The sequence below is a fragment of the Alloalcanivorax profundimaris genome (assembly GCF_015265435.1).
GTDB classification, from domain to species: domain Bacteria; phylum Pseudomonadota; class Gammaproteobacteria; order Pseudomonadales; family Alcanivoracaceae; genus Alloalcanivorax; species Alloalcanivorax profundimaris.
In genome coordinates, this window is record NZ_JABJWH010000040.1 from 1 (window position 1) to 56,137 (window position 56,137).

At 66.9% G+C, this 56,137-nt stretch carries 53 protein-coding genes (1 of these 53 cut by a window edge); 45 read left to right on the forward strand and 8 right to left on the reverse strand.

From position 1 onward, the window contains the following. Nucleotides 1-91: 91 nt before the first annotated feature. The 3 genes from HMJ39_RS17520 to HMJ39_RS17530 are packed head-to-tail and all read left to right on the forward strand — an operon-like array spanning nt 92 to nt 2,477. Entirely contained in the window at nt 92-955 is an 864-nt protein-coding gene (locus HMJ39_RS17520; RefSeq protein ID WP_161385014.1) for an SDR family NAD(P)-dependent oxidoreductase, read from the forward strand. A gap of 53 nt (nt 956-1,008) precedes the next feature. Continuing rightward, on the forward strand, nt 1,009-1,968 hold the full coding sequence (locus tag HMJ39_RS17525; protein WP_194298293.1) for a hypothetical protein: 960 nt from the start codon (nt 1,009-1,011) through the stop codon (nt 1,966-1,968). Beyond that, entirely contained in the window at nt 1,965-2,477 is a 513-nt protein-coding gene (locus tag HMJ39_RS17530; RefSeq protein WP_194298294.1) for an NUDIX hydrolase, read from the forward strand. The genes HMJ39_RS17525 and HMJ39_RS17530 overlap by 4 nt, the downstream gene beginning before the upstream one ends. Here the strand turns inward: HMJ39_RS17530 and HMJ39_RS17535 are convergent. Then, nucleotides 2,446-3,339: a DMT family transporter gene (locus tag HMJ39_RS17535; protein ID WP_194298295.1), complete on the reverse strand. Its 894-nt coding sequence runs from the start codon at nt 3,337-3,339 to the stop codon at nt 2,446-2,448. The genes HMJ39_RS17530 and HMJ39_RS17535 overlap by 32 nt on opposite strands. Nucleotides 3,340-3,346: 7 nt before the next feature. After that, entirely contained in the window at nt 3,347-4,597 is a 1,251-nt protein-coding gene (locus HMJ39_RS17540; protein ID WP_161385018.1) for an MFS transporter, read from the reverse strand. 221 nt (nt 4,598-4,818) lie between these two features. Between HMJ39_RS17540 and HMJ39_RS17545 the strand changes: the two genes are divergently transcribed. From HMJ39_RS17545 to HMJ39_RS17620, 16 genes are all read left to right on the forward strand, one after another. Beyond that, nucleotides 4,819-5,859 (forward strand): NAD-dependent epimerase/dehydratase family protein, encoded by a 1,041-nt coding sequence (locus tag HMJ39_RS17545; RefSeq protein ID WP_194298296.1) that lies wholly within the window; start codon nt 4,819-4,821, stop codon nt 5,857-5,859. Between the two features lie 243 nt (nt 5,860-6,102). Beyond that, on the forward strand, nt 6,103-6,765 hold the full coding sequence (gene paoA, locus HMJ39_RS17550; protein ID WP_194298297.1) for an aldehyde dehydrogenase iron-sulfur subunit PaoA: 663 nt from the start codon (nt 6,103-6,105) through the stop codon (nt 6,763-6,765). Continuing rightward, a complete protein-coding gene (locus HMJ39_RS17555) occupies nt 6,762-7,712 on the forward strand; it encodes an FAD binding domain-containing protein (protein ID WP_194298298.1) in 951 nt (316 codons plus the stop codon). The genes paoA and HMJ39_RS17555 overlap by 4 nt, the downstream gene beginning before the upstream one ends. Before the next feature lie 3 nt (nt 7,713-7,715). After that, a complete protein-coding gene (paoC, locus tag HMJ39_RS17560; protein WP_194298299.1) occupies nt 7,716-9,917 on the forward strand; it encodes an aldehyde oxidoreductase molybdenum-binding subunit PaoC in 2,202 nt (733 codons plus the stop codon). Between the two features lie 4 nt (nt 9,918-9,921). Continuing rightward, nucleotides 9,922-10,941, forward strand: a complete 1,020-nt coding sequence (locus HMJ39_RS17565; RefSeq protein ID WP_194298300.1) for a DUF72 domain-containing protein — start codon at nt 9,922-9,924, stop codon at nt 10,939-10,941. Between the two features lie 158 nt (nt 10,942-11,099). Next, nucleotides 11,100-11,462, forward strand: coding sequence for a toxin (locus HMJ39_RS17570; RefSeq protein ID WP_161385024.1), 363 nt, complete (start codon nt 11,100-11,102; stop codon nt 11,460-11,462). Beyond that, nucleotides 11,459-11,770, forward strand: coding sequence for a helix-turn-helix domain-containing protein (locus tag HMJ39_RS17575; protein WP_161385025.1), 312 nt, complete (start codon nt 11,459-11,461; stop codon nt 11,768-11,770). Before HMJ39_RS17570 ends, HMJ39_RS17575 begins: the two co-directional genes overlap by 4 nt. Nucleotides 11,771-11,880: 110 nt before the next feature. Continuing rightward, nucleotides 11,881-12,420 (forward strand): hypothetical protein, encoded by a 540-nt coding sequence (locus HMJ39_RS17580; protein ID WP_194298301.1) that lies wholly within the window; start codon nt 11,881-11,883, stop codon nt 12,418-12,420. Nucleotides 12,421-12,570: 150 nt separating this feature from the next. Further along, nucleotides 12,571-15,825 (forward strand): hypothetical protein, encoded by a 3,255-nt coding sequence (locus HMJ39_RS17585; RefSeq protein WP_194298302.1) that lies wholly within the window; start codon nt 12,571-12,573, stop codon nt 15,823-15,825. Next, nucleotides 15,822-17,807 carry a TonB-dependent receptor gene (locus tag HMJ39_RS17590; protein ID WP_194298303.1) on the forward strand — a complete coding sequence of 662 codons (1,986 nt, stop codon included), beginning with the start codon at nt 15,822-15,824 and terminating at the stop codon, nt 17,805-17,807. Before HMJ39_RS17585 ends, HMJ39_RS17590 begins: the two co-directional genes overlap by 4 nt. A gap of 523 nt (nt 17,808-18,330) precedes the next feature. Further along, a complete protein-coding gene (locus HMJ39_RS17595) occupies nt 18,331-19,476 on the forward strand; it encodes a cytochrome-c peroxidase (RefSeq protein ID WP_323370931.1) in 1,146 nt (381 codons plus the stop codon). Nucleotides 19,477-19,523: 47 nt separating this feature from the next. After that, nucleotides 19,524-21,062: a diguanylate cyclase gene (locus tag HMJ39_RS17600; RefSeq protein WP_161385031.1), complete on the forward strand. Its 1,539-nt coding sequence runs from the start codon at nt 19,524-19,526 to the stop codon at nt 21,060-21,062. A gap of 53 nt (nt 21,063-21,115) precedes the next feature. Then, the gene (locus HMJ39_RS19115) at nt 21,116-21,760 is read left to right on the forward strand and encodes an alpha/beta hydrolase (RefSeq protein WP_194298305.1); all 645 of its coding nucleotides are present in this window, start codon (nt 21,116-21,118) and stop codon (nt 21,758-21,760) included. Nucleotides 21,761-21,841: 81 nt separating this feature from the next. Continuing rightward, entirely contained in the window at nt 21,842-22,246 is a 405-nt protein-coding gene (locus HMJ39_RS17610) for an Imm10 family immunity protein (RefSeq protein WP_194298306.1), read from the forward strand. Between the two features lie 109 nt (nt 22,247-22,355). After that, complete coding sequence (locus HMJ39_RS17615) at nt 22,356-23,159, forward strand: nucleotidyltransferase domain-containing protein (RefSeq protein WP_194298307.1); 804 nt, start codon at nt 22,356-22,358, stop codon at nt 23,157-23,159. After that, entirely contained in the window at nt 23,156-23,776 is a 621-nt protein-coding gene (locus HMJ39_RS17620) for an immunity protein Imm33 domain-containing protein (protein ID WP_194298308.1), read from the forward strand. The genes HMJ39_RS17615 and HMJ39_RS17620 overlap by 4 nt, the downstream gene beginning before the upstream one ends. Nucleotides 23,777-23,821: 45 nt before the next feature. Here HMJ39_RS17620 and HMJ39_RS17625 read toward each other — a convergent pair whose 3' ends face one another. Next, nucleotides 23,822-25,807, reverse strand: a complete 1,986-nt coding sequence (locus HMJ39_RS17625) for a hypothetical protein (RefSeq protein ID WP_194298309.1) — start codon at nt 25,805-25,807, stop codon at nt 23,822-23,824. 217 nt (nt 25,808-26,024) lie between these two features. On the opposite strand from HMJ39_RS17625, the gene HMJ39_RS17630 reads away from it, so the two are divergent. The 5 genes from HMJ39_RS17630 to HMJ39_RS17650 all read left to right on the forward strand — a co-directional run bounded on the left by HMJ39_RS17630 (nt 26,025) and on the right by HMJ39_RS17650 (nt 31,549). Continuing rightward, nucleotides 26,025-27,227: a zinc-binding dehydrogenase gene (locus tag HMJ39_RS17630; protein WP_194298310.1), complete on the forward strand. Its 1,203-nt coding sequence runs from the start codon at nt 26,025-26,027 to the stop codon at nt 27,225-27,227. Then, nucleotides 27,224-28,270 carry a proline racemase family protein gene (locus HMJ39_RS17635; protein ID WP_161385038.1) on the forward strand — a complete coding sequence of 349 codons (1,047 nt, stop codon included), beginning with the start codon at nt 27,224-27,226 and terminating at the stop codon, nt 28,268-28,270. The genes HMJ39_RS17630 and HMJ39_RS17635 overlap by 4 nt, the downstream gene beginning before the upstream one ends. A gap of 74 nt (nt 28,271-28,344) precedes the next feature. Beyond that, entirely contained in the window at nt 28,345-29,616 is a 1,272-nt protein-coding gene (locus HMJ39_RS17640) for an MFS transporter (RefSeq protein ID WP_228462454.1), read from the forward strand. 119 nt (nt 29,617-29,735) lie between these two features. Next, the gene (locus HMJ39_RS17645; RefSeq protein WP_194298311.1) at nt 29,736-31,076 is read left to right on the forward strand and encodes an acetamidase/formamidase family protein; all 1,341 of its coding nucleotides are present in this window, start codon (nt 29,736-29,738) and stop codon (nt 31,074-31,076) included. Between the two features lie 113 nt (nt 31,077-31,189). Then, a complete protein-coding gene (locus tag HMJ39_RS17650) occupies nt 31,190-31,549 on the forward strand; it encodes a thioredoxin family protein (RefSeq protein ID WP_194298312.1) in 360 nt (119 codons plus the stop codon). Between the two features lie 27 nt (nt 31,550-31,576). Here the strand turns inward: HMJ39_RS17650 and HMJ39_RS17655 are convergent, their stop codons facing one another. Beyond that, the gene (locus tag HMJ39_RS17655; protein ID WP_194298313.1) at nt 31,577-32,626 is read right to left on the reverse strand and encodes a porin; all 1,050 of its coding nucleotides are present in this window, start codon (nt 32,624-32,626) and stop codon (nt 31,577-31,579) included. A 583-nt stretch (nt 32,627-33,209) separates the two neighbouring features. Between HMJ39_RS17655 and HMJ39_RS17660 the strand changes: the two genes are divergently transcribed. The 10 genes from HMJ39_RS17660 (at nt 33,210) to HMJ39_RS17705 (ending at nt 42,832) form a co-directional block, all read left to right on the forward strand. Beyond that, nucleotides 33,210-33,980: an IclR family transcriptional regulator gene (locus HMJ39_RS17660; protein ID WP_194298314.1), complete on the forward strand. Its 771-nt coding sequence runs from the start codon at nt 33,210-33,212 to the stop codon at nt 33,978-33,980. A gap of 25 nt (nt 33,981-34,005) precedes the next feature. Continuing rightward, the gene (locus HMJ39_RS17665; protein WP_194298315.1) at nt 34,006-35,370 is read left to right on the forward strand and encodes an amidohydrolase family protein; all 1,365 of its coding nucleotides are present in this window, start codon (nt 34,006-34,008) and stop codon (nt 35,368-35,370) included. Between the two features lie 63 nt (nt 35,371-35,433). Further along, the gene (locus HMJ39_RS17670) at nt 35,434-36,156 is read left to right on the forward strand and encodes an ABC transporter permease (protein ID WP_194298316.1); all 723 of its coding nucleotides are present in this window, start codon (nt 35,434-35,436) and stop codon (nt 36,154-36,156) included. Continuing rightward, complete coding sequence (locus HMJ39_RS17675; protein WP_161385043.1) at nt 36,156-36,950, forward strand: ABC transporter ATP-binding protein; 795 nt, start codon at nt 36,156-36,158, stop codon at nt 36,948-36,950. The genes HMJ39_RS17670 and HMJ39_RS17675 overlap by 1 nt, the downstream gene beginning before the upstream one ends. A 53-nt stretch (nt 36,951-37,003) precedes the next feature. After that, entirely contained in the window at nt 37,004-37,999 is a 996-nt protein-coding gene (locus HMJ39_RS17680; protein ID WP_194298317.1) for an ABC transporter substrate-binding protein, read from the forward strand. A 66-nt stretch (nt 38,000-38,065) separates the two neighbouring features. Continuing rightward, nucleotides 38,066-39,007, forward strand: a complete 942-nt coding sequence (locus HMJ39_RS17685; protein ID WP_194298318.1) for an alpha/beta hydrolase — start codon at nt 38,066-38,068, stop codon at nt 39,005-39,007. A 13-nt stretch (nt 39,008-39,020) separates the two neighbouring features. Then, nucleotides 39,021-39,953, forward strand: a complete 933-nt coding sequence (locus HMJ39_RS17690; RefSeq protein WP_194298319.1) for an aldo/keto reductase — start codon at nt 39,021-39,023, stop codon at nt 39,951-39,953. A 2-nt stretch (nt 39,954-39,955) separates the two neighbouring features. Next, complete coding sequence (locus tag HMJ39_RS17695; RefSeq protein ID WP_194298320.1) at nt 39,956-41,302, forward strand: NTP/NDP exchange transporter; 1,347 nt, start codon at nt 39,956-39,958, stop codon at nt 41,300-41,302. A 41-nt stretch (nt 41,303-41,343) separates the two neighbouring features. After that, nucleotides 41,344-42,189, forward strand: coding sequence for an AraC family transcriptional regulator (locus HMJ39_RS17700; RefSeq protein ID WP_194298321.1), 846 nt, complete (start codon nt 41,344-41,346; stop codon nt 42,187-42,189). 49 nt (nt 42,190-42,238) lie between these two features. Then, nucleotides 42,239-42,832, forward strand: coding sequence for a LysE family translocator (locus HMJ39_RS17705; protein ID WP_194298322.1), 594 nt, complete (start codon nt 42,239-42,241; stop codon nt 42,830-42,832). A 180-nt stretch (nt 42,833-43,012) separates the two neighbouring features. Here the strand turns inward: HMJ39_RS17705 and HMJ39_RS17710 are convergent, their stop codons facing one another. From HMJ39_RS17710 to HMJ39_RS17725, 4 genes are all read right to left on the reverse strand, one after another. Then, a complete protein-coding gene (locus HMJ39_RS17710) occupies nt 43,013-44,086 on the reverse strand; it encodes a porin (RefSeq protein ID WP_194298323.1) in 1,074 nt (357 codons plus the stop codon). A 353-nt stretch (nt 44,087-44,439) separates the two neighbouring features. Beyond that, nucleotides 44,440-45,315: an amidohydrolase family protein gene (locus HMJ39_RS17715; RefSeq protein ID WP_194298324.1), complete on the reverse strand. Its 876-nt coding sequence runs from the start codon at nt 45,313-45,315 to the stop codon at nt 44,440-44,442. A gap of 61 nt (nt 45,316-45,376) precedes the next feature. Continuing rightward, on the reverse strand, nt 45,377-45,775 hold the full coding sequence (locus tag HMJ39_RS17720) for a RidA family protein (RefSeq protein ID WP_194298325.1): 399 nt from the start codon (nt 45,773-45,775) through the stop codon (nt 45,377-45,379). A gap of 29 nt (nt 45,776-45,804) precedes the next feature. Then, complete coding sequence (locus HMJ39_RS17725; protein ID WP_194298326.1) at nt 45,805-46,767, reverse strand: Bug family tripartite tricarboxylate transporter substrate binding protein; 963 nt, start codon at nt 46,765-46,767, stop codon at nt 45,805-45,807. Between the two features lie 335 nt (nt 46,768-47,102). Here HMJ39_RS17725 and HMJ39_RS17730 point away from each other — a divergent pair, with 335 nt between their 5' ends. The 11 genes from HMJ39_RS17730 to HMJ39_RS17780 form a co-directional block, all read left to right on the forward strand. Then, on the forward strand, nt 47,103-47,732 hold the full coding sequence (locus HMJ39_RS17730; protein WP_194298327.1) for a flavin reductase family protein: 630 nt from the start codon (nt 47,103-47,105) through the stop codon (nt 47,730-47,732). Next, complete coding sequence (locus tag HMJ39_RS17735) at nt 47,729-48,574, forward strand: IclR family transcriptional regulator (RefSeq protein WP_194298328.1); 846 nt, start codon at nt 47,729-47,731, stop codon at nt 48,572-48,574. Before HMJ39_RS17730 ends, HMJ39_RS17735 begins: the two co-directional genes overlap by 4 nt. A gap of 29 nt (nt 48,575-48,603) precedes the next feature. Then, nucleotides 48,604-49,290 carry a fumarylacetoacetate hydrolase family protein gene (locus HMJ39_RS17740; protein ID WP_194298329.1) on the forward strand — a complete coding sequence of 229 codons (687 nt, stop codon included), beginning with the start codon at nt 48,604-48,606 and terminating at the stop codon, nt 49,288-49,290. Next, nucleotides 49,287-50,033, forward strand: a complete 747-nt coding sequence (locus HMJ39_RS17745; RefSeq protein WP_194298330.1) for a fumarylacetoacetate hydrolase family protein — start codon at nt 49,287-49,289, stop codon at nt 50,031-50,033. Before HMJ39_RS17740 ends, HMJ39_RS17745 begins: the two co-directional genes overlap by 4 nt. Then, nucleotides 50,033-50,836, forward strand: a complete 804-nt coding sequence (gene hpaH, locus HMJ39_RS17750) for a 2-oxo-hept-4-ene-1,7-dioate hydratase (protein WP_194298331.1) — start codon at nt 50,033-50,035, stop codon at nt 50,834-50,836. Before HMJ39_RS17745 ends, hpaH begins: the two co-directional genes overlap by 1 nt. An 11-nt stretch (nt 50,837-50,847) precedes the next feature. Further along, nucleotides 50,848-51,645, forward strand: coding sequence for a 4-hydroxy-2-oxoheptanedioate aldolase (gene hpaI / locus HMJ39_RS17755; protein WP_194298332.1), 798 nt, complete (start codon nt 50,848-50,850; stop codon nt 51,643-51,645). A gap of 44 nt (nt 51,646-51,689) precedes the next feature. Further along, nucleotides 51,690-52,136: a tripartite tricarboxylate transporter TctB family protein gene (locus HMJ39_RS17760; RefSeq protein WP_194298333.1), complete on the forward strand. Its 447-nt coding sequence runs from the start codon at nt 51,690-51,692 to the stop codon at nt 52,134-52,136. Between the two features lie 4 nt (nt 52,137-52,140). Further along, entirely contained in the window at nt 52,141-53,652 is a 1,512-nt protein-coding gene (locus HMJ39_RS17765) for a tripartite tricarboxylate transporter permease (RefSeq protein WP_194298334.1), read from the forward strand. A gap of 1 nt (nt 53,653) precedes the next feature. Further along, nucleotides 53,654-55,084 (forward strand): aldehyde dehydrogenase family protein, encoded by a 1,431-nt coding sequence (locus HMJ39_RS17770; RefSeq protein ID WP_194298335.1) that lies wholly within the window; start codon nt 53,654-53,656, stop codon nt 55,082-55,084. A 135-nt stretch (nt 55,085-55,219) separates the two neighbouring features. After that, the gene (locus HMJ39_RS17775; protein WP_194298336.1) at nt 55,220-55,861 is read left to right on the forward strand and encodes a DUF2238 domain-containing protein; all 642 of its coding nucleotides are present in this window, start codon (nt 55,220-55,222) and stop codon (nt 55,859-55,861) included. 65 nt (nt 55,862-55,926) lie between these two features. After that, on the forward strand, nt 55,927-56,137 hold the 5' portion of the coding sequence (locus tag HMJ39_RS17780; RefSeq protein ID WP_194298337.1) for a thioredoxin family protein. Its footprint extends 116 nt past the window's final position; 211 of the gene's 327 nt are visible here — the first part of the coding sequence; the start codon lies at nt 55,927-55,929; the stop codon falls past the right edge of the window.

Below are 56,137 nucleotides of genomic sequence, written 5' to 3' on the forward strand. Positions count from 1 at the left end.
TATCTTCTGCGTTTGTTCATGAACACTCCTTTGGCACAGTGTGCCTCTTTTTAGAAGTGTCCGCAGTAACGGGGTAGAACCCGAGTCGATCATGGTGGATTTCACGGAGCAAACGGTACTCATTACCGGCGCGGGCCGGGGCCTGGGTTTGGCCTACGCCCGCTGCCTGGGGCGGCTCGGTGCCCGGGTGTGGCTACAGGACACCGGCGCCGACCGGGACGGCGAGGGCGAGGACCCGGCGGTGGCGCGGGCGGCGGCCCGGGCGTTGCGCGATGAAGGTCTGGACGCGCGCGCTCTGGCCGGCCGATTGGACCATCGCGACGGTTGCCATGCCCTGGTAGAGCGGGTGCGGGCGGAAGACGGTCGCCTGGACGCGGTGATCCACAACGCCGGCTGGGTGGCCTATCACCCGGTGGAGGCGATCACCGAGGACGCCTTCGACCGCATGATGGCGGTGGCCGCCAAGGCGCCGCTGTGGCTGGCCCAGGCCGCCTGGCCGGTGATGAAGGAGGCCGGCGGCGGGCGGCTGGTGTTCACCACTTCCTGCCGGGCCTTGTATCCCCAGTACGTGCAGCAAGGGCTGGCGGCCTACGCCGCCGCCCGCATGGCGGTGGTGGGCCTGGTCAATGTGCTGGCGGCGGAGGGCGCGGCCCATGGCATCCGCGTCAATGCGCTGTCGCCGGTGGCCAAGACGCGCATGTGGGGCGTGGAGGGCGAGCCGGATGAGCTGCGCCCGGCGGAAGTGGCGCCGGGGGCCGCGTTTCTGGCGTCATCGGCCTGCCCGGAGGGCGGCTGGATCCTGCGCGCCGCCAACGGCCAGTTCCACGCCACCCGGGCGGTGGAGGCGACGGGCGTGGATTACCCCCGGGATTTGCGCGCGGTGCCCGCCGCCGGGGTCGAGAAGATCGCGGCGGCCTGGCCGCGCATCGCGGTGCCGGCGGTGGAGCCCCGCTAGCGGCGTGCCGATGCTAGACTGCGCCGATCACGATCCGACACGCGGAGCGCCCGGTGCTGTTCAAGGAAAAACTGCTTCTCTCCAACTGCGATTCGGTGAAGCGGCTGCCCGCGGAGCAGCTTAAGAAGCGCTTCCTCACCGGCATGGCCTTCGGTGACGGCGTGGTGCTGTCGCCGAACATGCTGATTGATAACCGCGGCTTCGAGACCCTGCTGGCGCGTCGCAACGTGGTCAAATACCTTAACGAGGAAGGCCATGGCAAGCTGGTGCTGCGTGGCTTCGGCCTGGGCGGCGCCTTCTCCCTGCGGGACTACTATCATGCCCTGCCTCCGGGTTTTATCTTTTCCAGTCTGAAAGGCGCTCCCACCAAGGCGACGCTGAGCCGGGCCCAGGAAACGGATTTGCTGGCCCGCGTGGCCGCCACCCAAACGGCTCTGGACCGGCTTGGCTATGCCGTGGAATCGGTGCACCTGGAGCCGGACAGTCTGGCCGGGGAGATCCGCCGGCGGCTCGCCGACGACGACTGCATTGGTCACTTCTTCACCCACGCCGATGAACGGGCCGCGTTCCTGGACGCCGCCGCCGGCCGGGTGTCGCGCTCCGACTGGTACGTGTTCGCCGACGGCTATTTCTCCGGCCGGGACGAGCAGGGCGGTACCCGCTTCAAGGCCGAGGTGATCGACCCCGCCTACAACTCCCTGTTCGCCCTCCAGGGCGAAGGCTTCCTGCAGGACAACATCAAATACATAGGCGCCGTGCCGGCGATGATTCTGGACGCCGGCGTGGCCTATAAATCCCTGCGCGATGAAGTGGCGCTGATCGAATATTCATTGAAGCTGTTCGAAATCGTTTCGACACTGGGTACCACCGAACTCTACAAATGGCTCACCGATCAGGCTCTGGATTATCTGGAGGACAAGATGACCGAGCGCGGCCAGGATTATTTCACCCGCCGTAACTGGTTCGGTCTGTACCGGAAAATGCGCACCGCCATCGGCTTGGAGATCAAGTGAAAACCGTCTACGAAAATCCCTGGTTCGGCGTGATTCAAGACGGCCGTTTCCACTACATCAAGGAAACCGGTGCTGACAACGGCGCCGTGGTGCTGGCGCGTCAGGGCGGCGACTTCCTGTTCGTGCGCGTGCGGCGCCCGGCCCACGGCGGCACCTTCATCGAGGCGCCCCGGGGCTACGGCGAACCGGGGGAAAGCGCCGCCCGCTGCGCCGCCCGGGAATTGCGCGAGGAAACCGGCTTCGCGATGGCCCCGGATGCTTTGGTGGCGCTGGGTTGGCTCAGGCCCAATTCCGCCATCCTGGCATCCAGCGCCCAGGCATTTTTCGCCGAGATTCCCGGCGATGCGGAGCCCGCCGCCACGGACGGCGAAACCGAAGGCCTGGTGCGAATTCCCGAGGCCGATCTCCCGCGCGCCCTGGCCGACGGCCGCCTCGGCGACGGTTTCACCCTGGCGGCGCTGGCCCTGTTCTGGGCGCTCAGGCCGGGTGACCGGCCCGGCGCTGGTTGACCACGCACAGGCCGACGACGATGGCGGCGGCGCCCACCCAGAACAGGGCGTTCTGCCGCTCGCCCAGCAGCACCACCGCGAACACCACGCCGAACAGGGGCGCCAGGAAATTCATGGCGGACACCTGGGAGGTGTAGTGGCGGCGCAGCATGGCGAAGAACACCAGGTAGCTCAGGAACGCCACGCCCACGGTCTGGAACGCCAGGGAGGCGATCAGCGCCGGGCTCCAGTGAACGCTCCAGCCACCGTCCGGCACCAGGGTGGCCAGGCCCAGCAGGGGCACCGAGCCGAACAACTGGTGGAACAGCACCACCGGTGCGTCCAGGTCGCGCAGGTCGGTGGCACGGATCACCAGTACGGTGGCCGCCCAGCATACCGCGCCGGCGAAGCACAGCAGGTCGCCGAGCACGGTGGCGGCGCCGCTGCCACTGGCGCCGGAGAAGGCGGTGATCGCCACGCCCAGGAACGCGAACAGAATGCCCAGCACCTTGAAGCGGCGCACCGGCTCGTCGCGAACGATGTACATGGCGCCCAGGGCGATCATCATCGGCGCGGTGTAATAGATCACCGCGGCGTGGGCGGCGCTGGTCAGCGCCAGGCCCAGATACAGAAAGCCGAAATCCAGCGCGAACAGCAGCCCAAGAACCATGGACGGGCCGGTGGGCGCGCGGAACGGGTTACGGCGCTGGCCAAGAAACCACAGTGCCAGCAGCAGGGTGCCACCCAGCGAGCGCAGGAAGGTCTGGGTCAGCGGCGCCATGTCCGAGACCACCGCCTTCACGGCGGTTTGCTGGGCGCCGAAGGCGGCGAACACCAGGATCAGAATGAGGATGGCGCGGGACGTCAGCGGTTGAAGCGGCATAACACAATCAGGCGATGGCGGCGGCCGGTGCCGGCCGCTCGTGGACGAACAGATGAGCCAGGGCGGACAGCACCCCCAGCGCGATGGCCAGGTACCATATCTGGTCATAGCTGGCGAAGCGATCGAAGAATACGCCGCCCAGCCAGACGCCGGCGAAACTGCCCAGTTGGTGGCTGAGAAACACGAAGCCGAACAGGGTGCCCATGGCGCGCGGCCCGAACTGGGTGAGCACCAGGGCGCTGGTCAGCGGCACCGTGGACAGCCACAGCCCGCCCATCACCAGGGCGAAGATCATCACCGAGGCCGGCGTCAGCGGCAGCGTGATGAAGATCAGGATCACCAGGGCGCGCAGCGCGTAAATGCCGGCCAGCACATAGGGCTTGGGAAAACGCATGCCCAGCCGTGACGCGAACAGGGTGCCGAAAATATTGGCCAGCCCGGCCAGTGCCAGGGCCTGCAGCCCCAGCGCGCGCAGTTCCGCCGGCGAAGCGGCGGACACGCAGAAGTTCTGCACATAGGTGGGCAGGTGGGCGGTGATGAACGCCAGGTGGAAACCGCACACGAAGAAACCGGCGTTGAGCAGCAGGTAATCCCGGTATCCGAAGGCGCCGCGCACCAGGGCGGGCAGCGGCGGCGGCGCGGCGCCGGCGGTGTCGTGCGCCGGCGCCGCCACCCGCAGGCGCGGAATGCACAGGGCCATGGGAACCAGGGTGGCGGTGATCACCAGCAGGGTCATGCGCCAGTCCAGCCATTCGATCAGCCAGGCGGTCAGCAGCGGCAGCACCACCTGGCCGGCGGAGCCCATGGCTGAGGTGATGCCCAGGTAATGGGCCCGCTTGTGCTCCGGGGCCGCCCGGCCCACCACCGCCAGCACCAGGCCAAAGGCGGTGCCGGAAATGCCCATGCCCACCAGCACCCCGGCGCCCAGATGCTGGGCCCAGGCGCTGCTGGCGAACACGCAGATCAGCATGCCGGCCAGGTAGCAGACGAAGCCCAGCCACAGAGCGCGGCGGTCGCCGTAACGATCGGCGAGGATGCCGAAACCGGGCTGGGCCAGCCCCCACACCAGGTTCTGGATGGCGATGGACAGGGAGAACACCTCGATGCGGCCGCCGAACAGCTCATCGGACAGCGGCTGCACCACGCCGCCGAACACGGCGCGCACGCCGAACGCCAGCGCCAGCACCACGCCGCCGGCGATCACGATGGTCCGGGTGTCCCGGAGGCCGGCCTCGGCCCGCTGTTCTGATCCCGTCATGGTGCCTCCCGTTGAAAACCCTGAATACTAGCAGCGCCGGGCGCGGCCCAGAATCGAATAACCCTGAAAGAACGGTTCAGTTGCGCTGAATATGAGCGGCACACCGCCGCGCGCCAGTGTATGCGCCGTGACCGTATCGCCCCGGCGCCTGGTTCCCTCCGTCAGTTACAGGGCCGCGCACGGCGCCCATGATGCCGGGAATCAAGGCAGAGGAGCCGATTATGCAAATCGATACGAGCATGCCGGTGATGGTCACCGGCGCCACCGGTTACGTGGCCGGGCGGCTGGTGGAACGGTTGCTGGAAGAAGGCCTCACCGTACACGCGGCGGTGCGCGATCCGGACAATCCGGACAAGCTCAAATACCTCAATGCCCTCGCCGAGCGCACCCCCGGCGAAATCCGTTACTTCAAGGCCGACCTGCTTCGGCCCGGTTCCTACGCGGACGCCATGGCCGGCTGCTCGGTGGTGTTCCACACCGCCTCGCCGTTCATCACCTCGGTGAAGGACCCGCTCAAGGAACTGGTGGAACCGGCCCAGCAGGGCACCCGCAACGTGCTGGAAACGGTGAACGACACGGAGTCCGTGCGGCGCGTGGTACTGACCAGCAGCTGCGCGGCGATTTACGGCGACAACGCGGACCTGAAAGACACCGCCCAGGGCGTGTTCACCGAAGCGGACTGGAACACCAGCTCGTCCCTGGACCACCAGGCCTATTCCTATTCCAAGACCCTGGCGGAACAGGAAGCCTGGAAGATCGCCGACGCCCAGGAGCGTTGGGACCTGGTGACCATCAACCCGTCCCTGGTGGTGGGTCCGGGCATCAACCCCAACGCCACCTCGGAAAGCTTCAATATTCTGCGCCAGCTGGGCGACGGCACCGCGCGCATGGGCGTGCCGGACATCGGCATGGGCGTGGTGGATGTGCGCGAAGTGGCCGAGGCCCACGTGCGCGCCGCCTTTCTGCCGAACGCCCGGGGCCGCTATATTCTGTCCGGCCACGACACCAGTTTTCCGGAAATCGCCCAGGTATTGCGTCACCGTTTCGGCAAGGACTACCCGCTGCCCAAGCGCACCTTGCCCAAGCCGGCGGTGTGGCTGTTCGGCCCGGTGGTCAACAAAACCCTCACCCGCAAGTACGTGGCGCGCAACGTCAATCTGCCCTGGCGGGCGGACAACCGGCGCAGCCGCGAGGAACTGGGCATTCATTACCGTCCGCTGGAGGAGTCCCTGTTCTCGTTTTTCGAGCAGGTCATGCGCTGATCGCGGGACCCGGGGCCGGGTTCGGAGGATCCGGCACGCATGGGGCAGGATCGGGCAAGCAACGACGCGGGCGCGTTCGTTAGGGTGGTTTTTTACATCGATTTATCCATTCCAAATGCGTGCGTCTCTTTGTTTCCGGTAAGTTGTGTCCAGTAAGGTGGAAACAACGCTGTTCCACACGTACGTCCTCGCCAGCGGGTGCCGTCGACGCGGCCGCCCCGCCAGCCAGAAGGATCGGTGACCATGTCCCAGCACTCCCGTTTCAAAATCACCCGCCGCGCCCTGATGATCGTCGGCGCCGCCTCCGCGGCCTCTCTGGGGCTGCCCCGACTGGCCACCGCTGGTCGCGACGGTGAAAGCCCCACCAGCGCTCCCGCCGCCGATGACAAGGCGGCCACCGCCGAAGTGGCGTTCACCGTCAACGGCGTACCCCGCCGTTTTACCGCCGACACCCGGCTGACCCTGCTCGACGCCCTGCGCGAACAGTTGCAACTCACCGGCACCAAGAAAGGCTGCGACCACGGTCAGTGCGGCGCCTGCACCGTGATGGTGAACGGCCGGCGGGTGAACGCCTGCCTGTCCCTGGCGGTGATGCACGAGGGTGACGAGATCACCACCGTGGAAGGCCTGGGCACGCCGGACAATCTCGACCCCATGCAGGCGGCCTTCATCGAGCACGACGGCTACCAGTGCGGTTACTGCACGCCGGGGCAGATCTGTTCCGCCAAGGCCACCCTGGAGGAAATCCGGGCCGGTGTGCCCAGCCATGTGACCGCGGATCTGAACGCGCCCATGAAGGTGACGCCGGAGGAAATCCGTGAACGCATGAGCGGCAACATCTGCCGCTGCGGCGCCTACGCCAATATTCTCGATGCCGTGCAGGACGTGGCCGGGGGGCAATCATGAGAGCCTTCACCTACGAACGGGCGGAAACCCCGCAACAGGCCGCCATGGCGGCGGCGTCCACGGACCATGCCCGTTTCATCGCCGGTGGCACCAATCTGCTGGATTTGATGAAGATCGAGGTGGAAACCCCGGCCCACTTGGTGGACGTGAACGGCCTGGGCCTGGACACCATCGAGAACACCGACGACGGCGGCCTGCGCGTGGGCGCCCTGGTGCGCAACACCGACCTGGCCGCCGATCCCCGCGTGCGGCGTGACTATGGCGTGCTCAGCCGGGCCCTGGTGGCCGGCGCCTCCGGGCAGCTGCGCAACAAGGCCACCACCGGCGGCAACCTGTTGCAGCGCACCCGCTGCCCGTACTTCTACGACACCAACATGCCCTGCAACAAGCGCCGGCCCGGCACCGGCTGCGCCGCCCTGGAAGGCTTCAGCCGCCAGCTGGCGATCATCGGCGGCAGCGAGCACTGCATCGCCACCCACCCCAGTGACATGGCGGTGGCCATGCGGCTGCTCGACGCGGAAGTGGAAACCGTGCTGCCCAACGGCAACACCCGGGCCATTCCCATCGCCGACTTTCACCGCCTGCCCGGCGATACGCCGCAGATCGATTCGGCGCTGATCCCCGGTGAGTTCATCACCGCCGTGACCCTGCCCCGGCCCTTGGGCGGCAAGCACTTCTACCACAAGGTGCGCGACCGGGCGTCCTACGCCTTCGCCCTGGTGTCGGTGGCGGCGGTGATTCAGCCCGACGGCGGCGGCCGGGTGGCGCTGGGCGGCGTGGCGCCGAAGCCCTGGCGCCGGGAAGATGCGGACGCGGCCCTGCCGAGGGGCGCCAAGGCGGTGATGGCGCGGCTGCTGGATGGCGCCGAGCCCACCCACGAAAACCGTTTCAAGGTGAACCTGGCCGAGCGCACCCTGGCCGCCGTGCTCGCGGAAGCGAAGGAGTAACCCATGCGTTTCGACAAACCCGCCGGGCGCAATCCGGCCGATCGCGGAACCGTGCTGGGCCAGCCCCTGCCGCGCATCGATGGCCCGCTGAAAACCACCGGTACCGCGCCCTACGCCTACGAGCGCCATGACGTGGCCAGCGGCCAGTTGGTCGGCTACCCGGTGGGCGCCGCCATCGCCAAGGGCCGCATCCGTTCCATGGACACCCGCGCCGCCAAGGCGGCGCCGGGCGTGGTGGCGGTGATCACCACCCTGGACATGGACCGGCTGCCCAAGGCGAGAATGAACGTGGCCTACCTGTTCGGCGGCCGCGACATCCAGCATTACCACCAGGCCATCGCCGTGGTGGTGGCGGACACCTTCGAGCGTGCCCGCGCCGCCGCCGCCCTGATCCGCACCGATTACGACGAGGACAAAAGCACCTCCTTCGATCTCGCCGAACAACGCCGCGCCCACCAGGACGACGAGGTGGAACCCATGGCGAAGGTGGGCGACTTCCACCGCGCCTTCGCCGAGGCGCCGGTCCAGCTCGACCAGACCTACACCACGCCGGGTCAGAGCCACGCGCAGATGGAGCCCCATGCCTCCATCGCCGAATGGAAGGACGGCGCGCTCACCCTGTGGAGCGCCAACCAGATGATCGAGTGGAGCAAGCAGGCCCTGGCCAAGGCGTTCGACCTGCCCGCCGAGAAAGTGCGGCTGGATTCGCCCTACATCGGCGGCGGTTTCGGCGCCAAGCTGTTCCTGCGCGCCGACGCGGTGCTGGCGGCGGTGGCCGCCCGGGAAACCGGCCGGCCGGTGAAGGTGGCGCTGCCGCGCCCGCTGATCGCCAACAACGCCACCCATCGCGGCCTGACCATCCAGCGCATCCGCATCGGCACCGATCGGGACGGGCGCATCACCGCCATTGGCCACGACAACACCACCAACACCCTGCCCGGCGGCGACGGCGAGAACGGCGCCGCGCCCACCCGGCACTTCTACGCCGGCGCCAACCGCCTGCTGGTGCACCGGCCCCTGGAAATGCACCTGCCGGAAAGCAACGCCATGCGCGCCCCCGGCGAAACCGCCGGCCTGATGGCCCTGGAAGTGGCCATGGACGAAATGGCCGAGAAGCTGAACATGGATCCGGTGGCGTTCCGCGTGCTCAACGACACCCAGGTGGACCCGGACAATCCCGAGCGGCCCTTCTCCGAGCGGCATTTCGTGGAATGCCTGGAACGGGGCGCCGAGCGTTTCGGCTGGAATGAACGCAACCGCAAGCCCGGCGCCCGCCGCGAGGGCCAATGGCTGATCGGCCACGGCGTGGCCGGCGCCTACCGGGGCGCGCCGGTGCAGGCCTCCGGCGCCCGGGTGCGGCTCAAGCCGGACGGCACCGTGCGCGTGGACACCGACATGACCGACATCGGCACCGGCTCCTACACCATCATCGCCCAGACCGCCGCGGAAATGCTCGGCGTGCCCCTGGACGCGGTGGACGTGGGGCTCGGCGATTCCGATGCGCCGGCCTCCGCCGGCTCCGGCGGGCAGTGGGGCGCCGCCAGTTCCACCGCCGGCGTCTACGCCGCCTGCGTGGCCCTGCGCAATACCATCGCCGAGCGCCTGGACGCCGACCCCGAGGACCTGAGCTTCGCCGACGGCCAGGTCCGCCACGGTGACCGGCGTACGCCGCTCACCGAGGTGGGCGGCGGCGAGGAGCTGGTCGCCGAGGACAAGATCGAGTTCGGCGACTTCCGTAGCAAGGAGTACCTGCTCGCCACCTTTGGCGCCCACTTCGTGGAAGTGGGCGTGCACGCCGCCACCGGCGAGATCCGCGTGCGGCGCATGCTGGCGGTGTGCGACGCCGGCCGCATCCTCAACCCGGTCACCGCCCGCAGCCAGGTGATCGGTGCCATGACCATGGGCGTGGGCGCGGCCCTGATGGAGGAGCTGGCGGTGGATACCCGCTACGGGTTCTTCGCCAACCACGATCTGGCCGGCTACGAGGTGCCGGTGCATGCCGACATCCCGGAGCAGGAAGTGATCTTCCTGGAAGGCGAGGACCCGTACTCCACGCCCCTGAAAGCCAAGGGCGTGGGCGAGCTGGGCATTTGCGGCGTCAGCGCCGCCGTGGCCAACGCGGTCCATAACGCCACCGGTGTGCGCGTGCGCGACTACCCGGTGACCCTGGACAAGCTGCTCGACGGGCTTCCGGAGGTGGTCTGAGACCATGCCCACCGAGCCGCCACCGCCGGGCACCGGCGCCCTGTTCGAGGCGCCCGCCGCCGTGCCCCCGGCGGTGCGGCCGGCGGCGCCGGACCCCGCCCTCGCGCCCCTGGCCGCCGCTCTGCCGGGACGGCTGTGGCTGGGCACCTCTTCCTGGCATTACCCGGGCTGGGCCGGTCTGGTCTGGGACAAGCTGTATGACGAGGGCCAACTTTCCCGGGAAGGCCTCGACGCCTACGCGCGCCATCCCCTGTTCAACGCCGTGGGGCTCGACCGGGGCTTCTACCGGCCGCTTTCCGTGGCGCAGTACGCCGACCACGCCGGCCAGGTGCCGGCGGCTTTCCGCTTCGTGGTCAAGGCGCCGAGCCGCGTCACCGACGCCCTGCGCCGGGGCAGCGGCGGCCAGGGCCTGAAAACTAACCCGGATTTCCTGGACGCCGGACTGGCCTGGCGGGACTTCCTGGCGCCGGCGGGGGAGGGGCTGGGCGAGAAACTCGGCGCCCTGGTGTTCCAGATCAGCCCGCTGCCCGGCGCCTGGCTGGGCCGCATGGCGCCGGTGATCGAACGTCTGCACGGTCTGTTGCGCGGCCTGCGGGCCCGGGCGCCGGCCACGCCGCTGGCGGTGGAGGTGCGCGATCCGCACTGGCTGACGCCGGACTTCGTGGCCGCTCTCAAGGACACCGGCGCCACCTACTGCCTGGGCCTGCACGGCAAGATGCCTCCCATCGCCGAGCAGCTCCCGGTGCTGCGCGCGCTCTGGCCCGGCCCGCTGGTGTGCCGCTGGAACCTGAACCTAAGGCACGGCGCCTACGGCTACGAAGACGCCCGCGACCGCTACTCGCCCTTCGACAAGCTGGTGGATCCGGACCCGGACACCCGCGCCGCCCTGGCGCGGGTGATCGCCGGCACGGTGGGCGCCGGCCGGCCCGCTTTCGTTACCCTGAGCAACAAGGCGGAGGGCAGCGCGCCGCGCTCCGTGGCCGCCCTGGCCGAGGCGGTACTGGCCGCCGCCGCCCGCCGCTGAGCGCCGCCATGGTGTTCGGCTGACGTCCTTTCTCGCTTATTTCCCACAAACCGGCGGGCCCTTGTCCGACTCCGCCGCCAGGGGCCCCTGCGTACAGTAAGGGCTGGACGGCCCATTCATCGGGATGGGGTTTTATTTGTACGCAGGGAGCGTATAGTATGCGAGCGGTATTCGTGGAGTTGACGCCGTTCCGGCGCCACCGGGCGGCGTATCTGGACGAGGACACCTACTGGCTGCTGCAGCGGGTTCTGATGCTGCATCCGGAGGCTGGCCCCCGGATGCCGGGCACCGGCGGATTGCGCAAGCTGCGTTTCGTGGATGAACGGCGCGGCAAGGGCACGCGCGGCGGCTTACGGGTGATCTATTACTGGTGGCCCACGGGCGCTCAGTTCTGGTTGTTCACGCTCTACGGCAAGGACGAGGCCGACGATTTGACGCTGGCCGAGCGTCGCGCGCTGAGACGCCTGCTGAAGGCGGAGTTGATGGCGAGGCGTAAATCAGACGGGAGGATCATGACATGAAGCGGGATCTGTTCGCGGAATTGAAGGAAGGCTTCCAGGAACTGGAGGCACAGCGCCAGGGCAAGCTCACCCTGCGCGGCCAGGAAGCCCGGCTGGCGCCGGTGGCGGCCATCGACGCCGGCGACCTGCTGGCCCTGCGCGAGCGCCTCAATCTGTCCCGGGCGGTGTTCGCCATGTACCTGCGCACCAACCCACGCACCCTGGAGAACTGGGAGCAGGGCCGCGCCCGCCCCAACGCCCAGGCCGCCACCCTGATTCGCCTGATCGAACGCTACCCGGACACCCTGGAGCGCCTGGCCGGGCTGTAGTCTCCGTCCTGATTGTTTGAGGCGCTGCGCGTCAACGGCGGCGTGCTCCGGTCGGTGGCACGGGGCGGGGCGGCGGTGTAACGTCGCTTCCTTTTCCAAGGGGGAAGCGCATGAACTCCGTCAGCAAAGCGGCGACGCTGCTCGCCGCCGTGTCCCTGAGCGGTTGCGCCGGCATCGTCGGCGGCGAACTGGCGCGGGTGGATCAGACCTCGGTGACGGTGCCGGTCTGCGACGCCGACACCGGCCCCACGCCGTATTATTTCGAGCTGGACGCCGCCGCCCGCAATGACTACCTGGACGACAACCCGGCCGGCAGCCTGTCCGGTTTCACCCTGGGGCTGCTGCCCACCTACTGGCTGTCGCCGCTGAAGGCGGAAGCCCGCCTGTACCACCGGGGCGAGCGGATCGACACCTACCAATACTCCGCCCGCGTGCACAAGTTCTACGGCTTGCTCTGGGCCCTGCCGCTGATCCCGGTGAACGCCATGGTGGCCGATTACAACCAGGTGCCGGCCAACGAGGGCGTGGGCCTGGCGGTGGGCTGGATCATCCCCGAGAAAGCCGCCGCCCGCGCCTACCTGGACGCCACGGAGGAGCGCGGTCTGGCGCCGGATCAGGTCTGTTACCGGCGCCCCGATCACCGCTATTGAGCCGGCGCATTGAGCGGTCCTCTCGTGTCATGAGACGCATTTCTATATGTAATTGATAACGAGTCGCATTCGTGTAAGATTGCCCCGGTTCGGAACGACCTTCACACAGAGCCGGGGGTAATCATGTCTTTTCTGTACCGATGGGGTTTCTTGGCCATTCTGGGACTGGCGCTGGCCGCCTGTGGTGGCGGTGGCGGCGGTAGTGGCGGCGGCGGCGGCGGGGGCGCCGCCTCCTTCTCCGTTCGCGTCGCGCCTGGCGGGACGGCAAGCCAGGTGCAGCGGGCCGATGTGCTTCTCGTGCGTCTGTCCGACGCGGCACCTCGTGGCACCACCGCCCGCGACCTGTTCCAGGGAGCGGAAATCGTGCGGATCGGCTTGCCGGAGGGCAACGGCCGCTACCGTTTCACCCTGCCTTCCGGTAACCGCGACGGCCTGGTGGTGCTGGCCCAGCGGATCGTCGACGGCGGCCTGGCCGTGGGCCGCGGCGTCGAACTGTACGCGCCGCTGAACCTGTTCGCTGATGGGCAAACGGTGGTGGCCTCGCCGGTGAATACCCTGGCGCTGCTGCGAGCCGGGGACACCGGTGCCGCCGCCCTGGACACCGCGCGGCGTACGCTGCTTTCGGCGCTGTCCGGCCGGGACGACCAGGACCCGCTGGCGGCTCTGCCGCTGCTGGCGGCCCTGTCCCTGGGGGATTACCTGGACAACTGGCCGTCCACCCTGGCCCAGGGGGCACCGGATCTGCGTGCCCTGCTCAGCAATCTGGACCTGGAGCAGGCGCCGGAAATCTACCGCGAGGAACTCAACCTGCGCCGCGCGGTGGCACTCGGCGTGCTCGACGCCAGCGCGTCCCTGGATGGCGAGGCCCTGGCGGCCCGCGTCAATGAAATCGAGTTCGTGGAGCGTTCCGCGGCGATTCTGGATGCCAGCGGCACCGCCTACGGCGAGAGCTACCTGGAGGGGCTCGCCGAGCCGGTGGTGGCCGCCCTTGGTGGTGCCTCCATTGGCGGCGGCAAGGGCGTGGGCAATATCCTGCGCTATCTGGTCAATACCCATGAGTTGAACGGTGCCCTGACGGAGCCGTCGCCGGCGCCGGCCCTGGTGTCGACCATCCGCGGCGACGCCAACCTGGCCACCCTGGCCGCGCGCAGTGCCGCCATGCCGGTGAGCGTGCCGCTGCTGGAAGGGGAATTGCTGGGCATGGATTCCGAGCGCCGCCGACTCTACTACCTGGGCACCGAAGCGGCCCCGGCCAACTTCGTGGCCGATCTGTTCGCCGATGTCACCGATGCCAACATCACCGATGAGGTGCAGGGTGTACTGGCCGCCGGCGCCGCCGGCCAGGGCCAGGTGGACGCGGCGGATTTCCTGGCTCGCACCCAGGTGTTCGGCACCGAGGCCCAGGCCCACGCCTACAAAGACGCCGGCCAGGCGCTGTTGGAAATTGGCAAGACGGATGAGGCCATCACTTTCCTGCGGCGCGGCGTGGAGATCTATCAAGGGCTGATCGACACCAAGGGCGTGGCCAATATGAGCATCGACGACGTCACCTTCCTGCAGACCACGATCGGTTATCCGCCGTCCGACGGGCTGTTGGGCGCCGGTGATCAGGAAGGCGCGGACCGCGCCACGGCGCCCCTGAACGCCTTCTTCGACGCGTACGGCAACGGCGCCTTCACCGGCGCCCTGGGCCGGGCGATCACCGCCTACTGGCGCGTCACCGATGACCTCATGGACCAGGCCCTGGCCGCCAACCTTCAGGACCCGGCCCTGAACCGCGCGGCGGAAGCCGCCGTGGACCGGCTCGCCGAGGTGGTGCGCAGCGTGGAAGCCGCCCAGGCGGCCAGCACCCGGCGCTGCGAAACCTACGACGGCGATAGCTATTACGCCGTGCGAGCGCTGTATATGCAGCGGTCCATCGCCTATTACGCGCAGCTGGGCCGTAAGCAGAAGGCCCTGGACGTGGTCAACAACGACCTGCCCTTGATTCGTACCAATGATCACGCCCGCTGCTGGGCGGAAGAGTACTACGACGACATCGCCGTTTCCCTGGTTCAGCTCGGCGCCGCCGAGGAAGTGGAAACGCTGCTGGCCGGCATGATTGACGGGGAAAAACGCCAGGCGGCCCGGACCAGCATTGTCGTGGCCGAGGCCGGCGTGCTGCTGGAGCGGGGCGAAGTGCAGGAAGCCATCGACCGGGTGCGCGCCAACACCGAGGGGGCCGAAACCCTGATCGAGCTGCTTTATAACAACAGCCATCCGGGGGAACGGGGGTTGGCCGGGACGCTGCTTGATCAGCAGCGCTACGCGGAGGCCAAGCAGGTGATCGACGCGGCCTGGGACTATGTCCGCTCCAGCGAGTACCAGGACCACATCGACGAACAGGGCCCGGAAGCCTACGACCAGACCTACTTCGTGGTGGGCCTGGGCCGTTTGGTGCGCACCTACGCCCTGGCCGGTTACCCGGACGACGCCGATGCCGTGCTCGCCTACCTGAGCGATGTGGTGGAGGAACGCTTCACGCAAAACACCGCCCAGCGGGCCCTCGGCCACTATGAACTGGGCCGCGCCCTGTTCGCCGCCGAGCGTGCCGGGGAGGCCAACGCGGAGCTGATCGCCGCCCGGGATATTCTCGACGGACTGTCCCCGGCGAACGACGCCCGGCTGGAACTCCTGGAGGACATTCTCCAGTTCCAGGCGGAAACCGGGGATTTCTCCGAAACCGGCTTCTTCCGCACCCTCTCCCTGTTGCAAGACGGAGCGGATGCCCTGTGCTGCGAGGGTGTCGGCGACGGCCAACTCGCCGAGCGCCGTGTTCAACGGGCCCAGGTGTACACCGCCCTGGTTCGGGAAGGAGAGGAAGCCGTTTATCGCCTGCGGGAACGCTTGTGGCGGGCCCAGGTGGCCGGCGAACCGGTGGCGGCCGCTCAGAGCACCCTGCGCCAGGCCCTGGCGGAGAGCCGGGCACTGCTGACCCCGGCGGTGGACGCCGCTTTTGCCCTGGCCGATTTCGACGATACCGACACGCAGCTGAATATCCTGTTCGCCAGCATGGCCAGCCTGGATGCCCGCGAAGCGCTGCGCACCGCCGCCGCCCGGGTGGCGACGCCGGCGGACCGTAATCCGCTGCTGGTGAACGCCGCCAAGTCCTGGATGGCGAGCAGACCCTATACCAACCACGGTGACTTTCCGGCTTTCCGCACCAACACCGATTATCCGCGCAGTACCCTCCTGGTTTTGAGCGAGGCGCCGGCCCGGGTGGACAGCGACGACGATGGCCTGCCGGACTTCTATTCCCTGGCCGCCGCCAACGCCGCCACCTTCGGGCTGGCGCTGGACCCGGACATGGACGGCGACGGCATCGCCGACACCTCGGACCGGTATCCGCTGGATCCGCAACGATGAATCGGGCTGTTTTCCACGCCGCCGGGCGCGTGCTCGGCGGCGCGTCCCTGCTCTGCCTGGCCGGGCTCGGCCACGCGGAGGAGGCGGCGTCCGACGATTCGCACACGGTCATGCCGGTGGAGGTGAAAGCCACCCGGGACGCCGCCACCTTCGGCAAGACCACGGTGTCGGAGACGCAGGTGGAGCGGCTCGACGACGGCAGCGGCGATCTCAACCGGCTGCTGCGCAACCTGCCCAATGTGCAGTACGGCGAGGACCTGAACGACGCCTACGACCTGGGCGAGATCAAGCCGTCGGACATCAGCATCTCCGGGGGGCGCTTCTACGAGAACCATTTCTCCCTGGACGGCGTCTCCACCAACAGCATGCTCGATCCCGGCGGCCAGGTGGCCACCAACAGCGTCAACGACGTGCCCGGCTACGCCCAGAGCCAGTTCATCGATCCCAGCCTGATCGGCGAGCTGGAAGTGTTCGACGCCAACGTGCCGGCCCGCGTTGGCGGGTTCACCGGCGGCGCGGTGCTGGCGCATACCCGGGCCCCGGCTTCCCAGAGGCGTTTTTCCGCCTTCTTCAGCGGTACCGGCGACAGCATGAAGCACTTTATTTTCGTGCCGCCGCCGCCCTCGGATCCGGTGAATGGCGAGGAACCGGAGGTACGCGGCGAGCCGGAATACCGCAAGTTGCGCTACGGCATCACCGCCGATCAGCCGGTGGGGGAGAACAGCGCCCTGATGCTGTCGCTGTCCCGGCTGGAGTCCACCATCCCGGTGACCAGCCTGGCGCGGGCGGAAACCCAGAGCCGCGCCAACACCAATATGCTGCTCAAGGGGCGCACCCTGCTGGGGGAGTCCGACGTTACCTGGTCGGCCAACTACACGCCCTACGAAGCCAACAACCTGATCGAGGATGTGCGCGGCAGTGACTTCACCCTCACCGGCGGCGGCTTCGGCACCCAGATGGATGTGTTCACGGACACCGCCTGGGGGCTGCTGAACAGCAAGGTGTATTTCTCCCACAGCGAGAACAACCGGGAGGCGCCCAAGGATTTCTACAACTGGATGACCTCCAGCGCCGGCCCGGACTGGGGCGAGCGCATCTACAGCCTCAACAGCCGCGAAGGCGGTTACGGCGATCTGGATAAAACCCAGCGGGAAATGGGCACGCGGCTGCGTCTTCTGCGCCAGCAGTGGGGGGGCGAACTGGACCTGGGTTTGTCGTTCAACGCCCTGCGCGCGGAATATGAGCGCGCCGCGGACGCCTATGTGTTCGGCAGTGGCAAGATCGACGATCGTACCCGCTGCGTGGGCGGTGATGTGTCCGCCTGCATCGAGCGCAACCAGGCGCTGTACTCGCGCAGCGTCTACCCGGAGGACAGCGCCGTCGCCGACCTGCACGAGCTGGGCCTGTACGGTGAGTGGACCCTGGACCGGCGCCGCTGGGGCCTGCGTCTGGGCCTGCGCGCGGACGTGGACGATTTCCAGGAAAACCTGAACCTGGCGCCGCGCACCCTGTTTTACTACCGGCCGGCGCCGCGCGTGTCCCTGAGCCTGGGCGCCAACCGCTATTACAGCCGGTCGCTGCTGGCCTACAAGCTGCGTGAAGCGCGCAAGCCCTACTACACCGAGTACCGGGAAGCCCAGGGCGGCACCGTGGGCGGCGAGCCGGTGGTGCTGGTGGGCGACAACTGGCAGAGCACCGCCGCCGCCGGCGACCTGATCTACCGGGGCTCGGTGTCGGATCTGGAAACCCTTATTCCGATGAAGTCTCCACCGGCGTGGCCTTCCCGCTGCTGGGCGGCACCCTGGGCCTGCGTGGCCTGTACCGCGAATACCACGATGAATTCGCCCAGGACCGCTCGGCGCCGGACCCGGACACCGGCTTCGTCACCCTGTCGCCGAACAACGCCGGGGAAGGGGAGTACCGCAGCCTGGTGCTGGGCTGGTCGCGCACCGTCTGGGACACCGACATCGGCCTCAATGTGACCTGGAGTGAAACCGAGCGCTCCAACAGCAGCTATGACGCGCGCTCCTCCTCGGCCTACCAGGACCAGCAAGTGATCTACAACGACGAGCTGGTGCGCCTCGGCGAACTGGACGTGGTGAGCGACAATTTCGCCCGACCCTTGGTGGCCAACCTGACCCTGAGCCGGGAAGTGCTGCCGCGCTTCCGGGTGTCGCTGACCGGCCGCTACCGGGATGCCTACGACAACCTGGAGGACACCGGCCGGCAGGAAGGGCGTTTCGTCCAGGAATGCCCGGGCTGTGAGTCCACGCTGCAGGGCGTGCCGGTGTACGGCGCCGTGGAACGGCCCTCCACGGTGCTGTTCGACGCCAAGCTGGCCTACAGCCACCGCCTGGGATTCCGCCAGTGGCTGGATTTCGAGCTGATCCTGGACAATGTGTTCGACCAGCGCACCCATACCGCCACCGCCACCCGGCCCTATGAATCCGGCATCGGCGCCTGGGCCCTGGTGCGCTACCGCTACGGCGAGGAAGGCCGTTAGTGGTGGCGCGTGTTCTGCTGCTGTGGGGGCTGCTGGTACTGGGGGCGCCGGTTCTTGCCGAGGAGCCGGTGCCGCTGGCGGCCTACCGGGGGCCGGTGAGCGGCTGGCCGGCGCCGGAGGTGGACGAAGGCGTGGCCTGGGTGGAGCTGGCGGCGCTGCCGGAACCGGACGTGGACCCCATGTGGACCGCGGAAACCCGGCTGGGCCGCCTGTTGTTCTTCGATCCCTGGTTGTCCGGTTCCGGGCAGATCAGTTGCGCCAGCTGCCATGATCCGGATCTGGCCTGGACCGACGGCCGGCGGGTGCCGTTCGGCCACGACCGGATGCCCGGCACCCGCAACACGCCCAGCCTGATCAACGTGGGCTACCTGGATACCCTGATGTGGGACGGCCGCGCGGACAGCCTGGAGCAGCAGGCGGGCCTGCCCCTGGTCAGCCATGTGGAAATGAACGCGCGGCCGGACCGGGTGGTGGCGCGCCTGGAACGGGATCCGGCCTACGCGGACTGGTTCACCGATGCCTTCGGCGACGCCGACATTACCTACCCGCGCATCGTCGCCGCCCTGGCGGACTTTCAGCGCCACCTGACCACCCGCCGCACCCCCTTCGACGAGTTCATGGAAGGGCGCCGGACCGCGTTGGACGATCAGGAAATTCGTGGCCTGCACTGGTTCCGCACCCAGGGCCGTTGCATGAACTGCCACCATGGCCCGCTGCTCACCGACCAGGCGTTCCACAATCTGGGGCTCAATTTCTACGGCCGGCCGCTGCAGGATCTGGGGCGCTATGCGATTTCCGGCGAAGCCGGGGATGTGGGCCGCTTTCGGACCCCGCCGCTGCGTGGCGTGGCCTATACCGCCCCCTACATGCACAACGGCATGATCCCGGCGTTGCGCAATGTCTTGCTGTTCTACAACAAAGGCGGCGCCCATCCGCCCAAGGGCGAGGAACACCGGGACGCCCCCCTGTTCCCTTCCACCTCGGACCATCTGCGGCCACTGCATCTCAGCGAGGCGCAGCTGGCCGATCTGGAAGCGTTCCTGCGGGCGCTGTCGGTGAAGCCCAACCGGCTGCCCATGCGTTTCGAGCAAACGCTGCGCGACCGGGCCCGCCGGCGCGCCGATCAGGCCGGGTCCCAGCCGCGTTAAAAGCCATGGGGAAGGGATGGGGCGGGGGCATCGCCGAGCAACGGTTGATGGTAATTGCTTTTCAGAACGTGAATCACGCCGGTTTTGCTTTGACAGAGTCTCGTTTAACGACAACCATGGAGTTGTCGGGTGTCCGGCTGTCCAGCGACCCATCAACTATGACCAGACACAAAGAACGTGGCGTGGTGTTCCCCGCCACCGATGACATGTCCCGGCTCCCGGGTTTGAGCTCGGTTTCGCCGTCCCTGCTCGAGGATATTTTCAATCAGCTTCCGGAAGCGGTGGTGGTGGCTGACAAGGCCCGCTACGTGATTTATATCAATCCCGCCGCGGAACGGTTGTTCGGCTACACCCGGCCCGAACTGGCCGGCCAGCGGACCGCGATTTTCTATGCCGACCGGCATGATTTCGATGATCAGGGCGAACGCCGATACAATCCGGCGGCGGCCAGCGGCATGGAAGACTACAGAATGTCCTACCGCTGTGCCGATGGCACCATATTCCTGGCGCGCACCTGTGGGGGCGTGATACGCGATCCAAACGGGGAAGCCAGCGGCTATATCGCCTTGATTCGCCCTGCCCGGCCGGCGGAGAAGTCCATCGATACGTTGCAGCGGCTGCACGCCATCAGCGCCAATCCGAACATGGACAGCGACGCCCGTATCCACGCGATTCTGGAGCTGGGGGCGCGCCACTTCGGCCTGCCGGTGGCCATTCAGTCGCGCATCGACGGTGAGGCCTACCTGGTGGAGCAGTGCGTGAGTCCGGACAATAGCTTGTCCCCGGGGACCCGTTTCGAGTTGCCCGGTACCTATTGCGTGCACACGCTCAGAGCCAACAGACCGATTGGTTTCCATCACACCGCGCAAAGCGAAATTCATGACCACCCTTGCTATCGGGATTTTGGTCTGGAGGCTTACCTGGGCAGCCCCATCCAGGTGGATAATCGAGCGTACGGCACCTTGAACTTCTCTTCCCCGGAGCCGTGTGGGCCGTTTTCCCAGGACGACTTGATTTTCATGCAATTGTTGGCGGATACGGTGGGCCACGAGATTCACGAGCGCCAGATGCGTGATCGGTTGAGCGCCTTGGCGCGCACCGATGAACTCACCGGCCTGGCGAATCGCCGCGCGATCATGGAGGTTCTGGAATGGCAGGTCGCTTATTCCCGTCGTTCCGGCTTACCGTTGTGCGTGCTGTCCCTGGATCTGGATTACTTCAAACGCATTAACGACACCTGGGGGCATGCTGGCGGCGACAGCGTGTTGCGCGCCTTCGCCGCCATCCTGCTGAGCGCGCGCCGGGAGGTGGATCGCTGCGGGCGGCTGGGAGGGGAGGAGTTCATCGTGGTTCTGCCGGATACCGGTTTGGCCGGCGGCCGGGCGGTGGCGCGGCGCTTGCGCGACACCATGGCCGCCACCCCCTTGCCGGTGTCCGATGAAGAGAGCATCCCCGTGACGCTCAGCGCCGGTCTCGCTGAACTGGCCCCCAACGATACCGTGACGTCCTTGCTGCGCCGTGTGGATGGGGCGCTTTATGAGGCCAAGAACGGCGGTCGCGACGGCCTGTGCGTGGCGGGCGAATAGCCCGCTCCGCTCGGTAGCATGGCCGCCTTTTCGTGCCGACACCGGAACGCACCATGAGCAGTGCCCGCGAAACACTGGATCTCGACGGCCCGGCGGGCCGTCTCCGCCTCACTCTGGATCACCCGGAGGGCGCGCCCCGGGGCATGGCCCTGGTGGGCCACCCCCAGCCGGTGCTGGGCGGCTCGCCGCGCCATCCGGTGCCCCATGCCCTGGCGCGGGCCCTGCGCGGCGCCGGCTGGCTGGCGGTGCGCCCGGCGTTCCGGGGCGTGGACGGTTCCCAGGGCGAGCACGACGAAGGCGACGGGGAAACCGAGGACACCGGGGTGATGATCGCCGCCCTGCGCCAGCGCTACCCGGCGCTGCCGTTGGCTTTGGTGGGCTTCTCGTTCGGCGCCTGGGTGTTCGCCCGCGCCGCCGCCCGGCTGGAGTCGCCGGCGGACGCCCTGGTGCTCATGGGCATGCCGGTGGGCCGGGTGCCGGACGGCCGCTTCTATGAACCGGTGCCGGTGCCCGCCGGCGCCTTCCTGCTACACGGCGAGGACGACGAGCGCGCGCCCCTGGCGGACCTGCTCGCCCACCTGCGCGAGGCCCGCCATCCGGTCACCGTGTTTCCGGGTACGGATCACTTCTTCAAGGGCTGCCTGCCGGCGGCGTCGCGGGCGGTGCTCGAGCACCTGCGGGCGGCCACCGGGACGTGAAGGCGTAACGTCCCACAATTGATGGACCGCCAGGCGATTCTCGCCCACCATGGGTGACCATGCCCCGCCATGGAGACGACCATGAGCGACCCGGATCATGTCCGCTTCCACGCCCGTTCCGTGGTGCTCGAGCACCCGGACGGCTTCTGCCATTTGCTGGGCTTCGCCGACGATCCTTCCTCGCCGCGGCATTACCTGATGCTGCAGCGGGATTTCGAGCACATCGAGGCGGTGGAGGAAGCGCCGGCTTACTACCTGGAGTGGTGCGGCCCGGAAGGCGGCGGCTGGGGCGGCGTGGAAACCGTCACGCAGACCACCGACAGTCTGGCCCTGACCTTCGAGGCGGCGGTGGCCAGGATGCTCGGCCTGCGCGCCCTGACCATCACCTTCGTCGCCAGTGAGGTGGACGCGGCGGCGCTCTCCGAGGGCCTGCGGAGGATTTTCCAGGGCTGTGGCGCGCGCCTGTCCCTGATCGATCCGGCCTGACATTTTCCCAAGCTTTACAAAGCCTGCCAACGGGATCGCGGGGCAAGCGCCGCTGCATGCGCTACCATCCGCGCATTCCGGTCGGCGGGCATCTGGACCAAGAGCAATCATGAGTGATCAATTCGAAGGCGCCATCGACGGCGCCGTCCGCGGCGAGATTCTGCAACGTCTGCGCGCCGCCGAGCAGGAGCACGACGTGCGCGTGCTGCTGGCGGTGGAATCCGGCAGCCGCGCCTGGGGTTTCCCATCCCCGAACAGCGATTACGACGTGCGCTTCATCTACGCCCGTTCCCGGGACTGGTATCTGTCCCTGGACGTGGAAGACCGCCGCGACGTGATTGAATACGACATCGTCGACGACATCGATCTGAACGGCTGGGACCTGCGCAAGGCGCTGAAGCTGTTGCGCAAGTCCAACCCGTCCATCGTCGAATGGCTGCAATCGCCCATCGTTTACCGCGATGACGGCGATTTCGCGGCGCGCGCCCGGGCCTTGCTGCCCAGCGTCTACGCCGTGGACAAGGGCGTGTTTCATTACCTGAGCATGGCGGACAAGAACTACCACGGTTACCTGAAAGCCAAGCTGGTGCCGCTCAAGAAGTATTTCTATGTGCTGCGGCCGCTGCTGGCGATCCGCTGGCTGGAGCGTTACCGCACGCCGGCGCCCATCGAGTTCGAGCCGTTGCGCGCCCTGGTGGCGGACAACGAGCTCCTGGACAAGGAGATCGGGCGGCTGCTGGCGCGCAAGCAGCGCAGCCAGGAAAAGGAATTCGTGCCGGTGATTCCGGCGCTCAATGACTTCATTGAACACGAGCTGTCGCGCCTGTCCCGCTATCAGGCCAAGGCGGATGCGCCGGACGGCGACCTGAACGCCCTCAACACCCTGTTCCGACATTGCATGGAGGCCCCATGACCGCACCGAGCTGGCGTCTGGAAGACGCCCGGGGAATCGCCGACGCCAACCCCTACACCTTCTACAAGCCGTCGCCGGAGGCCATCGCCGCCCTGGTGCCCGGCGAACGGGCCAAGCTGATTTTCCTGTTCGACGGCGAGCAACCGGACGCGCCCGGCGGTGAACGCATGTGGGTGGAGATCGAGGCCGTGGAGGACGGCGTCTTCCAGGGGCGGCTCGCCAATCAACCGCTTCACATCGAGGCGTTGACGGTGGGCGACCCGGTGCGTTTCCAAGCGTGCCATATCATCGGTGTCAGCGTGGCGGACCCGGTGCCGTCCCTGGCGGACCGCTACGCTCCCCGCTGCCTGATCTCCCGGCGCGCCTACGTGGACGGCGCCGGTGTCGGCTTCATGTACCGGGAAGCGCCCGCCGGCGACGATGACAGTGGCTGGAGTTTCATGAGCGGTGACGAAGACGAGGTCTACCTGGCCGACCCCAAGAACGTCTACAACGTGACCCTGGGCGCGGTGCTGGCCCGGGACGACAGCTTCGTGTCGTTGCTGGATCGGGAGCCGGAGGTGGCCTTCGAGCGCAACGGCAACGGCCGCTTCGTGGAAGTGCCGATGCCGCAATGATCCGGGTTGAACCCGGCGCCGCCTTGCACGGCACCGGGCCGGGTTTTATTCCGCGTTGTTTTCCGCCGGTACTTCCACCAGCACCGCCAGGCCCAGCTCGTCGGGGTCGCCCTGGAGCGGCTCGAAGCGCAGGGTGAACAGGCCCAGGCTGGCGTCCTGGTTGAAGAAGCCGTCCAGCACACTGCTGCCGTCATCGTCCTCCAGCGTCAGGGTGGCGGCACCGTTGGTGGCCAGGTCCACGGAGAAGGTCTCGTCCACCGGGTCCACTTCGGTTTCCAGGTTGGCGGCCAGAGTATTTTTCCTGACTTCATTGATGCTGCCAGACAAGGAGGCCTGGGTGGCGCTGTCCAGGGTCAGGAAGGTGTTGAACTGGCTGGCGAACAACCCCATGCCGCCGCCGGCGGGGTTGCCCTCCAGAAGCACGGACAGCAGCATCAGGCGGTAGCGTTTCCCGGTAATGGCGGGAGTACTTTCAGGAAGCTTCACCATCAGAGTGGTGTCAAACCAGGCGAAGGAGGTGTCCGTGCTGCTTTCAGCATTCATCAGACTGATGAAGTCATACCTTTCATTGATAAAGCCGTCCTCCGCTTCCTCATCGATGGCAAGCACGTCGCCATTACTGTCGATGTCCACCGTCAGGCCAGTCTCGGCTTCGGTGGCGCCTGATTCGTATTGGGTCGTCCCGGAACCGGTCAAGCCCAGCCGGTGGAAGTTACCCGGGACGATATCCAGGGAGCCGTCTCCGCCGAAGCTCACGACATTATTCTCCGCCTCCACCGCCAGGTAGCCCTGTACGCTGAGCTCTGTACCCAGGTAGACACGACCGAAATCGCCGCTCAGGTCGCTATCGGTAAAGTCCGTGGGCGTACGGGCGAATACTTCCAGGGCACGAAAGGCCTCGTCGCCACGCCGGTCCTGCGGGTTTAGAGCGCCGCTTGGCGTTACGCCATAACGCACCGCGGCCTCCTTGGATACATGAAAGAACAGGCCGCGATCCGCCACCCGTTGCAGGTTGTAGACCGCCGGCGGGTAGCGGAATGCGTTTTCCTCATTCACTTCTTCTTCGAGCTCGCCTTCGATGGAGAGGATGCCGGACTCCGTGATCGTGCCCGAGAAGTCTTCGTCCAGTTCTTCCATGCTGGTTTCATAGTGGAGGCCGGCGCTATACAGAGTGGCTCCGAACATCATGGCCTCGGCGCTTTCCTCGTCACTAAGGTTGATGTTCACGGTTCCGTTGTCGCCGCCGCTGAAGGTGAACAGGCTGGTATAGATGTTGGTGGCGAAAGTACCACTGCTCTCGTCATCGCTGTCATGTAGCCCCAGAGAGAAGGCGTTGGCGCGGTACGCACCGGCCACGGCCGCCGCGTTGCCGGTACCATCGTTGATGACCGCCACCTGATTTTCCACCAGATCGCCCACTTCCGCGTCCAACTGTTCGAGCATGTCGGTGAGGTCGGCGCCGGCGGTAAGGTCGAAGTCGTCCACCCGGCCTTTGAGCTTGACCACGTCGTTGACTTCCAGCTCCTCCAGATCCGTGCCCTGGGCGATGAACTCGCGCAGCAGGAATTCCGAAGCCGGGTCGATGTTCACCGCCTGTTCCACCACCTGGGCCCGCATTTCGGCGTTGGGCCCGCTGATGCGCACCACCAGGTTGCCGGCCAGGTTCACGCCCTGGGGCAGGGTCAGGGTGTAATCGCCGGTGGTGGACGTGGTGGTGGTGGCGAGCACCTCGCCCACCGGGTTGCCGTCGTTGTCCACGCGGATCAGTTCCACGGTGGCGCCGTTGACCGGTTGCAGGCCGGTGATCGTCGCCGCCGCCGGCTCGATCAGGAAATTCAGTACTACCCGCAGCGGCTCCGGGTCACGCAGCGTGGCCACCATGCCCGAAGGGGCGGAGGCGGTGCCGGTGACGGTCATGCTCTGACCCTCGTTAGAGGAACCAGAGGACGATGAGGAGGAGTCGCCGCCGCAGGCGGTCAGCATCGCCAGCACGGCCATTAAAGCCAATGAATGAATCAATCTTGTCGTCATGTGAACTTCCCCATTGTTATAGCTTGACGAAAGAAACCCTAGTGTGGCCAATGCGGTCTCACATCCCCCATATGGGGGATGTCAGCTGAGCAGCGACGGTCCATGTCGCCCGTTGGCCTGGATAGACCGCTCCATCCGTGATGAAAGACCACCTTGAAATCCCGTCCCGGGCTATCAGGTAGGCGGCATCGGCAAGCATTCGTGCAAGGAGGAGCTCATGAGTTCTAGCGCCGACGCGCGGGATGTTGTTCCCGACACCATGGCCGCCATGGTGCTCACCGGCCATGGTGGCCCGGACAAGCTGGTCTACCGGGACGATCTGCCGGTGCCGGCGCCGGGGCCCGGCCAGGTGCTGGTGCGGGTGACCGCCACCGCCAAGAACAACACCGATCGCAAAGCCCGGGAGGGGCTGTATCCCACCAAGGAGAAAGACGAGGTCACCTCCTTCCAGATGGGCGGTTCGCCCACCCTTACGTTTCCGCGCATCCAGGGCGCCGACGTGGCCGGCCGCGTGGTGGCGGTGGGCGAGGGCGTGGACGCCGCCCGCCTCGGCGAACGGGGCCTGCTGGATTTCAATCTCTATCCGGATCACCGCCCGGATCTTAACCTGACACCGGATTACTACGGCCATGGCGCCGACGGCGGTTTCGCCGAATACATCGCGGTGCCGTCGGACCAGTTCCACGCGGTGCCCAACCCGGAGCTGGCCGACGCCGAGTTGGCCGCCCTGGGCATGTGTTCCTACCAGACCGCCTACCATATGCTCACCGCCGCCCGGGTGAGCGCCGGCGAGCGGGTGCTGGTCACCGGCGCCAGCGGCGGTGTGGGCACCGCGCTGATCCAGCTGTGCCGGCTGCTGGGCGCGATTCCCTATGCCCTGAGCACGCCGGACAAGGCCGAGGCCCTGCGCGAGCTGGGCGCCGAGGGCGTGCTCGATCGCTCCAACATGGCCACCTTTACCGAGCGGGTCCGGGACCTGACCGGCGGCGCGCCCATCGACGCGGTCATGGACCTGGTGGGCGGCGACATGACCGACCGCTTCATCGATACCATGATTTTCGACATGAGGGCCCGCGACAGCTATCCGCGCTTGAGCATCGCCGGCGCCAGCGGCGGCAACGTCAGCGAGATCCTCTGGACGCGGATCTATCTCTATCAGGTCCAGGTGTTCGGGGTGTCCCATGGGACCCAGGAAGAGGCCGGGCAACTGATGCAATGGATTCGCGACGGGGCGCTCAAGCCGGTGCTGCACGGCGCCTTCCGCCTCTCGGATCTGCACCGCGCGGAGCGCTATTTCGTGGCGCGGGGCAGCCACTACCTGGGCAAGATCGTGATCGTGCCCGACGCCCAGTGGCCGGAGCACGGCGCCCCCTTCGCCCTGAACCGGGAAGAGCGGAACCACGGAGAGCCGGCGTCATGAAAAACGAACTCACTCTGCAGTTGATCGACACCCACGCCGGCGGCGACGTGAGCCGCATCGTCACCGGCGGCGTGGACCCGCTGCCCGGCGCCACCGTGCGCCAGCAAATGGAGTACCTGCGCGACGACGCCGACGGCCTGCGCAAGCTGCTGCTGGAGGAGCCCTACGGCGCACCGGAAATGTCCGTGGATCTGATCGTGCCGCCCTCGGATTCCCGGGCGGAAACCGGCTACATCATCATGGAGGTGATGGGCTACCCGATTTATTCCGGCTCCAACACCATCTGCACCGCCACGGCGGTGCTGGAAAGCGGCCTGGTGCCCAAGCGCGAGGGGCATCAGCACTTCCTGCTGGAGTCGCCGGCCGGGCTGGTGCAGATCGACGCCCGGGTGGAAAACGGCGTGGTGGAAGCGATTACCTGCGGCGGCCTGCCCAGCTACATCGATACCTACCGCGCCGCCATCCATGTGCCGGGCCTGGGCGACATCACCTACAGCGTGGCCTACAGCGGTGGCTTCTACGCCCTGGTGGACGCCCGCGATCTGGGGTTTCACCTGACCCTGGACGAGGAGCGCGATCTGGCTCGCTGCGCCGGCGCCATCGTCGAGGCGATCCAGGCGGAGCGTGGCTTTTCCCATTACACCCTGGGCGACGTGGGCCCGCTGCCGTTCCTGCACTTCATGGGGCCGGTGGATCAGGTTGCCGACGACTTTTACCGCTCCCGCTCGGCCACCTATGTGCACCCCGGCGTGATCTGCCGCAGCACCACCGGCACCGGCACCTCGGCGCGGCTGGCGCTGATGCACCACGAAGGCGGCATCCGCCCCGGCGACAAGCTGGAGACGGTGTCCCTGCGCGAGTCCGGCTTCATCGGCGAGTTCCTGGGCGTGGAGCAGGCCGGCGCCGACGGCCACGACGTGGTGCGCAACACCATCACCGGCAAGGGCCATGTGCTGGCCCGCTCGGAGATCGTCGTCAACTGCGACGATCCCATGGTGGAGTGCGCCGGGCTGCATCACATTCTGACGTCCCGCCACGGCTGAGGTAATCCGGCGGGCAATCGACACGCCGCTCCGTTATCCTGTGCCGCCGAATACGCCTGGGTAAGGAGTTGCGCATGCGGCGAGCCGGAAAGCGGCATACCGCGGTCATGGCCGGTTTCATCGGCAATGTGGTGGAGTGGTACGACTTCGCCCTGTACGGCTACATGGCGGGCATCATCGCCGATCTGTTCTTCCCCGGAGAAGACAGCATCGCCGCGCTGATCGCCACCTACGGGGTCTTCGCCGCCGGTTTCCTGATGCGCCCGCTGGGCTCGGTGGTATTTGGCTGGCTCGGCGACACCCTGGGGCGCAGCGCCACCATGTTGTTGTCGGTCAGCATGATGGCATTACCGACCCTGCTGCTCGGCTGTCTGCCGGTGTACGACACCATTGGCCTGTGGGCGCCGCTGTTGCTGGTGCTGATACGCCTGGTCCAGGGCCTGTCCGTGGGCGGGGAGTTCAGCAGTTCGGTGACCTATCTGGTGGAAACCGCGCCCCGCTCGCGACGTGGCCTGGCCGGCAGCTGGGCCAATACCGGCACCATGGTGGGCATGTTGCTGGGCTCGGCGGTGGCGGCGCTCACCACCTCCCTGATCGCCCAGGAAACCCTGTTGGCCTGGGGCTGGCGGGTGCCCTTCCTGCTTGGCGGCATTCTCGGCGTCACGTCCATTCTGATGCGTCGCCATCTGCCCAAGTCCGAGGAGTTCCAGCGCCATCATCAGGAGCGCCCGGACACCTCGCCGCTGCGCCGCGCGCTCACCGAAAACCGTCTGGAAATGGTGCAAGCGGTGGTGTTCGCGTCCGCCTATGGCGCGCTGTTCTACCTGCCGCTGGTGTACCTGCCGGAATGGCTCAACCGCTTCACCGGCCTGCCTCTGGACCTGGCCCTGCGTATCAATACCTTCGCCACCGTGTTGCTGCTGGTGTTGATCCCGCTGTCCGGCTGGATCGGCGATCACGGCCCGCGCCGCACCCGCTTCATCGCCCTGGCCATGTTCGTCATGGCCCTGGTGGCCTGGCCCGCCTACGCCTGGCTGCACGCCGACCGGCTGCTGGCGGCGGTGGTGGTGCAGTTCGGTCTGGTGGTGCTGCTGGCGGTGCCGCTGGGCTCGGCGCCGGCCATGTTCGTGGAGCTGTTCCCCGCCGAGGACCGCCTGTCCGGCTATTCCGTGGCCTACAACCTGGGCCTGGGCGTGATCGGTGGCGCCACGCCCATGTTCGCCACCTGGCTGATCGAGGTCACCGGCTACGCCGCCGTGCCCGGGGTGTTGCTCGCCGGCTGCGCCCTGGTGGCCGGGCTGGTGATGCTGTGGATGCGCGACCGCAGCCGCGAACCGCTGCGCTAGCGGCCGGGGGCTGCGCGGGCACGGACCTTGCTATCCCATCAGTGGGCTGACGTTTTTCACCGGACGCGGGGCGTGTCCGGGGGCGTCGGGCTCCATTTTGGGTACTGGGAGGCAAGATCATGCGCGTTTTCGGAACATCCCTGCTCGGCGCCGGCATGGGCGTCGGCCTGGCGCTGCTCACGGCGCCAGCGCACGCGGCGGACTGCGCCGCCGGCGACGCCCGGCATTTCACCGTGGCCGCCAACAAGGACACCGTTCACTGGGGCTACTTCAGCAAGGACGCCACGCCGCTGATCGAAGTGAACTCCGGTGACTTCGTGACCATGGAAGCGCTCACCCACCATGCGGGGGACGACTACGACCGCATGATCAAGGGCGACGACGGCGCCGAGAGCGTGTTCCACTGGACCAGGAATGAGAAGGGCGTGGAACGTCGCGGCGCCGGCCCCATGGATGCCTCGGTGTACGGGCGTGGTGCCGGCGAAGGGTTCGGGGTGCACATCATGACCGGGCCGGTGAAGGTGTGCGGCGCGCAACCCGGCGACGTGCTGGAAGTGCGCATTCTCGACGTGAACCTGCGCCCCAGCGGCAACCAGGAGTTCGCCGGCAAGACCTTCGGCTCCAACGTGGCCGCCAACTGGGGCTTCCAATACAACGATCTGATCGAGTCCCCGGACAAGCGCGAGGTGGTCACCATCTTCGAGCTGGACAGCAGCGGCGCCAATGTCTGGGCCAAGCCGCTCTATAACTTCCGCTGGACGCCGCAAACCGACCCCTACGGCGTGGAACACGAAACCATTGATTACCCCGGCGTGGTGGTCGACCACGACACCGTGGACGAGCAGCCGGTGCTGGAAGGCGTGCAGGTCCGCGCCCGGCCGCATTTCGGCACCATGGGCGTGGCGCCCCGGGAGGCGGACATGGTGGACACGGTGCCGCCGGCCTATTTCGGCGGCAACATCGACGACTGGCGCATCGGCAAGGGCGCCACCATGTACTACCCGGTGGCGGTGGACGGCGCCCTGTTCTCCGTGGGCGACCCGCACGCCGCCCAGGGCGATTCCGAACTCAGCGGCACCGCCATCGAAACCTCGCTCACCGGGGTGTTCCAACTGATCCTGCACAAGAAGGCGGACCTGAAAGGCACGCGGCTCAGCGGTCTTTACTATCCGTTGCTGGAGACCGACGACGCCTGGGTGGTGCACGGCTTCAGCTATCCCAACTACCTGGCCGAACTGGATAAGCCGCAGCAGACCATCTACCAGAAGTCGTCCATTGACCTGGCCATGCGCGACGCCTTCCGCAAGATGCGTCATTTCCTGATGACCGCCCAGGGGCTCAGCGAGGACGAGGCGGTGAGCCTGATGTCGGTGGGCACGGACTTCGGCATCACCCAGGTGGTGGACGGTAACTGGGGCGTGCACGGCACCGTCAAGAAGGAAGTGTTCATGCACCGTTGAACGGCGCGCGGCGGCGGTCTTTATAGTGTTTTGCAAACACCGGGTAGGCGGCCGCCGTCATCATCCCCACACTGAATGCCAATGCTTCGTTAATGCTTTGAAAGGAGGCAACCATGGCATTCAGCGCGGAATACGCCAGCAACCATCCCACCCGGGACGAGATCCAGGGCATCGTCGCGCCCACGGTACTGGAGTTCGGCAGCCCGGACTGCCCCCACTGCCAGGAAGCCGAGCCGAAGGTGAAGGCGGCGTTTCAGGATTTCCCCGGCATCGGTCACGTCAAGCTGGCGGACCACAAGGACAAGATGCTCGGCCGGGCGTTCAACGTGGACAAATGGCCGACGCTGATCTTCATTCAGGAAGGGCGTGAGGTAAGCCGGCTGGTGCGGCCGGACAACGAGGATCAGGTCCGCGACCGGATGGAGGAGATTGACGCCAACCCGGCGCGCAGCGCGCAGATCGGCGGCTCCTGAGGAGCCGCCGGGCGTTGCTCGGCGCGCTTAGAACTTGAAGCGGCTGCCCACGCCGTAGGTGTTGCCGTCGCCGGTGTCTTCCAGATCGTCGTGTATGTAGGCGACGTAGACATCCAGGGTTTCATTGAAGGGGTAGTCGTAGCCCACCGTCCAGGTCTTGCGCTTGGTGTCCCGGTCGCCGCTGTAATCGGTGTGCGCGTAGGACGCCAGCGCCGCGCCCTGGCCCACCGGCACGGACACGCCGGCCTGGCCGGTATCGGTGTCGATGTCGCCGGTACCGGTGCCGGTTTCCAGTTGCTGGAAGGAGGCGAACACCTTCACCACGCCCAGGTCGTAGCTGGCGCCCGCCAGCAGGCCGTCCTGTTCCACCGCGCCCAGGGCGCCGGCTTCCCCCACGCCGCCGTTGCTGTCGATGGCGCCTTCCTCGATGCGATGGCCGGCCACGGTGAGCATCAGCCCGCCGCCGCGATAAACCAGATGACCGCCCACCCGGTTGGCGCCTTCATCGCCTTCCTGCTCGCCGAAGGCGTACATCACATTGGCGGTGACGCCGCCCATCTTGGGGCTGGTGTAGGAGAGCGCGTTGGCCCAGGCGGAGTCGCCGGCGGTGGGCCCGTTGTTGCCGCCCAGGAAGGAGTGCTGGATGGCCGGAGCGAACCCGAAGGAGCCGCCAAAGGGGTTGGAGATCAGGGTGGGCACGAACATGGGCGCGGTGCTGCGGCCGGCCTTCAGGGTGCCGAACTCGCCGGCCACGCCCACATAGGCGTTGCGGGCGAAGAATTCATCGCCGCTGTAACGCCGGTCCTCGCCGGTGTCCGGGCGCAGGAAGCTTTCCGCCACCGCCATGCCGGTCATGCCGTTGGGCAGGGTGGTGGTGACCTTGGCACCCAGAAAGGAAGTGGTCATGCCGCCGGCGTCCAGCTTGGCGGTGCCGTCATCGTCGCCGGGCAGTTCCTTGCTGCCGGCCCAGACGTCGAGCACGCCGTAGAAGCTGGCTTCGGTTTCGGCATGGGCCAGGCCGCTGAGTCCGAGCAGGGCGGAGGTGGCCAGGACGGTGGTGCGGATGCTGCTTTTCATTGCGGTTCCTCTTATTTTTCAGGTCTCACGAAGGGGCGGCTCAGGCGGGCCGGTGGTCCCCGATTTGTTGCTTTCCCGGTGTTGCCTCTTTTTTGTATACAAGAAAAGGAAAAGAACGATTTTGTTTCCCTCTGATCCATTATGAAGCGTCCGGAAGCGCTCTGTTTGCGCTAATTGCACCAAAAAATGGCCGCTTCTCGGCGTGCCGAGGGCGTTCTTTGGTCGGGTCAGAGGGTGTTATCAGGAGGGCGAGGGTATTGGTTTCATCGCTTATTGCCTAAGTTGTTGTTTTATATGGATGTATTGACTGTTTGTTTTTTGTTCTATAAAAGCTAATCATGTATACAAAAGTGAATCAAGGCTCCGTAATAAATCCACGCACTTTTTGGGTGTCGGGGCCTGGATGGTGGGCAAAATGGTGGCGGGATGTTCTGAATCGTGGGACGCTCAACGGGTAGTCCTCGCGCCTGAGGGGTGGCGTGTGGTTGCCTCGAAGAGTCCGGTCCCGTGTGGCAAGACCGGACGGGAATAGGTGGGACCCCAGTGCCGGTTCCGCCGATTGTTCATGTTTGGGACCAGAATAATGAGTAAAGACAACGCTTCCTCACTGGATCGTATTCTCGACATCCTGTTGATGTTCGCGGGTCACGGACAGGTGGTGACGCGCCAGGAGATAGAACGCCGTTTCGGTCTTTCGCGCAGTTCCGCCTACCGTTACTTGCATACACTTCGCCGCCGTGGCCTGATCTCGAGCATGGCGCGCAGCGGTGAATACGTGCTCAGCCCCGGTTTCACCCGCCTGGTGGCGATGACCGAGGAGAGCGGCCGGAACATGGCGGTGCTGGCGGCGCCGATTCTGCGCGAGCTCACCGCCATGACCGGCGAGAGCGCCCTGGTGACCCACCGGGTCGGCGAGCGGGTGCTGTGCGTCGGGTTCCAGGAAGGCCCGCGCACGGTGCACGTGGGGCTGGGGCCGGCGGCGGACACCCCCTTGTATCTGGGCTCGTCCGCCAAGGTGCATCTGGCGCACATGCCCGAATACGACATCCGCCGCATCCTCGATCAGTGCGCGACACTGACGCCGGAGGAATGGGACGGTAACGTGGGCGTTCTGGAATGGGAGCTCCAGGACATCCGCGAGCGGGGTTACGCCACCAGCAACGGTGAGCTGGAAAGCGGGGTATTCAGTACCTCGGTGCCGGTGTTCTGTCACGACGGCACCCTGTTGGCGGCGGTCACCGTGGCCGCCGTGGGAGACCGGGCGCAAGACCCGGAAGATGGCTGGCTCGATCATCTGCGCATCGCCGCCGCGCGCATTGCCCGGGAATGGCCGCGCGCCGGTCGAGGGATCTGAGCCGCCACGGGAGCGAGGAGAGAGCATGACGACCACGTTGTTCCAAGGGGGACGGGTCCTGACCCTGGACCAGTCGGATCGACAGTACCATGACGGCTGCGTGCTGGTCCGTGATGACCGCATCGCCTACGTCGGCCCCCGGGCCGACCTGCCGGACACGCCGGTGGACCGTGTGGTGGACGCCACCGGCAAGCTGGTGATGCCCGGCCTGGTCAACGGCCACACCCACCTGAGCATGATCTTCGGCCGCACCCTGGGCCCGGAAAAACGGCTGCTCGACTGGCTCGACCAGCAACTGCCCATGATCGGCGCCTTCGACGGGGAAGCCATGTACGTGGCGCAGATGCTGGGCTGCCTGGAGAATCTCAAGAACGGCAACACCTCCCTGGTGGAGAATCTCGCCGCCGCCCACCCGGACGATATCGCCATGGAGGACGCCACCTTCCGCGCCCTGCGCGACTCCGGCATCCGCGGCACCCTGGCGCGGGCGTTCGAGGGCCGCAATTTCCTGCCGGATTTCATGGAGAGCCTGGACGACCAGGCGCGCCGGGTCACGGCGCTGGCGGAACGCTGGCACGGCGCCGAGGGCGACCGGCTGCGGCTGTCCTTCGGGCCCCTGCTGCCGTGGTGCATGACCGAGGAGATGTACCGGGAAACCCGGGCCCTGGCGGACCGCCTGGGCCTGTGCCTGCACATGCACGTGGCGGAATCCCCGGAGTTCAACCGGCTGATCGCCAAGCACCTGGGCCGCGACATCCGCCAGGTGGAGCTGCTCCACGAGACCGGCTGCCTGGGCCCGGACGTGCAGGTGGTGGCGGTGTCCGACGTGTCCCCCAGGGAGGTGGAATTGCTCGCCGAGAGCGACACCCGCGTGTTGCTGGACCCGCCCACGCGGCTGTTCTGGGGCACCGGTTTCCCGGCCATCCATCCGTTCCTGGACGCCGGGCTCACCTGCGGGCTGGCCACCAACGGGCCCGCCGCCAACTGCGGCCAGGACCTGTTCGAAAGCATGAAATACGCCTGCGCTACCGCCAAGACCGCCAAGAACGATCCCCAGGCCCTGGGCCGTTACCGCGCCCTGCGCATGGCCACCTCCGAAGGGGCCCGCGCCATCGGCCGGGACGACCAGGTAGGGTGCCTGGCGGAGGGCCTCAAGGCGGATCTCATCACCGTGGATCTGGAGCAGGCGCACCTGGCGCCCACCCTGGATGTCACCGCCGCCCTGGTGTACAGCGCCAAGGGCACCGACGTGCGTGACGTGATGGTGGACGGCCGTCTGTTGATCGAGAACCGCAAGGCCTTGTTCGTCGACGAAAGCGCCCTGATGCGCCAGGCGGAAGAGATCGCCCGCCGCTGCATCCGCGAGGCCGGCGTCGACGTATCGCTTTAACGCGGGCGCCGCCGGCGCGCCGCGACAATAAGGAGACCCTCCGTGTTGATAAAGGTGGGATCGATGATCGCCGCGCTGCTGGCGTGGCTTGGCTTGTCTTTTTTGTTTCCGGAAACTGTGTTGCCGGGCCCCTGGCAGACCATTCGGGTGCTGGCGGAGAATTTCGCCAACGGCGATATCCTGTCCCATCTCACCGCCACCCTGGGGCGGGTGCTGGGCGGCCTGGTACTGGCCATGGCGGTGGGCATTCCGGTGGGCGTGCTGATGGGCGTCAACCGGCTGGCGGAGAAGACCCTGGACGTCTGGGTGATGGTGGCGCTCACCGTGCCCAGCCTGTGCTACGCGATCTTCGCGTTCATCTGGATCGGCCTCAATGAAACCGCCGCCATCGTCGCCATCGGGCTGACCTCGGCGCCGTCCATCGCCATCAACCTGTGGGAAGGCGTCAAGAACATCGATACCCGGCTGTTCCAGATGGCGCGGGTGTTCAACGCCTCGCGCTGGGTGATCATCCGCCGGGTGCTGTTTCCCCAGGTGCTGCCCTACATCATGGCGTCGTTGCGTTTCGGGCTGGGCATCGTGTGGAAGATCACGGTGCTGGTGGAGCTGCTGGGGCGCCCGGACGGCGTCGGCTTCGAACTGTTCTACTGGTATCAGCTCGGCAACATGCAGCAGGTGCTGGCCTGGACCCTGCTGTTCACCCTGGTGATGCTCTTCATTGAGCTGGTCATTCTGCAAAACCTGGAACGCCGGATGTTTTCCTGGCGCCCTGAAGTGAGAATCTGATGGACAACGGTATTCGCATCCAGGGGCTGACCAAGTCCTTCCCGTCGCCGCGCAAGCACGAAGCCGCGCACCGCGTGCTCAACGGTCTGGATCTGACCATCGAGGACAACGAGTTCGTGTGCGTGCTGGGGCCGTCCGGCTGCGGCAAGTCCACCCTGCTGAACACCCTGTCCGGCCTGGACCGGGATTATGATGGCGAGATCCGCTTCGGCGGCCGGCCCATGACCCGCGCCGGCAAGCCGCCGGTGAGGATGGGCTACCTGTTCCAGGACCCGCGCCTTCTGCCCTGGTTGAGCGCCGAGCGCAACGTGGATTTCGCCCTGGAAAATTCCGACGTGCCCCGGCACCGCTGGGCGGACATCAAGGACCATTATTTCCAGCTCACCGGGCTGCAGGCGTTCCGCCGCCACCACCCCCACGAGCTGTCCGGCGGCATGGCCCAGCGTCTGTCGCTGGTGCGCGCCCTGGCCATCGAGCCGGACGTGCTGTTCATGGACGAGCCGTTCAGCGGCCTCGACGAACTGACCGCGCGCCGTTTGCGGGTGGACCTGCTGGACATCTGGCGGCGCACCGGCAAGACCATCGTGTTCATCACGCACAACAGCTACGAAGCCACCTTCCTGGCGGACCGGGTGGTGGTATTGTCCCAGGGGCGCATTCGCCGCGAAATTCCGGTGACGGTGCCGCGCCCCCGGGACTATGACGACCCGGCCCTGTTCGCGGTGAGCAAGGAGGTGTCCGCCACCTTCATCGCCGCCGCCGAGGAGGCGGAACGGGCCCGCTCGCGGCCCTAGACAACGCACCGGACAACGCACCGACAATCACAATCAAAAACGGGAGCAAACCCATGGCACACTCGAAATCGAAAGCGACCACCTGGTTGGGGATACCGGTTCTGATCGCCGCGCTCTGGAGTCTGACGGCCCCGGCCGTCGCCGAGGACACCCCCATCCGCCTGGGCGACATGGCCCAGTCCCTGAACGGCGTCGCCTCCCAGGTGATGATCGATCAGGAGTTCGACCACAAGTACGGCGTGGACGTCACCCACAAGGCCTATCCCACCCTGGACGGTCTGTTCAACGCCATCCGCGGCAAGCAAGTGGACCTGGGCTTCGGCGGCTGGACCAGCTTCGCCCAGTTCCGCTCCCAGGGTTTTCCGGTGTTCAACATCTTCGCGGTGGGGCGCGGCGCCACCCTGGACGTGCTGGTGCCGGTGGATTCCGACATCCAGAGCCTGGCCGACCTGAAGGGCAAGCGGGTGGTTTCCTACGCCGGCGCCGCCGGCACCGCCACCGTGCTGCTGCGTGTGGTGCTCAGAGACTTCTACGGTTTCGATCCGGCGGAAGGCGGCGATCTGCAGTACGCCGGCCCGGGTCTGATCCCCACCCTGATGAAGAACGGCGACGTGGACGCCGGCCTGCTGTTCGACCCGATCGGCGCCAAGGCGCTGGCCTCCGGCGAGTTCCGCAGCATCGGCAACCTGGCGGAAATCTACAAGGAGAAGACCGGCGACGATTTCCTGTGGATCGCCCTGGCCACCAACGACGACTTCGCCGCCGAGAACCCTGAAGCCGTGTCCGGTTTCATCAAGGGCTGGGTGGAAGCCGTGGCGTACGTGAAACAGCACCCGGAGGTGTTCGAGGACTACGGCAAGAAGCTGGGGCTGGACGAGGACGGCATCAAGCTGCTCGCCGACCGGGTGATCCGTGACTACGCCACCACCTGGAACCAGGAGTACATCGATGGCCTGATGTCCTTCGCCGACCGCGCCCGCAAGGTGATGGACAAGGGCTATCTGGAAGACGTGCCGGACGACGCTTTCTCCACCGACTACACCCCCTGAACCGGCCACCGGCGGCGCCCTCCCGGCGCCGCCTTTTCCCGCCCCCCGTCTTCACAGGACTCCCCCATGTCGTTCGATGACCTGCCGGCGCGCCCGCCGGTCTATCCCCGCGAGGCGGAGGATTACGCCCGCGACGCCCTGACTCTGTCCCGGCGCGCCGCCGCCCGGGTGCGTGCCTGTCCGGATCTGCCCTACGGCGACGACTACTGGCAGAAGCTGGATATCTATCTGCCCGACGACGCCGCGCCCGGCGCCGCCCTGCCGGTGCTGCTGTTCGCCCATGGCGGCGCCTGGACCCACGGCTACAAGGAGTGGATGGGGCTGATGGCGCCGGCCCTGGTAGAGACGCCGGCGATCCTGGTGTCGGTGTCCTACCGGCTGGCGCCGGAATGCCGCTTCCCCGGGCCCCTGGAGGACTGCGTCGCGGCCCTGGCCTGGGTGCACCGGCACATCGGCGAGTACGGCGGTGATCCCGGGCGACTGTTCGTGGGCGGTCACTCCGCCGGCGGCCATCTCTATACACTGGCGTCGCTGCAGCCGGCGCGGCTGGCCCGGGCCGGCCTGCCGGCGGGCGTCATTCGCGGCTGCATGGCGATCTGCTCCCAGCTCAACCTGGTGTTCGAGGATCCGCCGGCGGGCAGCGGCGAGGCGCGCATCTATGAACAGTTCCTGGCGCGGGCCGGCGACGACCGCGCCGCCAGCCCGCTCCATCAGTTGCCGCCGGATGGCGCGCCACCGCCGTTTCTGCTGGTCCACGGCGAAAACGACTTCCCGCGCATCATCGCCAGCAACCGGCGCATGCTGGCGGCGCTCAAGCGCCACCATCTGCCGGTGCGCTTTCAGATTGAGCCCGGCGCCAGCCACTTCGACGTGGCCCTGCGCCTGGCGGACCCGCAATGCGCCACCACCGCCACCCTGCGCGCCTGGCTCCGCGATGGTCCTTCCGGCCTCGAGTCGCCCCGTGAGGATCATTCGTGCCCTTCCGCTGTCCATCCTGGAGAGGAATAAACGGGAGGAGACCATGGTTTCACGTCGGGATTTTCTCAATGGCGCCCTGTGGGGCGGAGCGGGGCTGGCGCTGGGGCTGAACGGCCCGGCCCGGGCGGCGGACACGTCGGCCAGCGCAAACGGTGCCCTGCGCACCCGGGCGATTCCCGCCACCGGCCAGACACTGCCGGTGATCGGCGCCGGCACGTCCGGCAGCTTCGTGGCGGACATCGGCTCGGACAAGTACCGCCGCCTCAAGGACGTGATGACGCTGTTTTTCGACAGCGGCGCCACGGTGTTCGACACCAGCCCCAACTACGGCGGCGCCGACCGGGTACTGGGCGCCCTGCTGGAGGAGGGCGGCTGGCGCGACCGGTGCTTCCTGGCCACCAAGATCGCCGCCGACAGCCGCGCCGCCGCCGAGCGGCAATGGGCCGGCTCCCTGGAGGCCCTGCGCACGGACCACGTGGAGCTGCTGCAGGTGCACAACCTGCGCCACTGGAAAACCCAGCTGCCCTACGCCCGCGAGCTCAAGGAGCGGGGCAAGACCAAGTATGTGGGCGTGACCCATTATCTGCGGCGCGGCCTGGACGAAATGGCCGCCATCCTGCGCGACGAGCCGCTGGACTTCATTCAGATCAACTATTCCGTGAACGCCCCGGAGGCGGCCCGGGAAGTGTTGCCCCTGGCCCGGGACAAGGGCGTGGCGGTGCTGATCAACCGCGCCTTCGACGACGGCGATCTGTTCGCCAGGGTGAAGGGCAAGCCGCTGCCCGGCTGGGCCGCCGAGGTGGGCGCGCAAAGCTGGGCCCAGTTGTTCCTCAAGTTCGCGATCAGCCATCCGGCGGTGACCGCCGTGATCCCCGCCACCAGCAAGCCCGAACACCAGCTGGATAATCTGAACGCCGGTCGTGGCGGCCTGCTCAGCGAGGCCCAACAGCGCGAACTGATGACCATGGACTGGTAACCATGGCGTCGGGGCAGGACGGACATCCACTGCCGCGCCTGGCGGCGCGGCTGTTCAATATCCGGGTGGAGGAAGCGCCGGCGGTGATCGCCGGCCTGCTGATCTTCTTCCTGCTGTTCACCGGTTATTTCATGCTGCGCCCGGTGCGCGAGACCATGGGCGTGGCCGGCGGCGTGGATAACCTGCAGTGGCTGTTCACCGGTACCTTCCTGGCCACCCTGGCGGTGCTGCCGCTGTTCGGCTGGCTGGCGTCCCGGGTGCCGCGCCGGCGGATCCTGCCGGCCGCCTATGGCTTCTTCGTGGTCAACCTGCTGGTGTTCGCGGCGCTGTTCGCGCGCACCGTGGACAACGTCTGGGTGGCGCGCACCTTCTACATCTGGCTGTCGGTGTTCAACCTGGTGGTGATCTCCCTGGCCTGGAGCGTGCTGGCGGACGTGTTCAGCATCGCCCAGGGCAAGCGGTTGTTCGGCATAATCGCCGGTGGCGCCAGCCTGGGTGGCCTGGTGGGGCCGGGACTCGGCACCCTGCTGGTGGCGCCCGCCGGCCACGCCGGCCTGGTGGTGCTGGCGGCGCTGCTGCTGGCCGGCAGCGCCGCCGCCGCGGTCTGGCTGTACCGTTGGCGCGACCGGCATCCGCTGCCCGTCGAGGCGGAGGCCGGCGCCGCCCGGGCTCGCCCGCTCGGCGGCAACCCCTTCGACGGTGCCCTGGAGGTGCTGCGCACGCCCTTCCTGATGGGCATCGCCCTGTTCGTGGTGCTGCTCGCCAGCGTCAGCACCTTCCTGTATTTCGAGCAGGCGCGGCTGGTGGCGGAGACCTTCCCGGACCCCACCCGCCAGACCCAGGTGTTCGGGCTGATCGACACCGTGGTGCAGTTCCTGGCCATCCTCACCCAGATCTTTCTCACCGGGCGCATCGCCCAGCGGTTCGGTATCGGCGTGCTGCTCACCGCCGTGCCGGTGGTGATCGCCGCCGGCTTTCTGTGGCTGGCGGTGGCGCCGGTGTTCAGCGTGTTCGTGGTGATCATGGTGGCGCGCCGGGCCGGCGAGTACGCCCTGGTGCGCCCGGGTCGGGAAATGCTTTACACCTCGGTGCCGCCGGCGCAGAAGTACAAGGCCAAGAACTTCATCGACACCGTGGTCTACCGGGGCGGCGACGCCCTCAGTGGCTGGCTCAAGCGCGGCCTGGACCTGCTCGGCGACCTGCCGGGCCCGGCGCTGGTGATCGGCGCCGGCATCGCCCTGGCCTGGGCCGGCACCGGCTTTCTGCTGGGGCGCGCCGAACGCCGCCGCGAGGCGGCCGGCGAGGGCGGCCGCACGAATCTTCCAGACGCGGGCGAGGCGGGGCGTTAAACTGGGCGCTTCACACCGGGAACCACCCGCCGGACACCGACATGCCGCACGCCGACCGCACCGACAACTGGGTCCGTTTCGCCCGTGACCGGGACACCGGCATCGAGACCATCCACGCCCATTTCGAGGGCCACGCCTACGATCCCCACTGGCACGACACCTACGCGGTGGGCGTCACCGAACAGGGCGTGCAGCGCTTCCACGTTGGCCGGGTGCGCCACGAAAGCGTGCCCGGCCGCGCCATCCTGCTGGAGCCCGGGGAGATCCACGACGGTAACGGGCCGACGCCGGGGGGCTTCACCTACCGGCTGCTGTACCTGGACCCGGCCTGGCTGCGCGATGCCCTGGGAGGCCTGTTCGAGGAGCATCCCGACCATTATGAGCTGCGGTTCGGCGCCACCCTGAGCGACGACCAGACCGTGGCCCGCGCCATCGCCGGCGCCTTCCAGGCATTGCACGGCGGCGAGATGCGCATGGTCCGCCAGACCGCCCTGGATCACCTGCTGCGGCGCCTGACCCGCCACGCGGACTGGCGCGCCCGGCCATGCCCGGACCCCGGCGGCATCCCCCTGGCCCAGCGTGCCCGGGACTATCTGCACGCGCACCAGACCGAGGATATCGGCCTGGATGACCTGGCGGCGGCGGTGGGCAGCGACCGCTTCCGCATCAGCCGTGCCTTCAAAGCCGCTCACGGCCTGCCGCCTCACGCCTACCTGGTGCAACTCAGGCTGTTGCGTGCCCGCCGCCTGCTGGCCGCCGGCGTCTCGCCGGCGGACGTGGCGGCCATGGTGGGCTTCGCCGACCAGAGCCACCTGGGCCGCTGGTTCCGCCGCGCCTACGCCATGACGCCGGCCTATTATCGGCGGCGCACAAAGCTTCCAGACTAGGGCCGCCAACGACACCACACTGGGGCTTTCCGTCACCGTCGTGGATGCCATGGAATCCCTGTTGCCCTTTACCCTGTTCGCCTTGGTCGCCTCCATCACCCCCGGGCCCACCAATGTGCTGGTGCTCGCCAACGCCTCCCGCCACGGCCTGCCGGCGGTCCTGCCCATGGTGGCCGGCGCCGCCGGCGGTGCCGCCTCGGTGCTGCTGCTGGTGGGCACCGGCCTGGCCCGTCCCCTGGCCGCCCACCAGGGCGCGCGCACCCTGATGGCGGCGGTCGGGCTGGCCTGGCTCACGGTGCTGGCGGTGCAGCTCTTTCGCGCCGCCCCGGAGCTGCCCGACGCCGGTGACGACGGCGACCGGCGCGGCCGCCTCGGCCTGATCGGCACCGCCGGCCTGCAATGGATCAATCCGAAAGCGTGGATGATGGCCCTGGCGGCCACGGGCGTGTTCGCCGGCGGCGGCGTGCCGATGCCGGCACTGGCCGGTGTCTTCTTTCTGGTGGCGTTGCCCTGCGTGCTGGTATGGGCCGGTCTGGGCGCCGGCGCCGCGCGCTGGATTCGCAATCCGGCGGCGATGGGCTGGTTCAATCGGGGAATGGCGGTGCTGCTACTGCTCTCCGCCTGGGCAGCCGTTTTCTGGTAATAGCCTGAAAAGGAACCGGAGCCGGCGTCGCGGATTACCTCGGAGCGCCTGGGGCGTGGTCCCCTTTCCGGGACCCTGTTTGACAGGATGTCAAACCGGGAGCCCCCAGGGACGGGTTCACGGCGTTCCCGGAAAGGGGACCACGCCCCAGGCGCGGCCCCGCTGGAGAGCTGACGTAGCTTAGAACTTGAAGCGCGCCCCCACCCCGTAGGTGGAACCGTCGCCGAGGTCATCGATGTCGTCGTGCAGGTACATGGCGTACAGGTCCAGCTGGCTGTTGACGATGTAATCGTAGCCCGCCGCCCAGGTATCACGCTCGTAATCCAGCGCACCGCTGAAATCGGAATTGGCGAACGAACCCAGCACGCGGCCCTTGCCCACCGGCACGGCCACGCCGGCCTGCCAGGTGTCGGTGTCCACGTCGCCGGCGGTGGTGTCGGTCTCCAGGGTCTGGTACTGACCGTACAGGGTGGCCACGCCGAAGTCGTAGGACAGACCCGCCATCACCGCTTCCTGATCGGTGGCGCCGGGAATGGTGCCGCGCTCGCCGGCGCCGCCACCGTTGTCCAGAGTGCCTTCGCGCACGCGCATGGCGGCCGCGGTGGCCACCAGGCCGCCGTGACGGTACACCAGGTTGCCGCCTACCTTGTTCTCGCCGTCCTCGCCTTCTTCCTCGCCGAAGGCGTACACCAGGTTGATCTTCAGCCCGCCCAGGCTCGGGGTGGTGTAGTTGATCGAGTCGTTCCAGGTGGTGTCGCCCATCACCGCGCCGTTGCGGCCACCGTTGTAGGTGTGCAGCATCATCGGCGAAAACGCGAACGAGTCCTTCACCGAGTTGGTGAACACCAGCGGCAGGAAGTAAGGGGATTTGGTGCGGCCGGCGCGCAGCAGACCGTAACGTTTGCTGTCCACGCCGATGTAGGCGTTGCGGCCGAAGAATTCATCGCCGGTGTAGCGGCCGTTCTCGCCGTTATCCGGGCGCACGAACATTTCCGCCACGCCCATGAAGCTGGTCTCTTCATCAAGCTGATAATCGACCCGGGCGCCCAGGAAGGAGGTGGACATGCCGCCGGCCCCCAGCTGTTTGGTGTCGTCGTCGGCGGCGGGGCTCTCCACGCTGCCTGCCCACACGTCCAGCAAGCCGTAGAACTTGGCCTCGGGCTGGGCCGCCTGGGCGGCGCCGGACAGGGCCAGAGTGCCGGCCACGGTGCCGCCGGCGAGGATCACGGAAAGGGTGTTTTTGTTGAGTCTCATGGGTCAGTACCTTTTTTAAAGCACAAACCACCCCCAGCGCGTCTGGTCGGACGCTTTTTCCGGTTGCCTGATCGGGGTGTTATCGGGTGGTCGTGTTATGGCGTTGTTTTGATGATTACTCCAGATTTTCTAAAAAAGACACGCACCAAAGATGCGCATCCATAAGTAATACTTTGTCGTTATGGTGCACGGTGGGCAAACAAAAAAACTCTGATATGTCCACGATGTAGACAGTCGGGTTTCATGTTATTGGGGACGCATAAAGGACTATAAAAACAGGGGTTTGGTGAGTTTTTGGTGAGCAAAAAAATGCCCGGCGGAGGGCCGGGCAAAGGTTTGGGAGAGATGCCGAATCAGCGATTGAATCCGAACAGTTCGGCCGGATTGTCGACCAGAATTTTTTGCCGTTCATTGGCGTCCGGCGCGTAACGATAGAGCAGTTCGAGCAGCTCGGCATCGTTGGGCGGCGGCGATTTGGACAGCGGATGCGGCCAGTCACTGGCCCATACCACCCGGTCCGGCGCGGCGTCGATGTAGGCGCGCGCGATGGGCAGAACGTCGTCCCAGGGATGGCCCCGGGTGGAAATTTTCTCGCCCAGGGAAAGCATCACCCAGAAGTTGCCTTTCTTGAGCAGCTCAATGGTTTTCTGGACGTTGGGGTCGTCCACGCCCAGGTTGGCGTCGGCACGGCCCAGGTGGTCGATGAGCACCGGGATGTCCAGGTTTTCGTACAGCTCGACGCTGTCGAGGATGCCGTTTTTCTCCGGCTGGATTTTCACGTACCAGCCGAGCTCGCGGAGGCGGTCGGCGGCGCGCCGGAACTCCTCCGGCGACAGGCCCACGCCCAGTTCCTTGCGGAAGGTGAAGCGCGCGCCGCGCACGCCGGCGGCGTGCAGCTCCTCGATGTAGCCGTCATCGCGTTCCTTGAGCGCGATGGCGTTGGCGCAGCCCCGGTAGTTGGGGCCGGCCTGCTCGAGCGCGTCCAGCACCACGCTGTGGTCGGCGCCGTAGGTGGTGGCCTGCACGATAACGCCCCGCTCGATGCCCAGGGCGCGATGCATTTTCAGCGCCGCGTCGATGGTCGCGGAGGGCATTTTGAAAGGCGCTTCCGGGCGCGGCGGATAACGATCCGGGTCGCCGAACACATGGAACTGCGAATCGCAGGTGTTGGCCGGCGGCGCTTCCCGAGGGGCGCGGGGATCCGGATTGAATGGGTAGTACTCGGGCATGGTGGCTCCTGCCATTAGCGGGTCGGGGTGGCCGCGCGGGGCGCGGCCGGGGTGGCGTGTCTCAGGCGTCGGCGGGTTGGCCGATCACCGCGAGCACGTCGCACTGGATCAGAAACTTCGATTCGATGGGGTTCTGAATGGCGTGCCGGGCCGGTCGGGAATCCGGGTCCGGAAACATCGCCAGCCATTCGGCGTTAAGAACATCCCGCTGCGAGCGATCCTGCATCCAGACCGTCATTTTCAGAATGTCGTCGGTGCCGCCGCCGGCGGCTTCGACGATGTTGCGCACATGCCGGAACATGTAAGCGCACTGGGTGGCCAGGTCGGCACCCAGCTCGCCGGTGTCCGGGTCGGTGCCGTTGATCACGCCGGTGGCCATCAGGTCCCCGATCCGGCTGGCCGCCGGGATCGGGTTCTGATGGGAGAAGCCGGCACTGTGGACGCTCTTGCGTCGTGACATGCGGGGATCCTCTACGTTAACGGTGTTGCTTAGCGGTGGATGTTGGCGCCGCGGATCAGGGTGCCCCAGCGATCGTATTGCTCGGTGAGGAACGTCTTGAAATCATCCACGTCCATGGCGCGGGCCTCGGCGCCGGCGGTTTCGAATTTCTTCACCACGGCCGGATCGTTGAGGATTTTTTCCAGGGCGGCGTTGAGTTCGTTGACCACGTCCTCGGGCATGCCCGCCGGGCCGAACAGGCCGGTGAAGGTTTCCGATACCGCGTCGGAGTAGCCCAGTTCCTTCAGGGTGGGTACGTCCGGCAGGGATTCCATGCGCTCCGGGGAGGTCACCGCCAGGGCGTTCAGCTTGCCGCTGTTGATGTACTGCTTGGCCACGGTGTACTGGTCGAAGTTGAAATCAACGCGGCCGCCGAGCAGGTCGGTGGTGGCCGGGGCGTTGCCTTTGTAGTGCACGGTGAGCCACTCGGTGTGCAGCAGACGCTGCATCATTTCACTGATCAGGTGGTTCTGGGTGCCGGCGCCGGGGGAGGCCATGGCCAGCTCGCCCGGGTGCTCCTTGGCGTAGTCGAACAGGGCCTCGGCGCTGTTCAGATCCAGTTCCGGGTTGACCTGCAGCACCAGGGTCACGAAGGAGATGGAGCCGATCGGCGCGAAATCGTCCTTCCAGAAGTAGTTGTCCTTGCGGAACAGCAGCGGGCTGAACAGCACCGGGCCGTTGGGGGCCACGAACAGGGTGTAGCCGTCCTTGTCGGACTTGATCACGTGGGAGGCGGCGATCATGCCGCCGGCGCCGGGCCGGTTTTCCACCACGAAGGGCTGGCCGAATTCTTTCTCCAGGCCGTCGGCGACGATGCGCGCGGCCAGGTCCACGTTACCGCCGGGCGGATAGGGCACCACCAGGTGAACCGGTTTCTCCGGCCAGGCGGCCTGGGCGCCGGTGGCCAGGCACAGGAACACGAACAGGGCGGTCAAGCGTTTGAAAAAGCGCATGTTTCTTATTCTCCTTCCAGGGCGGGGCCGGGATCGGCGCGTCCACCCGCGAGTGAGTGGTCTTTGATTTGGAACCGTTACTTTCCGGAATCCACGGTATCGTCATCAACCGTAAAACCCCGTAAAAGTCCACATAATGGACGGCGTGATTCATTCGATGTCAGCGTTATTTCGTAGATTACTCCCAAAAAGAGGCCAAATGGGGCTTCTGGAGGGCCTGTTGTGATTTATATGTCCATATGGTGGACACTATGGTCAGCGTCGTGTTGACCCCCCATCGGGACCCTCTTAGCTTTTTGCTATCCCGACAGCGGTCGATAACCAGGAGAATAAGTATGCAGATCGACATTGGTTCCCTGTCGCCGCAGGAATGTTACCGCCTGATCAGCGGCATCGTGGTGCCCCGGCCGATTGCCTGGATCACCACCCGGTCCCCGGACGGCGTGGTCAATCTGGCGCCCTTCAGCTGCTTTACCTTCGTGTCCAACAGTCCCCTTATGGTGGGCATCAATATCGGCCGCAAGGCTGGCCGTGAGAAGGACACCGCCCGCAATATCCGCGCCCTGGACGAGTTCGTGGTGAACATCGCCGACTGGACCATGGTGGAGGACGTGCATGCCAGCGCCGTGGAATACGACGCCCACGAAAGCGAGGTGGAGAGCCTGGGTCTGGCGGTGGAGCCTTCCGTGACGGTGGAAACGCCCCGCCTGGCGAAAGCCCCGATCAGCCTGGAATGCCGCCTGCACAGCGTCACCGGTTACGGCAACACCGGCGCCGAATTCTTCGTCGGCGAGGTGAGCCGGGTCCACATCGTGGACGAACTGTACCGGGACGGCCGCATCGATACCCGCGAGCTGCAGCCGGTGTGCCGCATCGCCGGCGCCAACTACGCCACCCTGGGCGAGATCCGCCAGCTCAAGCCGGTGGCGCAAACGCCCAAGAGCGTCATCGAGCCCGGCGCATGAGTCGCGACGACGATCCGCGTCCGCGGCGGGACGGCCAGGATAAGCCCGGCGAGGCCGGCGAGGGCGGAAAGACCCTGGGGGCGCGCAGCATTCGCCGCGCGGTGGCGATCCTGCGGATTCTGGCCACCGGCCAGGAGCAGGGCGTGCGCATCACCGACATCGTCCACCAGACCGGCCTCAACCGGCCCACGGTGCATCGCATCCTGCGGGTGCTGATCGAGGAAGAGGCGGTGGAGCAGGACCCCAACACCCGCCGCTACATGGTGGGCCCGGAAGTGTCCCTGCTGGGTCTGTCGCGCACCGCCCGGGTGCCGGTGAAGTCCGTGGCCGAACCCTATCTGCGCCACATCGCCGAGCAATGCGGCGACAGCGTCTTCCTGACCATCCGCAGCGGTTTCGATTCCATCTGCGTGGATCGCAAGACCGGCAACTACCCGGTCAAGGTGCTTTCCATCGAGGTGGGCGCCCGCCGGCCCCTGGGCATCAGCGTGTCCGGCCTGGTGCTGCTGGCGTTCGCCGAGGACGCGGACGTGGACGAAGTGCTGCTCGGCAATGAACAGCGTCTGACCAGCTATGGACTGGAGCTGGACGCCGTGCGCCGGCGCATCACCGAGATCCGTTCCCTGGGCTACGCCTACAGCGAAGTGGGCGTGGTGCCCGGCACCCGCGCCCTGGCCTTGCCGGTGTTCGACGCCGAGGGCCAGCTGGTGGCCTCGGTGGCGGTGTCCGCCATGGCCGACCGCCTCAGCCCGGAGCGCCTCGCCACCCTGGTGCCCCTGATCCGCCGCCAGACCGAACTGATCGCCAAGCGGTTGAGCGAAGTCCAGACCCGCCGCCGCTAGGCATTCCCCATAGACATTCAGGAGCGAAGATGACATCCGTGACCCTGCGCCCGGGAGGGCCCCTGCTGAGCGGTGCCGTTTACGGCTGCCTGCTCAACGTCCAGGACGAGCTGGACCGGCTCGGTGACGCCATCAACGAGGCGCCCTATAACGGCGCCCCCACCGGCCCGGTGATGTACGTGAAAACCCCCAACACCCAGGTGGCCGACGGCACCCCGGTGGTGATTCCCGCCGACGTGGACCAGGTCCGCGTGGGCGCCACCCTGGGCGTGGTGATCAAGGACACCCTGACCCGCGCCAGCGCTGACCAGGCGCGCGCCGCCATCGCCGGCTACACCCTGGTCAACGACCTGACCGTGCCCCACGACAGCCTGTTCCGGCAGCCGCTCAAGCGGAAGTGCCGCGACGGTTTCTGCCCGATCGGCCCGGCCCTGGTGGACGCCGCCGATCTGCCGGACCCGGACAGCCTTACCGTGCGCGCCCTGGTCAACGGCGAATGCCGCCAGGAATGGCGCCTGGCCGAGCTGGTGCGCCCGGTGGCCACGCTGCTCGCCGACATTTCCGATTTCACCAGCCTGTACCCCGGTGACCTGATCCTGGTGGGCGTGTCGCCGAGCGCGCCCCTGGCCGGCGCCGGCGACACCGTGGCGGTGGAGATCGACGGTCTCGGACGTCTGCAAAATCCGCTGGTGGCGGAAGGGGAGAACGCCCGATGAAACAAGCACGTATCGCTTTTGAAGGCCGCGTTCAGCAGGCCTGGGAAGACAACGGCAAGCTGCGCCTGGCGGACGGCCGGCGCGTTGAGGAAACCGAGGTGGTGTGGTTGCCGCCGGTGACCCCGGGCACCATTTTCGCCCTGGGCCTGAACTACGCCGACCACGCCGCCGAGATCGCCTCCAAGGCGCCGGAGGAACCCATGGTGTTCCTGAAGGGCGCCAATACCCTGGTGGGCCACCGCGCCTTCACGCCGCGCCCCGCCGACGCCACCAATATGCACTATGAGTGCGAGCTGGCCATCGTGGTCGGCAAGCCGGCGCGCAACGTGGCCAAGGCCGACGCCTACGACTACATCGCCGGTTACACCGTGGCCAACGACTACGCCGTGCGCAATTACCTGGAAGGCTTCTACCGGCCCAACTTCCGCATCAAGAGCCGGGACAACTGCACCCCCATCGGCCCCTGGCTGGTGGACGCGGCGGACATTCCCGACCCCATGAACCTGCGGCTGACCACCCGCGTCAACGGCGAAACCACCCAGGAAGGTTCCACCAAGGACATGATTTTCGACGTGCCTTTCCTGATCGAATATTTCAGCGCCTTCATGACCCTGCAGCCCGGCGACGTGATTCTCACCGGCACCCCCAAGGGCACCGTCAATGTGATGCCCGGTGACGAAGTGGTCACCGAGATCGAAGGCGTGGGCGCGCTGCACAACACCATTATCGAGAGGACGGCCTGATGCTGGATGATGCCGCCATTCGTGACGCGGCGGAGCGGCTTGACCGCGCCGAGCGCGAACGTACCCAGATCGACCATCTGACCCTGCAGTACCCGGACATCGGTTTCCCCGAGGCCTACGCCATCCAGCGCCAGTGGGTGGAAATGAAGGTGGCCCGTGGCCGCCGGGTGATGGGCCACAAAATCGGCCTCACGTCCCGGGCCATGCAGATGTCCGCGCGCATCGATGAGCCGGACTACGGCGTGCTGCTCGACGACATGTTCTTCGAGGACAACGCCGAGATCGAAGTGGACCGCTTCATCGTGCCGCGCCTGGAAGTGGAGCTGGCGTTCGTGCTCGAGCGCGACCTGAGCGGCCCTGACTGCACCGTGCTGGACGTGATGCGCGCCACCGAATACGTGATCCCGGCGCTGGAGATCATCGACGCCCGGGTGCGTCAGGTGGACCCGGCCAGCGGCGCGCCGCGCAAGGTGTTCGACACCATTTCCGACAACGCCGCCAACGCCGGCGTGGTACTGGGCGGGCGCACCATTCGCCCGTTCGACATCGACCTGCGCTGGAGCGCGGCGGTGTGCAGTCGCAATGGCCTGGTGGAGGAAACCGGCGTGGCCGCCGGCGTGCTCGGCCATCCCGCCAAGGGCATCGCCTGGCTGGCCAACAAGCTGGCCCCCCACGGTGTCACCCTGAAAGCCGGCGAGATCGTGCTGGCCGGTTCCTTCACCCGTCCGGTGGCGGCGTCCGCCGGCGATACCTTCCACGTGGACTACGGCCCGCTCGGCGCGCTGGGTCTGCGCTTCGTCTGACAGGAGGCGGCATGGATCTTCCGGTCAATACCTTCAAACAGGCGCTGGTCGAAGGCCGCACCCAGATCGGTTTGTGGTGCGCCCTGGCCGGCGCCTACGGCACCGAGATCGGCGCCGCCGCCGGTTTCGACTGGCTGCTGATCGACGGTGAACACGGCCCCAACGACCTGCGCTCGATTCTCGAGCAATTGCAGGCGGTGGCGCCGTACCCGACCCACCCGGTGGTGCGCCCGGTGAACGGCGACGCGGACACCCTCAAGCCGTTGCTGGACGCTGGGGTACAGACCTTCCTGGTGCCCATGGTGGAAAGCGCCGATCAGGCGCGGGCCATCGTCGAGGCCACCCGCTACCCGCCCCACGGGCGCCGGGGCGTGGGCGCCGGCCTGGCGCGGGCGTCGCGCTGGGGCCGGGTGCCGGACTATGTGCACCGCTGCCACGAACAACTGTGCGTGCTGCTGCAGGTGGAAAGCCGCGCCGGCCTGGACAACCTGGATGAAATCGCCGCCGTGGACGGTGTCGACGGCGTCTTTATTGGTGCCGCCGACCTGGGCGCCGACCTGGGCTATCTGGGCCAGCCCGGCCACCCGGAAGTGAACGCGGCGGTGCTGGACGCCTTCCGGCGTATTCAGGCGGCGGGCAAGCCCGCCGGCGCGCTGACCGTCAACGAGGACCTGGCCCGCGAGCATCTCGACGCCGGCTGCCGGTTCCTCGCCGTGGGCGCCGACGCCGCCCTGCTGGCCCGCGCCACGGATGCGCTGTCGCGCCGCTTCAAGGACCATTTGTCGCCGTCCCAGGCTGGCGGTTACTGAATCTATTCTCACAACGCGCTTTGCGCCTCGGAGGAGAATAATAAATGGCTCGTTCCATTAACTGGCTACAGGTGGGCGCGGCGCTGCTGCTCGGCCTGTTTGGTCTCTACGTGATTGTTCAAGGCAGCGGCTACGAAATGGGCTCGCTGCGTCGCATGGGGCCCGGCTTCTTCCCGGTGATGATCGGCTCGGTATTGCTGCTGTTCGCCGTTCTGCTGGTGCTGGAAGTGTGGCATGAGGAGAAAACGGAACGGAATTTCTGGATTCCACGGCCGATTCTCACCATCAGCGCGGGCTTCGTGGCGTTCGCCGCGTTGCTGGAGAGGGCCGGACTGGTACCCGCCACGCTGGCGCTGGTGGTGCTGGTGTCGCTGGCCGAGAAGCCGGTGCGTCCGGTGGCGGCGGTGGCCACCGCGGTGGCGCTGAGCGTGCTCGGTGTCCTGGTATTCATTTACGGCTTCGGCATTCCGGCGGCCGCGTTCGAGTGGTGATTTGATGGATATCCTTCACAATCTGGCGCTCGGCGCCGACGTCGCATTTTCCTGGCAGGGCCTGCTGTTCTGTTTCGTGGGCGTGCTGGTGGGCACCTTCGTGGGCGTGCTGCCCGGCATCGGACCGCTGGCGGCGATTTCGCTTGCCCTGCCGATGACCTATTACCTCTCTCCGCCGATTGCTCTGATCATGCTGGCCGGCATTTTCTACGGCGCCCAGTACGGTGGCTCCATCGCCGCCATTCTGCTCAACCTGCCGGGCACCGCCTCGGCGGCGGTCACCTGTATCGACGGCAACCAGATGACCAAGCAGGGGCGCGCCGGCGTGGCCTTGTTCACCGCCGCCATTTCGTCCTTCTCCGGCGGCATCGTGGCGATTTTCATGGTGCTCGGGTTCACGCCCATGATCGCGTCCTTCGCCACCGATTTTGGCGCGGTGGATTACTTCTCGATCATGCTATTGGGCCTGGTGGCGGCCTCCACCCTGTCGGTGGGCTCGCCGCTCAAGGGCATGACCATGGTGATGCTGGGCATCGCCCTGGGGATGGTGGGCACCGATGACACCTCCGGCACCGAGCGTTTTACCTTCGGTGCCCTGGCGCTGTCCGATGGCATCAGCCTGGTGGCTCTGGCCATGGGGCTGTTCGGGGTGGGGGAGATCCTCGCCAACCTGGGACAGGAAAAGCGTTCCCCGCTCAAGGCCAGCGGCCTGACCTTCAAATCCATGCTGCCCAAGCGGCACGAATGGCACGGTCTGTGGAAGACCATCCTGCGCGGTTCCGGCATTGGTGCCTTCGTCGGGGCGCTGCCCGGCTCCGGGCCGGCCATCGCCGCCTTCATGTCCTACGCGGCGGAAAAGAAGCTGGCCAAGAACCCGGATAATTTCGGCAAGGGCGAACTGCGTGGCGTGGCGTCCCCGGAATCCGCCAATAACGCGGCGGTGCAGGCGGCGTTCATTCCCACTCTGAGTCTGGGTATCCCCGGCGACGCGGTGATGGCGGTGCTGCTTGGCGCCATGATTCTGCACGGTATCTCTCCGGGGCCGGAGCTGGTCACCAGCAATCCGGACATGTTCTGGGGCCTGGTGGTGAGCTTCGGCGTCGGCAACATCATGCTGCTGGTTCTGAACCTTCCGCTGATCCGGTTATGGGTGCGCATGTTGTCGATTCCCTATCACGTGCTGTACCCGGCCATGCTGTTCTTTATCTGCATCGGCGTGTTCTCGGTGCGCTCCAGCGTGTTCGATATCTATACCGCGCTGTTCTTCGGGGTGATCGGCTATTTCCTGCTCCGGTTGCGTTTCCCGGCGGCGCCGCTGCTACTGGGCTTCATTCTCGGGCCCATGATGGAAGTGCATTTCCGCCGCGCGCTGCTGCTGTCCCGGGGCGATTACATGACCTTCTTCAACAGCGTGCCGAGCACCGTGTTCCTGGTGCTCACCGCCCTGTTCCTGGTTCTGCCGCTGTGGTCGGCGTTCCGCAAACGCACCCGCCGCGTGGCCGATCAAGGAGACTGACATGCGCAACAACTTCATCGGCGGCGCCTGGACCCGTGGCGCCGACACCCGTGACAACATCAACCCGTCCGATACCACGGACGTGATCGGCGAATACGCCCAGGCGGACGCCGCCCAGACCGCCGACGCCATTGCCGCCGCCCGCCGTGCCTTTCCGGCCTGGCGCGCCGCCGGCATCCAGGCGCGCGCCGACGCGCTCGACGTCATCGGCCTGGAGCTGGCCGCCCGCAAGGAAGAACTGGGTCGGCTGCTGTCCCGGGAAGAGGGCAAGACCCTGCCCGAGGGCATCGCCGAGGTGAACCGGGCGGCGCAGATCTTCCGTTTCTTCGCCGGCGAGGCACTGCGCCCCGGCGGGGAAACCCTGCCGTCGGTACGGCCCGGCATGGACGTGCACATTACCCGGGAACCGGTGGGCGTGGTGGGCATCATCACCCCCTGGAATTTCCCGATTGCGATTCCCGCCTGGAAAATCGCGCCGGCCCTGGCGTACGGCAACTGCGTGGTGTTCAAACCCGCCGACCTGGTGCCCGGCTGCGGCTGGGCCCTGGCGGAAATCATCAGCCGCAGCGGCCTGCCCGAGGGGGTGTTCAACCTGACCATGGGGCGCGGCAGCGTGGTGGGCCAGACCCTGCTGGAAAGCGCCGACGTGGACGCCATTTCCTTTACCGGCTCGGAGAACACCGGCGCCCGGGTAATGGCCACCGCCGGCGCCCGTTTCGCCAAGCTGCAACTGGAAATGGGCGGCAAGAACCCGCTGGTGGTACTCGACGACGCCGACCTGGACCGTGCCGTGGAAGTGGCGGTGCAGGGCGCCTATTTCTCCACCGGCCAGCGTTGCACCGCCTCGTCCCGGTTCATCGTCGGCAAGGGCATCCACGATCGTTTCGTGGCCGGCGTGCAAGAGCGTCTCGCCGGGCTCAAGGTGGACGACGCCCTTGCCGAAGGCACCGACATCGGCCCGGTGGTGGACGGCAACCAGCTGGAGCAGGACCTGGCCTACGTGGACATCGGCCGCCAGGAAGGCGCCCGCCTGGTGTGCGGCGGCGAGCGTCTGCAACGGGACCGCGACGGTTTCTACATGGCGCCGGCGCTGTTCGCCGACACCGACCCGGCCATGCGCATCGCCCGGGAAGAGATCTTCGGCCCGGTGGCCTGCGTGATTCCGGCGGACGATTACGAGCACGCCCTGACCCTGGCCAACGACAGCCCGTTCGGTTTGTCCGCCGGCATCTGTACCACCTCCCTGAAGCACGCCAGCGATTTCCGCCAGCGCGTGGAAGCGGGCATGGTGATGGTCAACACGCCCACCGCCGGCGTCGATTACCACGTGCCCTTCGGCGGCCGCAAAGGCTCCAGTTACGGCTCCCGGGAGCAGGGCCGCTACGCCGCCGAGTTCTTCACCACGGTGAAAACCGCCTACGTGGCGCCTTGAGTTATCGCGACTGAAGTCGCTCCTACGGTTTAAGAATGCGGTAGGAGCGACTTCAGTCGCGATGCGCTTCGGCGTCTTCCCGTCCGGTGTTAAGCTGCCGGCACCAAAAACATTGAACCGGGTGCCGGCAAAAACATGGATGATCGCAAAACCTTCATGGCGTATACCGCCATCCTGCTGGTGGTGATGGCGGCCCTGGCGGTGTCGCCGGTGGAGCGTGAAACCTGGCTGATGGAAAACGCCGTGGTGGCCCTGTTCCTGGCGACCCTGTGGGCCACGCGCCGTTGGTTCCGCTTCTCCGCCGGCAACTACGGGCTCATTACCCTGTTTCTGGTTCTCCATGAAATCGGCGCTCACTACACCTACTCGCGGGTGCCCTACGACGCCTGGGCCCGGCAGCTGGCGGGCTTCAGCATCGATGAGCTGTTCGGCTGGCAACGCAATCAGTACGACCGCCTGCTGCATCTGCTGTACGGCGTATTGCTGGTGCTGCCGCTGCGCGAGCTGTGCCGTCGCGTTGCCGGCCTGCGTGGCGCCTGGGCCGGCTTTTTCGCCTTCGCGCTGATTCTCGCCTCATCGATGATCTACGAACTGATCGAGTGGGGCGCGGCGGTGGTCCTCGGCGACGGCAGCGATCTGTTCCTGGGCACCCAGGGCGACCCCTGGGACGCCCAGAAGGACATGGCCCTGGCCCTGCTGGGCGCGCTCATCGCCCTGGCCCTGGCCGCCCCGCTGAGGGCGGCCCGCGTCCGTCGCGCGGTCACCGGAAACGGCTGACTTGAACGGCGCCGGGCCGGCGGGTGTATGCTGGCCCACCCTCAACCACCGCCGGAGCAACGCCCATGGCCTATTCCTCCCGCTACCAGCCGGAAACCCTGGACCGCGCCGCCGTGGACGCCGCCCCCGGGCCCCGGGTGCTGGAGTTCGGCACCAACTGGTGCGGCCACTGCCGTGCCGCCCAGCCGTTGATCCAGGCGGCGCTGGCCGATCACCCGGATCTGGAGCACCTCAAGGTGGAGGACGGCAAGGGCCGGCCCCTGGGCCGTTCGTTCC

Bases quoted from the DNA above. Each gene is read 5' to 3' on its own strand.
- HMJ39_RS17520 (WP_161385014.1), top strand. From the start codon at position 92: ATGGTGGATTTCACGGAGCAAACGGTACTCATTACCGGCGCGGGCCGG.
- HMJ39_RS17535 (WP_194298295.1), bottom strand. From the start codon at position 3,339: ATGCCGCTTCAACCGCTGACGTCCCGCGCCATCCTCATTCTGATCCTG.
- HMJ39_RS17540 (WP_161385018.1), bottom strand. From the start codon at position 4,597: ATGACGGGATCAGAACAGCGGGCCGAGGCCGGCCTCCGGGACACCCGG.
- HMJ39_RS17545 (WP_194298296.1), top strand. From the start codon at position 4,819: ATGCAAATCGATACGAGCATGCCGGTGATGGTCACCGGCGCCACCGGT.
- paoA (WP_194298297.1), top strand. From the start codon at position 6,103: ATGTCCCAGCACTCCCGTTTCAAAATCACCCGCCGCGCCCTGATGATC.
- HMJ39_RS17555 (WP_194298298.1), top strand. From the start codon at position 6,762: ATGAGAGCCTTCACCTACGAACGGGCGGAAACCCCGCAACAGGCCGCC.
- paoC (WP_194298299.1), top strand. From the start codon at position 7,716: ATGCGTTTCGACAAACCCGCCGGGCGCAATCCGGCCGATCGCGGAACC.
- HMJ39_RS17565 (WP_194298300.1), top strand. From the start codon at position 9,922: ATGCCCACCGAGCCGCCACCGCCGGGCACCGGCGCCCTGTTCGAGGCG.
- HMJ39_RS17570 (WP_161385024.1), top strand. From the start codon at position 11,100: ATGCGAGCGGTATTCGTGGAGTTGACGCCGTTCCGGCGCCACCGGGCG.
- HMJ39_RS17575 (WP_161385025.1), top strand. From the start codon at position 11,459: ATGAAGCGGGATCTGTTCGCGGAATTGAAGGAAGGCTTCCAGGAACTG.
- HMJ39_RS17580 (WP_194298301.1), top strand. From the start codon at position 11,881: ATGAACTCCGTCAGCAAAGCGGCGACGCTGCTCGCCGCCGTGTCCCTG.
- HMJ39_RS17590 (WP_194298303.1), top strand. From the start codon at position 15,822: ATGAATCGGGCTGTTTTCCACGCCGCCGGGCGCGTGCTCGGCGGCGCG.
- HMJ39_RS17600 (WP_161385031.1), top strand. From the start codon at position 19,524: ATGGTAATTGCTTTTCAGAACGTGAATCACGCCGGTTTTGCTTTGACA.
- HMJ39_RS19115 (WP_194298305.1), top strand. From the start codon at position 21,116: ATGAGCAGTGCCCGCGAAACACTGGATCTCGACGGCCCGGCGGGCCGT.
- HMJ39_RS17610 (WP_194298306.1), top strand. From the start codon at position 21,842: ATGAGCGACCCGGATCATGTCCGCTTCCACGCCCGTTCCGTGGTGCTC.
- HMJ39_RS17615 (WP_194298307.1), top strand. From the start codon at position 22,356: ATGAGTGATCAATTCGAAGGCGCCATCGACGGCGCCGTCCGCGGCGAG.
- HMJ39_RS17620 (WP_194298308.1), top strand. From the start codon at position 23,156: ATGACCGCACCGAGCTGGCGTCTGGAAGACGCCCGGGGAATCGCCGAC.
- HMJ39_RS17625 (WP_194298309.1), bottom strand. From the start codon at position 25,807: ATGACGACAAGATTGATTCATTCATTGGCTTTAATGGCCGTGCTGGCG.
- HMJ39_RS17630 (WP_194298310.1), top strand. From the start codon at position 26,025: ATGAGTTCTAGCGCCGACGCGCGGGATGTTGTTCCCGACACCATGGCC.
- HMJ39_RS17635 (WP_161385038.1), top strand. From the start codon at position 27,224: ATGAAAAACGAACTCACTCTGCAGTTGATCGACACCCACGCCGGCGGC.
- HMJ39_RS17640 (WP_228462454.1), top strand. From the start codon at position 28,345: ATGCGGCGAGCCGGAAAGCGGCATACCGCGGTCATGGCCGGTTTCATC.
- HMJ39_RS17645 (WP_194298311.1), top strand. From the start codon at position 29,736: ATGCGCGTTTTCGGAACATCCCTGCTCGGCGCCGGCATGGGCGTCGGC.
- HMJ39_RS17650 (WP_194298312.1), top strand. From the start codon at position 31,190: ATGGCATTCAGCGCGGAATACGCCAGCAACCATCCCACCCGGGACGAG.
- HMJ39_RS17655 (WP_194298313.1), bottom strand. From the start codon at position 32,626: ATGAAAAGCAGCATCCGCACCACCGTCCTGGCCACCTCCGCCCTGCTC.
- HMJ39_RS17660 (WP_194298314.1), top strand. From the start codon at position 33,210: ATGAGTAAAGACAACGCTTCCTCACTGGATCGTATTCTCGACATCCTG.
- HMJ39_RS17665 (WP_194298315.1), top strand. From the start codon at position 34,006: ATGACGACCACGTTGTTCCAAGGGGGACGGGTCCTGACCCTGGACCAG.
- HMJ39_RS17670 (WP_194298316.1), top strand. From the start codon at position 35,434: ATGATCGCCGCGCTGCTGGCGTGGCTTGGCTTGTCTTTTTTGTTTCCG.
- HMJ39_RS17675 (WP_161385043.1), top strand. From the start codon at position 36,156: ATGGACAACGGTATTCGCATCCAGGGGCTGACCAAGTCCTTCCCGTCG.
- HMJ39_RS17680 (WP_194298317.1), top strand. From the start codon at position 37,004: ATGGCACACTCGAAATCGAAAGCGACCACCTGGTTGGGGATACCGGTT.
- HMJ39_RS17685 (WP_194298318.1), top strand. From the start codon at position 38,066: ATGTCGTTCGATGACCTGCCGGCGCGCCCGCCGGTCTATCCCCGCGAG.
- HMJ39_RS17690 (WP_194298319.1), top strand. From the start codon at position 39,021: ATGGTTTCACGTCGGGATTTTCTCAATGGCGCCCTGTGGGGCGGAGCG.
- HMJ39_RS17695 (WP_194298320.1), top strand. From the start codon at position 39,956: ATGGCGTCGGGGCAGGACGGACATCCACTGCCGCGCCTGGCGGCGCGG.
- HMJ39_RS17700 (WP_194298321.1), top strand. From the start codon at position 41,344: ATGCCGCACGCCGACCGCACCGACAACTGGGTCCGTTTCGCCCGTGAC.
- HMJ39_RS17705 (WP_194298322.1), top strand. From the start codon at position 42,239: ATGGAATCCCTGTTGCCCTTTACCCTGTTCGCCTTGGTCGCCTCCATC.
- HMJ39_RS17710 (WP_194298323.1), bottom strand. From the start codon at position 44,086: ATGAGACTCAACAAAAACACCCTTTCCGTGATCCTCGCCGGCGGCACC.
- HMJ39_RS17715 (WP_194298324.1), bottom strand. From the start codon at position 45,315: ATGCCCGAGTACTACCCATTCAATCCGGATCCCCGCGCCCCTCGGGAA.
- HMJ39_RS17720 (WP_194298325.1), bottom strand. From the start codon at position 45,775: ATGTCACGACGCAAGAGCGTCCACAGTGCCGGCTTCTCCCATCAGAAC.
- HMJ39_RS17725 (WP_194298326.1), bottom strand. From the start codon at position 46,767: ATGCGCTTTTTCAAACGCTTGACCGCCCTGTTCGTGTTCCTGTGCCTG.
- HMJ39_RS17730 (WP_194298327.1), top strand. From the start codon at position 47,103: ATGCAGATCGACATTGGTTCCCTGTCGCCGCAGGAATGTTACCGCCTG.
- HMJ39_RS17735 (WP_194298328.1), top strand. From the start codon at position 47,729: ATGAGTCGCGACGACGATCCGCGTCCGCGGCGGGACGGCCAGGATAAG.
- HMJ39_RS17740 (WP_194298329.1), top strand. From the start codon at position 48,604: ATGACATCCGTGACCCTGCGCCCGGGAGGGCCCCTGCTGAGCGGTGCC.
- HMJ39_RS17745 (WP_194298330.1), top strand. From the start codon at position 49,287: ATGAAACAAGCACGTATCGCTTTTGAAGGCCGCGTTCAGCAGGCCTGG.
- hpaH (WP_194298331.1), top strand. From the start codon at position 50,033: ATGCTGGATGATGCCGCCATTCGTGACGCGGCGGAGCGGCTTGACCGC.
- hpaI (WP_194298332.1), top strand. From the start codon at position 50,848: ATGGATCTTCCGGTCAATACCTTCAAACAGGCGCTGGTCGAAGGCCGC.
- HMJ39_RS17760 (WP_194298333.1), top strand. From the start codon at position 51,690: ATGGCTCGTTCCATTAACTGGCTACAGGTGGGCGCGGCGCTGCTGCTC.
- HMJ39_RS17765 (WP_194298334.1), top strand. From the start codon at position 52,141: ATGGATATCCTTCACAATCTGGCGCTCGGCGCCGACGTCGCATTTTCC.
- HMJ39_RS17770 (WP_194298335.1), top strand. From the start codon at position 53,654: ATGCGCAACAACTTCATCGGCGGCGCCTGGACCCGTGGCGCCGACACC.
- HMJ39_RS17775 (WP_194298336.1), top strand. From the start codon at position 55,220: ATGGATGATCGCAAAACCTTCATGGCGTATACCGCCATCCTGCTGGTG.